Genomic DNA, 57,462 nt, shown 5'->3' with positions numbered 1-57,462 from the left:
CGTTGTCGTACCAGGCCAGCACCTTGACCAGATCGCCCTGTACACGGGTCTGCTCGAGGTCCACGGTGCAGGACACCGGGTAGCCGATGAAGTCGCTGGATACCAGCGGCAGCGAATTGCATTCCATCACCCCATTGGCCATCTGCGCCGCGCCTTCCTGGAGGATGCGGTTGACGTCGTCGACACCGCCCGGGGATTTCTCGGCGGTAAAGGTGAGGTCCAGCAGCGAGACGTTGGGCGTGGGTACCCGCACCGCCAGGCCGTCCAGGCGTCCTTCCAGCTCCGGCAGTACCAGGCCGATGGCCTTGGCCGCACCGGTGGTGGTGGGGATCATCGATACCGCCGCCGCCCGGGAGCGATAGAGGTTCTTGTGCGGCTTGTCCAGCAGGCTCTGGTCATTGGTGTAGGAGTGCACGGTATTGACCAGGCCCTGGCGGATGCCCAGCGCCTCGTGCAGCACCTTCGCCACCGGTGCCAGGCAGTTGGTGGTGCAGGAGGCATTGGAGATGATCTGCTGCTCGCCAAGCTGCGCGTGGTTGACGCCATACACCACGGTAAGGTCGGCGCCGTCCAGCGGGTGTGAGGCAATCACCCGGCTGGCGCCGGCTGCCAGATGTGGCTCGACCTGGGCGCGCTTCTTGAACAGGCCTGTGCACTCCATGACCAGGTCCACGTCCAGCTCCTTCCAGGGCAGCTTGGTCACGTCCGGTTCGCGAACCAGGCGGATGCTGTCCTCGGCGACCTTCAGCCCGCCTTCTTCCAGGGACATGGGGATGTCGAAGCGACCGAAGGTCGAGTCGAAGCGGGTGAGGTGCAGCAGGGTTTCTCCGTCGGCCAGGTCGTTGATGGCGACAATCTTGATCTGGTCCTGCAGTCCGCGTTCGTACAATGCACGCAGGACGGCGCGGCCGATCCGGCCATAACCGTTGATGGCGATACGCAGCATGGGGTCTTCTCCTTGTGGTGATGTCGATCAGTTCAGCTTAGGCGCAGTTGGCCGGGCCGTGTTCCCGATTGCCGCCGTGGCAGAAGAATGCGCGAACCAGCGTGTCGCCGTTAAGTCACAGATCAATGAAGGTGGCGAACACAGCGAGGTTCTGCGCATGAGCGGTGCCGGCACGCAACCCTGGTGGAAGAGCGCGGTGATCTACCAGATATATCCCCGCTCCTTCGCCGACAGCAATGGCGACGGCATCGGCGACCTCGAGGGGGTGCGTCAGCGGCTGGACCACCTGTGCCGGCTGGGCGTCGACGCGCTCTGGCTGTCACCAGTGTTTCGCTCGCCGATGGTCGATGCAGGTTACGACATCAGCGATTACTGCGACATCGACCCGCTGTTTGGCTCGCTGGCCGAGATGGATGCGCTGATCGCCGAGACCCATGCGCGCGGCCTGAAGGTCCTGCTCGATCTTGTACCCAACCACACCTCCGACCAGCACCCCTGGTTTCTCGCGTCGCGCCGTTCGCGCGACAACCCCAAGCGAGACTGGTACATCTGGCGTGATCAGCCAAACAACTGGCGCGCCGCCATAAGCGCCGGCAGCGCCTGGACCTGGGACGAGCACACCCAGCAGTACTACCTGCACCTGTTCCTGCCCGAGCAGCCGGACCTCAACTGGCGCAATCCCGAGGTGGTCGAGGCCATGCACGGGGTGCTGCGCTTCTGGCTCGACCGGGGCGTGGACGGTTTCCGCATCGATGTCATCCACTGCACCGGCAAGGACCCGAGCTTCGCCGACGAGCCGCGCTGCCTGGCCGGCGAGCCGCTGATGAAGTTCAATGACCAGCCTTACAGCCACGAGATCCTGCGCGGGCTGCGGCGCGTCGCCGACAGCTATCCCGGCGACCGTGTGCTGATAGGAGAGGTGAACATCCGCTCCACGGAGCGGGTACTGCAATATTACGGCGCCGGTGACGAGTTGCACCTGGCCTTCAACTTCACCCCGCTGGACGCCCCCTGGGACCCGGTGCTGTTCCGCACCTGCCTGCGTGATGTGCAGCAGTGGATGCCGCCCGCAGGCGCCTGGCCGACCTGGGTGCTGTCCAACCACGACAACGTCCGCCAGCGCAGCCGCTACGACGGCTCGCTGCGCAGCGCCCAGGCGGCGGCGGTGCTGCTGCTGACCCTGCGCGGCACGCCCTTCATCTACCAGGGCGAGGAGCTCGGCCTGGAGGATGCGCAAATCCCGGTCGCCGCTCAGGTCGATCCGGGAGGGCGCGACGGTTGCCGCGCGCCGCTGCCCTGGACCCCGGCCCCTCCACATGGCTGGGAGACCACCGCGCCCTGGCTGCCGTTTCCGCCGCAGGCGGCCCGCCTGGCTGCCGAGGGCCAGTACGCCGGCGACCATTCGATGTTCAACCTGTACCGCCGGCTGATCGCCGCCCGCCGCGCCAGCCCGGCGCTGCTGCTGGGCGACTGGCATGAGCTACCCTCGCACCCGGAGGTGCTGGCCTACCGGCGACAGTCGGAAGGTGATTGCCGTCTGGTGCTGATCAACTTCGCCGACCACGAGCATGCATGCCCGCAAAACGGCCATTGGCAGGTTCAGGTGGCCAGCGACGGGATCGATGAAAACCTGGCGTACTCCGGTGCGTTGCGTCCGGGCCAGGCGGTGTTGCTGCGGCCCCTGGAGGTGTGAAATGCGTCCACTCTGGTATCGCAACGGGGTGATCTACCAAATCGATCCCAGCCTGTTCAGAGACAGCAACGGCGACGGCTGCGGCGATCTGCAGGGTGTCACCGAGCGCCTGGATTATCTGCGTGGCCTGGGCGCCACCGCGGTGTGGCTGATGCCCTTCTACCGCTCGCCGTTCAACGACGCCGGCTATGACGTGGTCGACCATCTGGCGGTGGATTCGCGCTTCGGCGACCTGTCGGACATGGTCATGCTGCTGGAAAAGGCCGAAGAGCTCGGCCTGCACGTGATCATCGAACTGGTAGTCCAGCACACCTCCATCGAACACCGCTGGTTCCAGGAGGCGCGTCGTGACCGCCAGTCGAAGTACCGCGACTATTACCTATGGGCCGATGAGCCGGACGACAGCGTCGAGACCATCTTTCCTACCGTCGAGGACAGCGCCTGGAGCTGGGACGAGGAGGCCGGACAGTACTACCGGCACCTGTTCTACAATCACGAGCCGGACCTGAACCTGGCCAATCCGGCGGTGATCGAGGAAATCGAGCGGATCATGATGTTCTGGCTGCGCCTGGGGGTGTCGGGTTTTCGTGTCGATGCCGCTTCGCACCTGATCGAACAAGCCGGCGAAGGCGATGCCGCACGCGGCTTCTGGCTGCTCGAGCACATGCGCGACTTCGTGACTCTGCGTCGCCCGGAAACCGTGTTGCTCGGTGAGGTGGACGTGGAACCCGAGCTGTACCACGAATATTTTGGCGACGAGGGCAACCGCCTGACCCTGCTGCTCAACTTCTGGGCCAACAATCACCTGTTTCTGGCGCTTGCCAGGCGCGAGGCCGAACCCCTGAGCCGCGCGCTGGCCGAGCAGCCTGTGCCGCCGGATCGCTCACAGTACGCCATCTGGATGCGTAACCACGACGAGCTCGACCTTGACCGATTGAGCGACGAGGAACGCGAGGAGGTGATGCAGGTGTTCGCGCCGGACGAGAACATGCGCGCCTACGAACGTGGCATCCGACGACGCCTGGCACCCATGCTCGACGGCGATGAGCGCCGGCTGGCGATGACCCACGCCATTCTGTTTTCCCTGCCGGGCACGCCGATCCTGCGCTATGGCGAGGAAATCGGCATGGGTGACGACCTGTCACGACCCGAGCGGCTGGCCGTGCGCACCCCAATGCAATGGTCCAACGAGCCCAACGCCGGCTTTTCCAACGCCAGTCCTGAACAACTGGCCGCGCCGCTGATCGAGGACGGCCCGTTCGGCTTTCACCAGATAAACGTCTATGCTCAGACGTTGCGTGGCGACTCGCTGCTGGCGCGTACCGGCAACATGATCCGCACCCGCATCGGCCTGCGCGAGATCGGCGGTGGTCGTCATCGGTCGGTGGAGGTGGGCGACCCGGCAGTGTTCGCCATCCGCCATGACAATAATTCGACGGTACTGATGCTGGCCAACCTGTCGGCTGAAGAGACTACCGTCGAGGTCCATGAAGAGGACTTGCAGGAGATGGTCGACATTCTTGCCGATTGTGATTACGAGCCGCCGCAAGGACACCCGCTAAGGCTGCGGCTGGCCGGTTACGGCTATCGCTGGCTGCGGCATAAGGAACGGCTGTTCGGATGAAGCGCATCGATCTCGGTCGAGCCGACTGGCGTGGCTGGCGCAGCGACGTGTTTCCCGAGGAGTACTGGCGGGTCGAGGGCGAGGAGCTGGTGGCGGTCCCGGAGGCCGGCGAGGTGGATCTCGTGTCACAGCAGCGCTACCGGGACTTCATCTTCGACTTCGAATTTGCCTTGCCGGCCGGGGGCAATTCCGGGGTGCTCTACCGGGTCACCGAGGTCAGCCCGCGCTCCTGGCAGAACGGGCCGGAAATGCAGTTGCTCGACGACGCCCGGCACCCTGATGGCAACGAGCCCAGCACCCGTAATGGAGCCTTGTATGGCCTGTTGAGCGCCGAAGCGGATACGTCGCTGGTCCCCGGGCACTTTGTCCAGGGGCGTGTGCAGGTCTGCAAGGGGCACGTGGAGCACTGGCTGGACGGGCGCTGCGTGCTCGCCTATCGCTGGAACGACCCGGCGCTGCGTCAACGCATACTCGGCAGCAAGTTCGGCAGCCATCCGGGGTTCGCCTGCGCGGGCGAGGGATTTCTGGTGCTCCAGCACCACGGTGACCCCGTGCGCTTTCGTCATCTGAGCGTCACCCTCCTGGTCTAACGCAATACTTGGACGAAACCTGTGGTTTCGGCGAGAATGCGCGGCCTTTCAGGCAGGTATCGACAGGCCTGGCTCTCCAGTCACGAGGTATACAGGTCGTGGACGCGCTCAAAGAAAAAATCCGCAACGAAGGCCTCGTGCTTTCCGACAAGGTGCTCAAGGTCGACGCCTTTCTCAACCACCGGATCGACCCGCCCCTGATGCGCGAGATCGGGGAAGAATTCGCCCGGCGCTTCGCTGGCGAAGGCATCAGCAAGATCCTCACCCTCGAAGCCTCGGGCATCGCCCCGGCGGTCATGGCCGGGCTCGAACTCGGGGTGCCGGTTATCTTCGCCCGCAAGCATCATTCGCTGACCCTCACCGACAATCTCTACACCGCGCGGGTCTACTCCTTCACCAAGCAGGTCGAGAGCAATATCACGGTGTCCCGCCAATATCTGGGCGAGGGCGATCGGGTGCTACTGATCGACGACTTTCTGGCCAACGGCAAGGCCGCGCTGGGGCTGATCGACATCGTCCAGCAGGCCGGGGCGACCCTGGTCGGGCTTGGCATCGTCATCGAGAAAACATTCCAGGCCGGTCGGGCGGAGCTCGAGGCCCAGGGCTACCGGGTCGAGTCCCTGGCGCGCATCGCCTCGCTGACAGGCGGCGAGGTCCGCTTCGTCGACTAGCTCAGTGTCGCCACAGGGATACCAGCGCGCCCTGGGTGCCGGCGACCGGATCGCTGATCGGCACGGTGACCTCGGCGATCCGTGCCTGGGCCTGATCGTGGGTGCTCTCGTCCGGTCGTAACGCATCGTAGGGCTGATCGACCGGATAGCCACCGACCACCAGGAAATCGTCGCTGGCCTCGAGCTGGCAGTGACCGGTGCCTGCCGGCAGCACCAGCGCGTCGCCGGCGCGCACCTCTACTTCTACACCCTGTTCACCGCCGAGCATCAGGCGTGCCCAGCCCCGGGCGACGCCAAGCACCTCATGGCAGGTCGAATGGTAATGGTGGTAATCGTAGACGGTGGCGCGCCACTGGGCCGGCCACAGGTGGCTGGCGAACAGCTGCTCGAATCGGTCGGCGTACCCACCGTTCAGGGGCAATTGCCGGTACACCAGTACCGGATGCGGACTGTTTGGCGTTCGGCCGTCGCTGGAAAGCTGCAACTGCTCGGGTTGCGGTGCGGAGCTGGGCATCCGCGGGTGTTGGCTGGGCATGGTCTGATCCTTTCTGGACAGTCTGAAAGGTTCGACCAGGCCAGGCGGGCTTTGCTCCAGACCTGCCGAACAGGCACGAAAAAGCCGCCCGGAGGCGGCTTCTATCGGTGTGCTCAGAGCCCCGACATGTGCTGGATGGCGTCTTCCAGCTCTTCGTCGGTGCAATCGCCGCAGGTGCCTTTCGGCGGCATGGCGTTGATACCGGTGATCGCGTTCTGCAGCAGGGCGTTCAACCCGCCCTTCTCGTCCGCGCGGGCCTGCCAGGTGGCGGTATCGCCAGTGATCGGAGCGTTCAGCAGACCGCTGGCATGGCAGGCGGTACAGAACTTGGCATACACATCGGCTCCGCTGCGCGCACCGCCTGCGGCTGCCGCTGCGCCCGGTGCGGCCGCTGCGCATTCCTGGCCCTGGATGCAAACACCGCCAACCGGCTTCAGACGCTCGGCGATGGCCTCGTCGGTCGCGGCCTGAGCGCCTGCAGCCCACAGGGCCAGTACAGCAGCCTGAGCTGCCAGGAACTTCTTGATCAGGTTCACTTTATACCCTCATCGTGGCTAGACAAGCCCGCGGCCACGTTTCGCGGGCGGGCGACATTATAACGACAAAGGCGGGGGTATCGGAATAAGCCTTGTGGTCACAGGGAGAAGCGAGCCGCAAGCTGGGAGCTAAAAGCCAGAGCCAGGACCTGGCGGGCTGGAGCCTACGGGGGCGAGCGGTAGGTTTGGGGGGCTTTCGCATCAGCTTTTGCTTGCAGTTTCCCTAAAAATTCGCCGGTGTGGTAGCACTGATCAGGCGTGCCGACTCATCGAAGGGGTTGCGAAAGCGGTGCGGCCGGCTGCTCTCGAAGTAGTAGCTGTCGCCGCGTTCGAGAAGGTAGGTCTGGCCATTGACGGTCAGTTCCAGACGCCCTTCGACCAGCACGCCGGCTTCCTCGCCTTCATGGGTGAGCATGTCTTCGCCGGTGTCGGTGCCGGGCGGGTAGGTTTCGTCGAGAAAGGCGATGGCGCGTCCGGGGTGGGCGCGGCCGATCAGTTTCATGGTGACGGAGCCGCCGGAGATGTCGATCAGCTCCGAGGCGCGATAGACCACCTGGGTGTCGTTCTCCTGTTCGGTGTCCAGAGAGAAGAATTCCACCAGCGACATGGGGATCCCCGCGAGGACCTTTTTCAGCGAGCTGATGGAAGGGCTGACACTGTTCTTCTCGATCATCGAGATGGTGCTGTTGGTCACCCCGGCTCGTTTGGCCAGTTCGCGCTGGGACAGCCCCCTGAGCTTGCGGATGGTTTGCAGGCGCACACCAACGTCCAAAGGCACGTCCTCTTAATAACACGACAGAGTAGGTGCCAATCATGGACACTGTGTTCAGGATTTACAACACGCAGGCGGCTACAGCTGCGCTGCCACCAGAGTGATCTCCACCCGGACGTCTGGCGAGTACAGCTGCGCCTGGACTGTGGTCCGCGCCGGTGCCGTGCCAGGGGCGAGCCAGGCGTCCCAGACCTCGTTCATGCCGGCGTAATCACGGTCGATGTCCTGCAGGTAGAGGGTGGCCGAGAGCAGCTGCCGCTTGTCACTGCCGGCTTCGGCGAGCAAGCGATCGATCGCGGCGAGGGTGTCGCGGGTCTGCTGAACCACGTCGCCGCTCAGGTCATCGGCCAACTGGCCTGAAAGATAGACCGTGCCGTTATGGATGACGGCTTCGCTGTAGCGGGTTTCAGTGTGCAGCCGCTGGATGGCCATGCCGGGAGATCTCCTTGAGTTTGCCGTAACGGAAGATGTCGAGCCCGGCGGTGCTGATCTGTGGACGACGGCGTGCCAGCAGGTCGGCCAGAAGGCGGCCGGAGCCGCAGGCCATGGTCCATCCGAGAGTGCCGTGCCCGGTGTTGAGAAACAGGTTGCGGTAAGGCGTGGCGCCGATGAGCGGCGTGCCGTCCGGAGTCGCCGGACGCAGGCCGGTCCAGAACTCGCCGCTGCCGGGAGCGCCTCCGGCGGGGAACAGGTCGCCCACCACCATTTCCAGGGTTTCTCGTCGCCTGGGATCGAGCGACAGATCATAGCCGGCAATCTCGGCCATGCCACCCACGCGGATGCGCTGGTCGAAGCGGGTGATGGCCACCTTGTAGGTTTCGTCCAGCACCGTCGAACGCGGCGCCATGGCCGGATCGGCAATCGGTACGGTCAGCGAATAGCCTTTCAAGGGATAGACAGGCGCATACAGCCCCAGGTCCCTTAGCAACAGCGGGCTGTAGCTGCCCAGCGCAAGGACGTAGTGGTCGGCGGTTTCCAGTTTCCCATCGATCCACACCCCGCGGATACGGTCGCCGTCACGCTCCAGCCGCTCGATGGTGCGGCCGAAGCGGAACTCGACGCCAAGACCGACCGCCAGCTCGGCCAGGCGGGTGGTGAACAGCTGGCAGTCGCCGGTCTGGTCGTTGGGCAGGCGCAGTGCGCCGCTGAGCTTGTCGGCTACTCTGGCCAGCGCGGGCTCGGTCGCGGCGATGCCGGCGCGGTCGAGCAGCTGATAGGGTACGCCGGAGCGGTCGAGTACAGCGGTGTCCTTGGCAGCGGCGTCCAACTGCGCCTGGGTGCGGAACAGTTGCGTCGTACCCAACTGACGACCCTCGTAGGCGATGCCTGTTTCGACACGCAGCTCGTCGAGGCAGTCACGGCTGTACTCGGAAATCCGCACCATGCGCTCCTTGTTCACCGCGTAGCGTGCGGCGGTGCAGTTGCGCAGCATCAGCGCCATCCAGAGGTACTGGCGGAGGTCGGCGGTGGGCTTGATCGCCAGTGGCGCGTGCTGCTGCAGCAGCCATTTGATCGCCTTCAGCGGCACGCCCGGAGCTGCCCAGGGGGAGGCGTAGCCCGGCGATACCTGGCCGGCATTGGCGAAGCTGGTCTCCCTGGCCGGGGCCTGCTGGCGATCGACCACCGCCACTTCGAAGCCGGCTCGGGCCAGGTAATAGGCGCTGGTGGTGCCCACCACTCCACTGCCGAGAATCAGGACCCGCATGGTGCCTCCCTGAGCGTCGCCTGGGGCGCGCACTGAACGAACATGAGGGCAGTATAAAAAGATGCGCCTAGTGAGTTTGCCTATATAAAGGGCTATCTTCAGGTTTATTCAACGGGCTTTTCTGGCTTTTTGGAGTTGTTCACCCTATGCGAACCCGCCATCAGAGCCAGCGCGAATTGGACCGGATCGACCGCGAAATCCTGCGCATCCTCCAGGCCGAGGGGCGATTGCCGTTCACGGAGCTGGGCGAGCGTGTCGGCTTGTCGACCACACCCTGTACCGAACGGGTCCGCCGGCTCGAGCGCGAAGGCATCATCATGGGCTACACGGCGCGCCTCAACCCCCAGCACCTGCAGGCTGGTCTGCTGGTGTTCGTGGAAATCAGTCTGGCGGCCAAGTCCGGCGACATCTTCGAGGAGTTCCGGCGTGCCGTGCTCAAGCTGCCGCACGTGCTGGAGTGCCATCTGGTGTCCGGACACTTCGACTATCTGGTGAAGGCGCGGATCTCCGAGATGGCGTCCTATCGCAAGCTGCTCGGCGACATCCTGCTGAGGTTGCCGCACGTGCGTGAATCCAAGAGCTATATCGTCATGGAGGAGGTCAAGGAGTCGCTGCAGCTCGAGGTGCCGGAACCCGAGCCCAGCGGGCGCTGAGCCTCAGGTCGTCAGCAGGGCCAGTACTAAAGGCAGGCTGGCGACGGCGAGCAGGGTCTGCAGGGTGATGAGTCCGGCCATGAGCTGACTGTCGCCGCCAAGCTGGCGGGTCAGTGCGTAGGCGGTGGGGGCTGTGGGCAAGGCGAAGAACACCACCAGCACGCTGGCTTCCAGCGCAGGCAGGTTCAGCAGGCGGGCCACGCCGAAGGCCATCAGCGGCATCAGCAACAGGCGGATCCCGGTGTTCACGCCGAGCACGCCGAGTTGCCGGCCGAGCTCACCGAGGTTGAGCGCCGCGCCTACGCAGAGCAGCCCCAGCGGCAGGCTGGCCGCCGCCAGCAGCGCCAGCAGCCGATCACTGCCCCAGGGCAGACCGATATCCAACAGGTTGAACAGCGCGCCGCCGGCGCAGGCCAGGATCAGGGGATTGCGCAGGATCGGCAGCAGCAACCCCTTGAGGCTGATGCCGCGTTCGGCGCTCAGCGCCCAGACTGACAACAGGTTCAGCGTCGGCACCATCAGCGCCAGCATCAGGGCTGCCAACGCCAGGCCTTCCTGACCGAACAGGCTGCCAATAATGGCGAGGCCCAGGTAGGTATTGAAGCGCAGGGTGCCCTGGGCGATGGCGCCAAAACGGCCAGCTCCCCAGCCACGCCAGCGGCGCACCAGCAGCAGTGCCAGCCAGGCCAGCCCAAGCGCGAGAAACACCGCCGCGGCCAGACCGGGCAACGCGGGGCTGTGCAGGGGCGCAAGGGCAAGGCTGCTGAACAACAGCGAGGGAAACAGCAGGAAATAATTCAGACGGTCGGCGCCAGGCCAGAACGACTCGCTGGGAAATCCCTGCCGGCGCAGCAGGTAACCCAGGATGATCAGGGTAAAAAGAGGCCAGAGTGCGGACAGAACCGGAGTCAAGCGAGGAATTCCTGACGGTAACAGGTGGTCATCTTGCGGGTTGGGCTCTTGTCCAGCAAGCCGCAGCTGAACCGAAGCGTAGCGGCACGGTCGAATCAGTCTGACATTGAAATGATGTCATTGTGATACCTCCTTCTTGAACAATCCTCAGGCTTCTGAACATGCCCAGCGACCTTCGCCGCTCGCCCGATGATCTGCGCGAGACACCTTATCAGCGCCAGGCGGTCCTGGGCTTCAGGTTGTTGTTGTTCAAACCTGCGCTGGAGGTCGAATTTCGCCGCTATCTGACGCAGCAGGCACGCCTGACCCAGCGGCTGGGCGGCGTGGCGCTGGTGCTCGTCGCCGGCGGCTACCTGTTCTTCGAGCACATTCTGCTCGGCATCGAAGAGCAGCCGTGGAGCCTGGAGCTGACGCTCCTGCGCGCCTTGCAGATGCTGGTGGGCGGCGTGGTGCTGCTGGTCAGTTTCGACCAGCGACGACAGAGCGCCTTCAGCAACTGGCTGCTGGGCTTTCTCCTGATCCTGGTCGGTGTCATCGCCTCGCAGATAGACCTGTTCTACGAAACCAGCGAACTACCTTTGAAGTTGCGCTATGGCGCCGGGCTCCTGATCGTTTGCTGCTTTTTCTACCTGGGGGTGACCTTCTGGTGGGCGCTGCTCTGCGCAATGGTCATCCTCGCCGGGGATGTGGTCCTGGCCAAGCGGGCCCTGAGTCCCGACCAGTATTCGGCGCATCTGATCGCGGTGAGCTATTACCTGCTGCTGATGGCCATAGGCAGCATCAGTCGCTACGCCCACGAGTACAGTCAGCGCGAGCAGTTCCTCATGCGCAAGCAATTGGGCTGGATGGCCGAGCATGATGGCCTGACGGGGCTGTCGAACCGCCGCAGCTTCGACGCCGCGCTGCGTCGCGCCGTGGCCCAGGCGCGGCGGGAGCATCTGCCGCTGACATTGATGCTGCTCGATCTGGACGAGTTCAAGGCCTACAACGACACCCTGGGTCATCCGGAAGGTGATCGTCTGCTGCAGGATTTCTCAGACCTTTTCGAGCGATTCGCCCGGCGCCCGCTGGATCTGGCAGCCCGGGTGGGTGGCGAGGAGTTCGCTCTGCTGCTCTACGACTGTGACGCGGCGGCGGGGCGACAGCTGGCCGAAGACATTCTGCAGCGGGTACGCGACCGCGCGTTCCCGCATCCGGCGTCGCGTCGTGGCACTCTCACCTGCAGTATCGGGATGGCGGTGCTGCGCGGCAGCGAGACGCCAGAACGGCTGTACAAGCATGCCGACGATGCCCTGTACATGGCCAAGCAGCAGGGTCGCGACCGCGGCGTGCTGCACCACGCCGGCTAGACGCTAGCGTCGGAGGATGGGGCGGGTCCGACCGGAGGCGTCGATGGCGACAAAGACGAACACCGCTTCGGTCACCTTGCGCCGCTCCGCACTCAGCGGGTCGTCGCTCCAGACCTCGACGAGGATGCGCACCGAACTACGGCCCACCTCCAGCAACTGGGTATAGAAGGACAGTTGCGCCCCTACTGCCACCGGTACCATGAAGGCCATGCGGTCGATGGACACGGTGGCCACCCGGCCGGCGGCGAGGCGATTGGCGCTGGCGGTGCCGGCCAGGTCCATCTGCGAGACCAGCCAGCCTCCATAAATGTCACCGAAACCGTTGGTCTCGCGCGGCAGCGCAGTGATCTGCAGAGCAAGCGTGCCCTGGGGGATGGGGTCTTCCTGTTCGTAATCGATCATCGGGATCTCGTGGCGGATGGCTCATGCGCCCTGATCCGGGCATGCCAGCCAGCCGAGTATAACCCTGTCGTCCTGGGACCGTCCCGGTCACTGCGCCCCGTAACCTGACTGTCACATAGACGTCATAGAGTCTTCATCGAGCCTGCCGATACTGGCCCCGCTGCTTAAAACACTGTCACTTCGCTAGGAGCAAGGAATGAAACTCAATCGTCTGATGGCTGCCCTGACTTTCGTGGCTGCCGGTGTCGGTGCCGCCAGCGCGGTCGCTGCCGTTGATCCCGAATTGCCAAGCTACGAAAGGACTTCGGGCGTTTCCGGCAACCTGTCCAGCGTCGGCTCCGACTCCCTGGCGAACCTGATGACCCTTTGGGCCGAAGAGTTCAAGCGCGAGTACCCCAACGTCAACGTGCAGATCCAGGCCGCTGGTTCCTCCACCGCCCCGCCTGCGCTGACCGAGGGCACCTCGAACCTTGGCCCGATGAGCCGTCCGATGAAGGACAACGAGCTGCAGGCGTTCGAAGAGCGCTATGGCTACAAGCCGACCGCCGTGCCCGTGGCCATCGACTCTCTGGCGGTGTTCGTGCACAAGGACAACCCGATCAAGAGCCTGGACATCGAGCAGGTCGATGCGATCTTCTCCAACACTCGCCTGTGTGGCGGTGAGCGGGACATCCGTACCTGGGGCGACCTGGGCCTGACCGGCGAATGGGCGACCCGTCCGATCCAGCTGTTCGGCCGCAACTCGGTCTCCGGCACCTACGGCTATTTCAAGGAAGAAGCCCTGTGCAAAGGTGACTTCAAGTCGGGTGTGAACGAGCAGCCGGGTTCTGCCTCGGTGGTGCAGTCGATTTCCAGCAGCCTGGGCGCCATCGGATATTCCGGCGTCGGCTACCGCACCGCCAGCGTTCGCACCGTGCCGCTGTCCAAGGGCGGTGAGGCGTTCGAAGCCAACGAAGAGAACGCCCTGGCCGGCAAGTTCCCGCTGGCTCGCTTCTTCTATGTCTACATCAACAAGGCGCCGAACAAGCCGCTGAGCCCGCTGGAAGCCGAGTTCGTGCGCATGATGCTGTCCCAGGAAGGCCAGCAGGTAGTGGTCAAGGACGGCTACATCCCGCTGCCCAAGCGCGTTGTCGACAAGGCCCTGGCTGACCTCGACCTCTAGGCGTTTCGCTGCTCCCCTCTCACCCGCCGGTCGCGCCTGACCGGCGGGTGAGTTGCATTTCGGGGGCTGTAATTTTTCTGTCATATCGCCGTTTTACAGTGCGGGCACGTCGAGATATCCGCCTGCCCAGGAACCTGGCATGAACAATCTGGTCAACGATCCTTCCACCGCGCGTCCTTCCTCGGACCGGTTGGATTTCAGCACCCCGGCGCTGCAGCGCAAGCGCCGCTGGCGTGCCTTTCAGGACCGCGCCACCCGCTGGTATGTCAGCATTGGCGGCCTCGCGGTGCTGGGTGCCATCACCCTGATCTTCTTCTACCTGGCCCACGTGGTTCTGCCGATGTTCCAGGGCGCCGAGATCGAGCCCCGCGAGCCGATGCGGCCAGCCTGGTTGAGCGAGGCCGCCGAGCCCTTGCTGCTCAGCGTCGAGGAGCAGAACGAGGTCGCCATGCGGCTGGGTAGCGATGGCCAGATGCGCTTCTTCCAGATCGACAGCGGCGCCGAGCTGAGCCAGGTCGCCCTGCCGCTGCCCGAAGGCAGCCAGATCGTCTCGGTCGCCAATGACACCCCCGGCACCCGGCGCATCGCCGTCGGTCTGAGCAACGGCCAGGCGCTGGTGGTGCAGCACGACTATCGCGTCACCTACCCGAACAACGTCAAGACCATCACCCCCCAGGTGTCCTATCCCTTCGGCGAGGCGCCGATCACGCTCGATGCCGAAGCGCGCGCGCTGGACCAGGTCGGCCTCAGCCAGAACGGCCAGACCCTGCTGCTGGCCGGCGCCACCGGCACCGCGCTGCATGCGCTGCGGATCGCCCGTTCGGAAAACATGCTGACCGGCGAGAGCTCGCTGGAGCAGGAATACCTTAACCTGCCGCAGCTGGCCGAGCCGATCAGGACGCTGATCATCGACCCGCGCCACATGTGGCTGTTCGCGATCAGCGGGCAGGCCAGTGCCGACGTGTTCGACCTGCGTCGCCGCCAGCTCAACGGCCGCTACCGGCTGACCACCGACGGCAGCCAGGTCACCGTCGCCACGCCGTTGCTGGGTGGCGTGTCGCTGATGGTCGGCGACTCGCGCGGCGGCATCAGCCAGTGGTTCATGGTTCGAGGCAGCGAAGGTCGCGCCGTGCTGACGCCGATCCGCAGTTTCCAGCTCGGCGACAGCCCGATTCGCCAAATCGTCCCTGAACAGCGCCGCAAGGGCTTTCTCGCGCTGGACGAGCGCGGCACCCTGGGCATCTTCCACAGCACGGCGCACCGTACCCTGCTCACCGAGTCGCTGGCCGAGGGCGCCGCATTCTCGGCGCTTTCGCCGCGTGCCAACCGTCTGTTGGTGGAAACCGCCGGCGAGCTGAAGACCGTCGCCATCCACAATCCGCACCCGGAGATCTCCTGGAGCGCGCTGTGGGGCAAGGTCTGGTACGAGAGCTACGACGAGCCCGACTACATCTGGCAGTCGACTTCGGCCAACAGTGACTTCGAGCCCAAGCTGAGCCTGGCACCGCTGGCCTTCGGTACGCTCAAGGCGGCCTTCTACGCCATGCTGCTGGCGGCCCCGCTGGCCATCTGCGCGGCCATCTACACCGCCTACTTCATGGCCCCGGCGATGCGCCGCAAGGTCAAGCCGGTGATCGAGATGATGGAGGCGCTGCCGACCGTGATTCTCGGTTTCTTCGCCGGCCTGTTCCTGGCGCCCTATGTGGAAAATCACCTGCCGGGCATCTTCAGCCTGTTCCTGTTGATGCCCTTCGGCATTCTTCTGGCCGGCTTTCTCTGGAGCCGCCTGCCCGAGGCGCTGCGCCTGCGGGTGCCGGACGGCTGGGAAGGCGCGCTGCTGATCCCGGTGGTCTTGCTGGTGGGTTTCTTCTCGCTGTCCATGAGTCCCTATCTGGAAACCTGGCTGTTCGACGGCGACATGCGCCTCTGGCTGACCAATGACATGGGCATTCCCTTTGACCAGCGCAATGCCCTGGTGGTGGGCCTGGCCATGGGCTTCGCGGTGATCCCCAATATCTACTCGATCGCCGAGGATGCGGTGTTCAGCGTGCCCAAGAGCCTCACCCTCGGCTCCCTCGCCCTGGGTGCCACGCCCTGGCAGACCCTGAGCAAGGTGGTGATCCTCACCGCCAGCCCGGGCATCTTCTCGGCGCTGATGATCGGCATGGGCCGGGCGGTGGGGGAAACCATGATCGTACTGATGGCCACCGGCAACACGCCGATCATGGACATGAACATCTTCGAGGGCATGCGCACCCTGGCGGCCAACGTCGCGGTGGAAATGCCCGAATCGGAAGTGGGCGGCACCCACTATCGCGTGCTGTTCCTGGCCGCGCTGGTGCTACTCACCTTTACCTTCGTGATGAACACGCTGGCCGAGCTGATCCGTCAGCGCCTGCGTGGCAAGTACGCGTCGCTCTGAGGCCCCGTCATGACCGTCAAGCAACAGAATCTGAAAACCTGGTTCAAGAGCGGCTCGCCCTGGGTGTGGATGAATGCGGGCGCGGTAGCCATCGCCATCATCATGACCCTGAGCCTGATCTCGGTGATCGCTGTGCGCGGTCTGGCGCACTTCTGGCCGGCCGATGTGATCGAGGCCGAGTACGTGATTCCCGGTCAGCCGGCGCGGGTCATGGCCGGCGAGGTCGTGCAGTCCGAGCAGGTGCCACGCGCACGCCTGGCGTCTTCCGGGCTGCCGGTGGACGAGGAAGGCAGCGAGTTCATGACCCGTCAGTTGCTCAAGGTGGGCAACCGCGAAGTCTATGGCGCGGACTTCTCCTGGGTGGTGGCCGAGTGGATGGAGAACGAGCGCCGGCCGGACGCGCTGATGGTGCTGGAGCGCCGAGAGTGGGGTAACTACTACGGCTATCTGCTGGCGGTCGAGGAGAACGGGCAGACCGTGGTCGAGGGCGAAGCGGCCTGGCCGACGCTGGTCGAGCGCATCGCCCGGGTCGACCAACTGATGGCCGAGATTCACGGACTCGAGCGCACCGACATCGGTCGCATCAACCATGGCCTGGAGCGTCTGCGCCTGCGCAGTCGTTCGCTGGAATTGCGGGGCGAGCTGGACGCCGCTGCCCAGGCCGAAATCGATGCCGAGCGCGCCCAATGGGATGCCGAGTACCGGGTATTGGAGACGCGTCTCAACGAGCTGCACCGGGCGCTGGCGCGTGACAGCATCCGGGTCCGCACGGCGGACGGCCACGAGCAGACGCTCAACCTGTCGAAGGTCGTCCGGGCCTTCCGCCCCAACGAAATGTCGGTGTTCGACAAGTCAGTGCATTACCTGGGCAAAATCTGGGAATTCGTCAGTGACGAACCACGCGAGGCCAATACCGAGGGCGGCGTGTTCCCGGCGATTTTCGGCACCGTGCTGATGACCATGATCATGGCGGTGATCGTCACGCCCTTCGGCGTCATCGCGGCGGTATACCTGCGCGAGTATGCCAGGCAGGGCTGGCTGACCCGGGTGATCCGCATCGCGGTGAACAACCTGGCCGGCGTGCCTTCGATCGTCTACGGCGTGTTCGGCCTGGGCTTCTTCGTCTATGTGCTGGGCGGCTCGATCGACCAGCTGCTCTTCCCCGAGGCGCTGCCGGCGCCGACCTTCGGCACGCCGGGCCTGATGTGGGCGTCGCTGACCCTGGCGATCCTCACCCTGCCGGTGGTCATCGTGGCCACCGAGGAAGGCCTGGCGCGGATCCCGCGGATGATCCGCGAGGGCTCGCTGGCCCTTGGCGCGACCAAGTCGGAGACCCTGCTGAAAGTGGTGATTCCCATGGCCAGCCCGGCCATGATGACCGGTCTGATCCTCGCCGTGGCGCGCGCCGCTGGCGAAGTGGCACCGCTGATGCTTGTCGGGGTGGTCAAGTTGGCACCCTCGCTGCCGCTGGACGGCAACTACCCTTACCTGCACCTTGACCAGAAGATCATGCACCTGGGCTTTCACATCTTCGACGTCGGCTTCCAGAGCCCCAACGTAGAGGCCGCGCGGCCGCTGGTCTACGCCACCGCCACGCTGCTGGTGCTGATCATCGCCCTGCTGAACCTGAGCGCGGTCTACATCCGCAACCACCTGCGCGAGAAATACAAGGCGCTGGATCACTGACAGCCGAAAACAGCGCTGGACGCTGAACGACAGCAATGGGCTTCGTCCCTTCGTTCAGCGTTCGAACTTCAGCGACACGAGGAAAAACACCATGGCCCAAGCGCCGACCCATGCGATCAACATCTCCGCCCTCGGACGTGACAAGCGGACCCTGAATCTATCGCAGGAAACCACTGCCATCGAGGTGGACAATCTGAATCTGTTCTATGGGCAGAAGCAGGCGCTGTTCGACGTCTCAATGAAGCTGCCCCGGCAGCGGGTCACGGCCTTCATCGGTCCGTCCGGCTGCGGCAAGTCGACCCTGCTGCGCTGCTTCAACCGGATGAACGACCTGGTCGATGGCTGCCGCATCGAAGGCTCCATCAGCCTCGACAACCACAACATCTACCGCAAGGGCGAGGACGTCGCCGACCTGCGCCGCCGGGTCGGCATGGTGTTCCAGAAGCCCAACCCCTTTCCCAAGAGCATCTACGAGAACGTGGTCTACGGCCTGCGTATCCAGGGCATCAAGCAGAAGCGCGTGCTCGACGAATCGGTCGAGTGGGCGCTCAAGAGCGCGGCGCTGTGGGACGAGGTCAAGGATCGCCTGCACGAGTCGGCCCTCGGCCTCTCCGGCGGTCAGCAGCAGCGTCTGGTGATCGCCCGCACCATCGCCGTGCAGCCCGAAGTGCTGCTGCTCGACGAACCCTGCTCGGCGCTCGACCCGATTTCCACGCTGAAGGTGGAAGAGCTGATCTACGAGCTCAAGACCAAGTACACCATCGTCATCGTCACCCACAACATGCAGCAGGCGGCGCGGGTCAGTGATTACACGGCGTTCCTGTACATGGGCAAGGTGATCGAATACGGCGATACCGACACCCTCTTCACCAACCCGGCGAAAAAGCAGACCGAGGACTACATTACCGGCAGGTACGGTTAAGGGCTTCGGGCTGTCGTAGGGCGGGCTTCAGCCCTCCTTTTACGCCAGGGCGCGGGGGCCAGCTTGAAGCCTGAAGCTTGAGCTGGAAGAAAGGCAACACAGAGAGCGGCTTCAAGCTTTTGGCTTCAAGCTTCCAGCTTTTCGCGGAGCGAACGATGAAAGACAACCATAGCCAACACATCTCCCAGCAGTTCAACGCCGAGCTCGAGGAAATCCGCAACCACCTGCTGGCCATGGGCGGGCTGGTGGAAAAACAGGTCAACGATGCGGTGACCGCCCTGGTCCAGGCCGACTCCGGGCTGGCCGAGCAGGTTCGCGACGGCGACCGGCTGACCAACCAGATGGAGCGCGATATCGACGAGGAGTGCGTGCGGATCCTTGCCCGGCGCCAGCCGGCGGCGTCGGATCTGCGGCTGATCATCAGCATTTCCAAATCGGTGATCGACCTCGAGCGCATCGGTGACGAGGCGACCAAGATCGCCAAGCGCGCCATTCTGCTCAGCGAAGAGGGTGAGTCGCCGCGTGGCTACGTCGAGGTGCGTCACATCGGTGAGCAGGTGCGCAAGATGGTCCAGGAGGCGCTGGACGCCTTCGCCCGCTTCGACGTGGACCTGGCCTTGTCGGTGGCCCAGTACGACAAGACCGTCGACCGCGAGTACAAGACGGCCCTGCGCGAGCTGGTCACCTACATGATGGAAGACCCCCGCTCTATCTCGCGTGTGCTCAACGTGATCTGGGCGCTGCGCTCCCTGGAGCGGATCGGCGACCACGCACGCAATATCGCCGAGCTGGTGATCTACCTGGTGCGCGGCACCGACGTGCGGCACATCGGCCTGGAAAAGATGAAGCAGGAAGTAGAAGGCCGGCCCGCTTCCTAGGGGCTGTTGCCGTTTCGTTCGCGGCCGCGCCCTAGCGGACCTGTTGGCGCGGCCCGCTTTCCGGCTATGCTTGCCTACTCGGTCAGGAGAGTAGTCGATGAGCAAGGTCAGTGTGCTGGTGGTGGACGACGCTGCGTTCATTCGCGATCTGGTCAAGAAGGCCCTGCGCAGCCACTTCCACGGCATCGTCGTCGAGGAGGCGGTCAACGGCCGCAAGGCCCAGCAGTTGCTCGGCCGCGACCGCTTCGATCTGATCCTCTGCGACTGGGAGATGCCGGAGCTGTCCGGCCTCGAGCTGCTGACCTGGTGCCGCGCCCAGGATGCCCTGAAAAGCGTCCCCTTCATCATGGTCACCAGCCGGGGCGACAAGGAAAACGTGGTCCAGGCGATCCAGTCCGGGGTCAGCGACTTCATCGGCAAGCCGTTCTCCAACGAACAGCTGGTCGGCAAGATCCGCAAGGCCTTGTCCCGCACCGGAAAGCTCGATGCGCTGGCCGCCAGCGCAGCGTCCAAGGCGCTGTCCAGCGGGATCGCCAACGATTCGCTGGCCGCGCTCACCGCTGGCAAGGCCGAGACCGTCAAGCCCGCTACCACGCGTTCCGCCACGGGCATGCCGGGTAGTAGTCCGGCAACTGGCTCCGCTCCAGCCAGGGTGGCGCCCAAGGGACGGGGTCAGGGTCAGTTGCGCCTGGCGAGCGGGGCCCAGGCCTGCATCATCAAGGCGCTGAGCCTCAAGGAGGCGCTGCTGGTGGTCAAGCGTGGCGAATCCTTGCCGCAGGTGCTGGAGAGCGCGGTGCTCGATCTGGAACAGGGTGAGCGCGCCGAGACCGCCCGGCTCAATGGCTATCTTCATGCCGTCGCCGCGCTGGAGCCGCACGCCGACAGCGAATGGCTGCAACTGACCTTCCGTTTCGTCGATGCCGACCCGCAGAAGCTCGATTACCTGTCCAGGCTGATCGCCGCCGGCAGCACCCAGAAGCACTACACCCCGAGCGCCTGACGACCGTTCGGCGGACCAGCTGCGACAGGGCTGACCGACATCACAACTGCAGGCGGCGCGGGCTCGCGGTCTGCCTGTCGCACTGATACCCTTCGTTCGTCCTTTCGTTTGAACCTTTCACTGCCATGCTCAGTCGTATATTGCTTGCCTGCGCATTGACCAGTCTGGCTGGCCCGTCGCTGGCGATTACCGTCTACAAGTACACCGACGCCAATGGCGTGGTGACCTACAGCGACCAGGCCCGCCCCGGCGCCCAGGTGTTCCAGTTCAGTGACCGCATGGTCGAGCGCACCGATAATCAGGTCCGGCTGGAAACCCGCAAGCACGCCGCTGGCGAGACCCTGGTGGTACGCAACGACCTCTATGCCCCGGTCGACGTCGAGCTCAGGCTGGAAAATCCGCAGAACGTGGTTGGTGTGCCCGCTCAGCCGATACGCTGGGTGGTTGCCCCGCGCAGTGAAATCCGCCTGGCCTCGCTGGCGCCGCGCGACGCCTCCCAGCCGATGCGCTACACCCCAAGGCTGCGCCACGCCCTCGGCGATCCGCGGATCATTCCCAAGCCCTACCGCTACCCGCTGCCCTGGCAGGGCGGCCCGTTTCGCCAGACCCAGGGTGCCAACGGCCAGTACAGCCACTTCACCCCGAAGGGGCGCTACGCTATCGACATTGCCATGCCCGAAGGCACGCCGATCATCGCGGCCCGCGGCGGCGTCGTGGTCAAGGTGGAAAACCAGCAGAGCGGACGCGGTACCGTTCCTTCTGGCAACTTTGTCCGTATCTTCCACGACGACAGCACCATGAGCGTCTACCTGCACCTGATGAAGGGCTCGGTCAGGGTCCGGGAAGGGCAGGTGGTCGCCGCCGGCCAGCTGATCGCGCGCTCCGGCAACACCGGCAACAGCACCGGACCGCATCTGCATTTCGTCGTCCAGCGCAACGTCGGACTGGAGGTCGAGTCGATCCCCTTCGATTTTGCCCAGGCGGTGAACAGCATGCCGAACTTTGCCCAGGGGGGGGACTAGCGGCGGCGTTCAGGGCCCCGCAGCGGCTCTTCTCAGCTGTCGCGAAAGAGGCGCCGCGGTATCCACCAGAGACAGAACACCATCCCGAGCAACTCGACCAGCGACTGGACCACCACGACCACCGCGGCGACTTCCCAGCCGGCGGGTAGCGCCAGAGCCAATGGCAGGACGACAAAGGAGTTGCGCGTGCCCAGGCTGAAGGCCAGCGTGCGCGCCTGATCGACCGGCAGCGCCAGGCAGCGGCTGAGCCAGCGGGCCACCAGCGCGGCGATGAGCAGAAAGGCGGAGAACAGCGGCACCAGGACAGGCAGCAGCGCCAGCGCGTCGCTTACCGCGCCGACCTGCATGCCGGCGACCAGCAAGAGCACCAGCGCCAGCAGCGGAACAGGGCCCCAGGCCAATCCTTCGCGCAGCCGCTGGCGTGACGGTCGCGCCTCGAACCAGCGCTCGGAAAGCGCGGCCGCGATCAGGGGCAGGGTCACCGCCAGCAGGGCCGGCCAGATGTCGCCAGGGCCCAGCGAGGCCTGAAGTTCGCCGCCAAGCATCAGCCATAGGTAGAGCGGCAGCAGTAGCAACTGCAGCACCAGGTTGAGCGGGGTCACCGCCATCGCTCGCGCTACATTACCGCCGCCAAGCTGGCTGAACGTGATGAACCAGTCGGTACAGGGCACCAGCAACACCAGCAATACGCCAAGGCGCACCGCCGGGTCGGCCGGAAGCCACTGGACCAGTAGCCAGGCCACCAAGGGCAAAAGGACGAAGTTGCCCGTCAGCACCGCGGCAACGAAGCGGTGATCGGCAAAGGCCTCGCGCAGGTGCAGCAGCGGAACCTGGACGAAGGTGACGTAGAGCAGCAGCATCAGGGCCGGCCACAGCAGGCTCTCGAAGGCCAGGGCGGCGCCTGGCCAAAGGCTGCCGAGCAGCAAGCCTCCGGCGATCGCTGAAAGATAGATCCATACCTGGCGACGTTCGAGCGTCAATCGTTGCAGAGGGGCTCCTCCGCTAAGCGGGATAGCGGGTAACCGACGTAAGGCCAAGCCGCAGCCAGCGTTAATTCGACCGAGCGGCAAGGCGTATTATCAATGACTTGTGGGCCCCGCATCCCAACTAACGCTCTTCCCTGGATGCTCTGATACGGTGTTCCCAGCGGCGCTTTGCAAACCGGCGCATATTCGGAATGTCGTCGGTTTCGTCCATGATCGGCTTGCCGAGGATATTTTCGATAATGTCTTCGAGGGTGACCAGGCCTCGCCAACTTCCGAATTCGTCGTACACCATGCACATGTGCTGACGCTCATGCAACAACTGACTCATGAGGCTTTCCACGCTCATGAGCTCTGAGACGACCTTCACCTGTTTCATGATCGACGAAACCGGGGCTTCGTCATCGGCAGCCGCCAGCGCGTCGTAACGGAAAACCACCCCCAGCGGAGTTTCGTCCTCGTCCACCACAGGATAACGGGAGAACTGGCTGTGGCTCACCTTCTCCTTGAAGGCGCCGAGGGTCTCGTTCGGCAGCGCATAATCGCAGACTGTCCGAGGCGTCATGATCTCGCGAATCTTGATCTCATGCAGATCGAGGATATTGTTGATGACGCGTTGTTCATCCTCGTCGAGCTTGTTCAACTCACGGCCCAACATGGTGAGCGCTTTGATTTCCTGACGAACGTCGTGCTCCGGCTCCTTGCCCCCGAACAGCTTCATCATCCGGTCGGAGAGCAGGATGAATGGTTTGAGCAGCGTGATCATGCTGTTCAGCAGAGGCGGCAGGTAAGGGGCCAGAGAACGCCAGTAGCGGGCGCCGATGGTCTTGGGAAGGATTTCAGACAGTACCAGGATCAGAATTGTCATGACTGCCGAGGCGATGCCCAGGTAACCACTTCCGAAAACGACTGTTACTTGTGCGCCCACGCCCGTTGCGCCAACGGTGTGGGCAACAGTATTCAGCGTCAGGATCGCCGCCAGCGGTTGGTCCACCTTGTCTTTCAATGCCTTCAGCTTTTCATAAAGCTTTGGCTTTGCCGCCTTTTGATGAGCAATAAAGCTAGGGGTCAGTGAAAGAAGGGCAGCCTCAAGGACAGAGCAGATGAATGAGACAAGAATGGATAAGACAGCGAACGCTATCAGGAGAGTCATGGAGCCAGGATTGCTGAAGGAGGGAAAATTACTGTACAGCAACGCCCGTCCAGTTCTTGGGCCCTGACCGAGCACGTTGAAACATTTTATTTCAATGCTCCGCGCCGGCCTTGATCGGTCCCGAGACAGTGGCCGGTTCCCCGTGATGAAGCTTCCTCCCGGATCGGCCAGGAGCTGCACGTGAAATGTGTACGGCGCTCGCCGACGCTCACCCGGCTGGTTTACGGATAGCGATCGATCAGCCAGCCCTCGATCGCCTTCGGAAGGCGAAGCCTGTTCCCTCCGCTGACTGAGCGCCGCACCGTCCATCGATCAGGTGCACTGTGCGCTCAGGATATGCCGGGTGCGCTCGATAACGACAATGGCTATCCCGCCTGGGCCGCCGCCAGGGCGAGCTTTCCGTTCTGTTGCATGGCAGCGGTCGTAGAGCCGTCGATCAACCAATCCTTCACATCGACCCTGTCGAAGCAGACTCATGAGGTGCAAGCGCACGTGTTCAGGAATATCTCCCTCAGCTTCAAGCTCTTGCTGATCCTGGTATTTCCGCTGGTTGGCTTTCTCTGGCTCGCCAGCCTCTACCTGATTGGCAACTACCAGACCCTTCGTGACATGGACAGCACTCTTGCGGCCACGGCGGTTGCGGAGCGCATCAGTCAGCTGATTACCAGCGTGCAGCGTGAGCGGGGCGCCAGTGGGGTGTTTCTCGGCAGCGGGGGGCGCTCCATGGGCGATGCCGTGGTTCGCCTGCGCCAGCAGACTGACGAAGCGATCACCGCCGTTCGCGCCCTGTCGGTGGATGACGCAGCTGCGCAACAGGCATTGCTCGTGCTGAACGGGCTGCCGGCCACACGCAACCGGATCGATGCTCACAGCCTCAGCGGCCCAGAATCCGGGGCACGCTACACCGAGACCATCCAGGTGCTTATCGATTACACCCATGCCCTGGAACGCGGTATCGGTGACGCCGAACTTGCGCGCACCCTGGGCTCGCTCAACGACTTCATCGAGATGAAGGAGCGCGCCGGACGCGAGCGGGCGCTCTTGGGTGTGGTGTTCAATCAGGACCGCTTCGATGCCGATTCGCTGTCGGCCTTCAGTCGTAACCTGGGCGAATTCAATGCCTACGCCGAGGCGTTCCGGCGTACGTCACCGGAATTCCTGGTCCGTCAGCTCGATGAGAAGCTGCAACAGCCTGCCGCCGAAGAGGTCGCCAGGCTGCAGCGGCTCGGCTACGAGATCCCCCTGGGCCAACCGCTTGGGGTCAGGCCGGAGATCTGGTTCGAGACCGCAACCCGGCGCATCGACCTGCTCGGTGAAGTCGAGCAGGCACTGGGGCGCGCGGTCGGCGCAGCTGCCGCCCAGGCGCGCGACGAGGCGAGCCGGGCGTTGTGGCTGACTGTCATTGCGGTGCTCGGCGCCCTGGTGGCCGTAGCGGTGCTGTCCTGGCTGATCATCCGCAACATCAAGCAGGCCGTGGATCAAGTGAACCGCAGCCTGTTGGCGCTGGCCGGACGGGATCTGACAGCGCAGGTGTCCTACCAGGGGCGCGACGAATTCGGCACCATCTCGGCCAACCTCAATCGCATGGCCCGGGAGCTTCGGGAGGTGGTGCAGGACATCGGCAGTGCCACCGCCCAGGTGGCGACGGCGGCCGAGGAGTCTTCCGCCGTCACCCTGCAGACCAGCCAGAGCGTGGAGCGCCAGCGTCAGGGCACCGAATTGGTAGTGACCGCCATCAATGAGATGAGCGCCACCGTCAGGGAGGTGGCGCGCAGCACCAGCGATGCGGCGGAACTGTCTCTGCAGGTCAATCGCAATGCCGCCCAAGGCAGTAGCGAGGTGGCAAGCACCATCGACACCATTCGCCAACTCTCGGCCCAGGCAAACCAGACCGCGGTTATCATCGGGGATCTCAGGCAGCAGAGCGATTCTATCTCTTCAGTGCTCGATGTGATCCGCGGCATCGCCGAGCAGACCAACCTGCTGGCGTTGAACGCCGCTATCGAAGCCGCACGGGCCGGCGATCACGGGCGCGGATTCGCGGTGGTGGCCTCGGAGGTGCGCACGCTGGCGCAGAAGACCCAGGAATCCACCGGCGATATCCAGCAAATGATCGACCAGTTGCAGGCGGGCGCCGAGCGCGCCACCGGCTCCATGCAGGAAACCCTTGCCAAGGCTCAGGCCGGCGCCAGCAACGTCACCCGGGCCGGGAAGCTGCTGGCGGAGATTGCCGAGGGGGTTGCCGGTATCAGCGACCGCAACATGCAGATTGCCTCGGCCGCCGAGGAGCAGAGCGCCGTGGCCGAGGACATCAACCGCAACGTGGTCGACATCAACGACGTGGCAATCCAGGTCAGCGCCGGTGCCGAGCAGACCGCCGCCACCAGCCTGGAACTGGCCCGCCTGGCTGAGCAGCAGCAGCGCCTGGTGGGGCGGTTCAGGACAGCTTGATCGCCTCTGACGTAAGGCGCCTGCGCCAACTCACGCCAGCCGTCGCGCTTCCATCGTCGAGGCCTCCACCCGGACCGCCACGAACTTGGAAGTCGGCGTGTGGCTGCCGTCGCCGACGCTTGCCAGGGGTACCAGAGGATTGGTCTCCGGATAGTAAGCGGCGGCCTGGCCGGGTGGGGTGTCGTAGGGCAGCAGGGTGAAGCCGCGCACCCGGCGTTCGATGCCGTCGTCCCAGAGCGAAACCAGGTCGACCTTTTGCCCCGCCTCGAGGCCGAGGCGGCGGATGTCCTCGGGGTTGACGAAGACCACCTCGCGCATGCCCTTGACGCCCCGGTAGCGGTCATCGAGGCCGTAGAGGCTGGTGTTGTACTGGTCGTGAGAGCGCAGAGTCTGGAGGATCAGATCAGGCTCGCCCTGGCTGCGGACTTCGGCCGGGAGCAGATGCTCGGGCAGGGAATTGGGCCTGAAACCGGCGCGCCCACTGGCGGTGTTCCATTTGTGGCGGGCCGCGGCGCTGCCGAGATAGAAGCCCCCTCGCTGCTGCAGCCGGGCATTGAAATTGGCGAAGCCGGGGATGGTGTCGGCGATCAGCTCGCGGATGCGCGAATAGTCTTGCACCAGCCACGACCAGTCCACCGGATGCGAGCCGAGCGCGGCCTGGGCGATACCGGCGACGATGGCCGGCTCCGAGCGCATCAGCGGGCTGATTGGCCGCAGCTGGCCATGGGAAGCGTGCACCATGCTGAAGGTGTCTTCCACGGTCACCGCCTGCGGTCCGCCGGCCTGCAGATCAATGTCGGTGCGGCCGAGGCAGGGCAGAATCAGCGCCTGGCGGCCGGTGACCAGGTGGCTGCGGTTGAGCTTGGTGCTGATCTGCACGGTCAGGCTGCAGTTGCGCAAGGCCTGATGGGTGCGCGGTGTATCCGGGGTGGCTTGGGCGAAGTTGCCACCCAGGCCGATGAACACCCGCACCGCTCCGGTCAGCATGGCATTGATGGCTTCGACGGTGTTGTGGCCGTGGGCGCGCGGGACCCGGATGTCGAAGCGCCGCTCGAGGGCATCGAGCAGTGAGGCCGGGGGACGCTCGTTGATGCCCATGGTTCGGTCGCCCTGCACGTTGCTGTGACCGCGCACCGGGCAGGCACCGGCGCCGGGTTTGCCGATGTTGCCGCGCAGCAGCAGCAGGTTGACGATCTCGTGGATGGTCGCCACCGAATGGCGATGCTGGGTGATACCCATGGCCCAGCAGATAATGGTGCGATCGGCGCGCCGGTAGGTCAGTGAGGCCCGCTCGATCTCCTCTTGGGCAAGCCCGGACTGCGCTTCGATCTGCGCCCAGGGCGTGGCATCGACGGCTGCCAAGTACGCGTCGAGCCCGTCGGTATGCGCGTCGATGAAGGCGTGGTCGAACACCGGCTCGCCTCCGTCACGCTGCGCCTCGCGTTCCCATTGCAGCAGGAACTTGGCCATCCCGCGCAGGGCCGCCATGTCGCCGCCGAGTTTTGGCCGGAAATAGGCGCTGTGGGTCGGCGCGTCACCGTTGCTGAGCATTTCCAGCGGCTTTTGCGGATGCTGGAAACGCTCCAGTCCGCGCTCCTTGAGCGGGTTGAAGCACACGACCTGGGCACCGCGCTGCACCGCTTCGCGCAGGGGTTCGAGCATGCGCGGATGGTTGGTGCCCGGGTTCTGGCCCAGCACGAAGATCGCCTCGGCATGCTCGAAATCGTCGAAAGTCACCGTGCCCTTGCCGACCCCGATGCTCTGGTTCAGCGCTACGCCGCTGGCCTCATGGCACATGTTGGAACAGTCGGGAAAGTTGTTGGTGCCCAGGGCGCGGCCGAACAGTCCGTAGAGAAAGGCGGCCTCGTTGCTGGCACGCCCTGAAGTATAGAGCTCCAACTGGTCTGGGTGAGCCAGGGCGTTGAGTTCGCGGGCGATCAGGGTGAAGGCGTCGTCCCAACTGATCGGAACGTAGTGGTCGCTCGCCTCGTCGTAGCGCATGGGCTCGGTGAGCCGGCCCTGGTACTCGAGCCAGTAGTCGCTCTGCTCGCTCAGCTGCCGCACGCTGTAGCGGGCGAAGAAGGCCGCGTCCACCCGCCGCTTGGTGGCCTCCCAGTTCACCGCCTTGGCGCCGTTTTCGCAGAAGCTGACCATGTGCTTGTCCGGCGAGTCGCCCCAGGCGCAGCCGGGGCAGTCGAAGCCGCCATGCTGATTGGTCTTGAGCAGGGCGCGGAGGTTTTTCAGCGCGTTGTCGCTGCCCAGCCAGGCCTGGGTGACGCTGCGCAATGCACCCCAGCCGCCAGCGGCGCCGGTATAGGGCTGGAAGCGGGCCTGGGTGGCAAAACGGGCGAAACGACTCATGGCGGCTCTCGATGATCAGGGCGCAGGGCTGTAGACCCGCGGTGGGCTGTGGTGGGGGAGGTGGATCAGGTTGAGCCCGTGGCGGCGTGCCCACTGCACAGAGAGTGCGGAGGGTGCGGAGAGGGTGACCAGGGTGCCGAGGCGGGCGCGGACGGCCTTGTGGATGAGCTCCAGCGAGCAGCGGCTGGTGAGGACCACGAAGCCGCCTGGCACCGGCGGGCGTTGTTGAAGGGCGCCGATCAGCTTGTCCAGCGCATTGTGTCGGCCGATATCTTCCCGGCAGAGGACGATCTCTCCTGTCGCATCGACCTGCAGTGCGGCATGCAGGGCGCCGCTGTGGCGGGCCAGTGCCTGCGCCTGGCCGATACGCTGGCGCAGGTCGTGCAGGTGATCGGGCGGGGGCAGCGGGCTGGGGACGAGACTTGTCAGCGGCGGCAGGGCCTGCTCCAGCGCCTCTACTCCGCAGAGCCCACAGCTGCTGTTGCCAGGCAGTTGCCGCCGCTGTTGCTTGAGCGCCCAGAATGCCCGGCTGCTGATTTCGAGTTCGGCCTGGCGGGCGGCGCCTTCTCCACTCAGGCGCAGGTCATAGATTTCATCGATGCTGTCGATCAGGCCATTGCTCAGGCTGAAGCCGACAGCGAAGTCCTCCAGTGCCTCCGGCGAGACCATCATGACCGCCTGGCTGAGCCCATTGTAGGCGATCGCCAGCGCGCATTCCTCCGCCAGCACGCTGGCGCCGCGCTGTTCAGGACCCAGCTCGATGTAGCCGCAACCCTCGGCCGGCGTGGCTATGGTCGGGTGCGGCGGGGCGGGCGAAGTCGGACGCGGCATGCGGGGTATTTCCTGCGACAGGATGCCCCACAGCCTAGTTGCCGGAGGCGGCAGCCGTCCAATCGCTGCGACCGATCAAGTCATCGAGCCTGTCTATCAGCCTTGGCCGAATTTCAAATGCGTTGGACTTGCAGTAACCGGTGCGCCTCGGCGAAGCAGGCGTCGGCCAATGCCGAGCGTGGATCACCCCGGCGCAGGATCAGGCCGAGAGGCGCAAGCGTGTGGGCCTCGGCGATGGGCGTCAGGCGGAGCCTTTGGGTAAGTTCATCGAGACCGCTGTCCAGGGGCATCACTGCACAGCAGAGGCCGGCATCGACCGCCTGGAGCAACTGATGCACCGCATCGGTCTCTAGCCGCAGTTGAGGCTGCAGACCCCGACTGCGCAGCGCGTGGTCGATGGACTGGCGAAAGTGCATGCCGCCGGTCAGCAGGCCGAGGGGATAGCCTGCGAGGTCGTCCCAGGACAGTCGGGGTTGGTCGATGGGAAAGTGGCCGCTGTGATGCAAAAGGCCCATACGGGTCTCCGCCAGCTCCAGCCCCTCGAAGGCGGCCGGGTCGAGCCTGTCGAGGTAGGAGAGACCGAGGTCCAGGCCGTTACGGGTCAGGCGCTGGAGGATCTGCTCGCTGCTCAAGGCGAACAGCTGGAAGCGCAGCTCGGGGTGGGTGTCGGCGAACAGCCGTAGCAGGCGCATTGGATCGAAGCCGGCCAGGGGCACCACACCCAGGCGAAGGGTGCCGACCAGTTGGCCGCGGCAGGCGGCCGCCTCGGCCAGCAGCGCATCCTGAGCGGCCAGCAGGGTACGCGCCCAGGCCAGGATGCGATTGCCCTCAGGAGTGAAACCTTCGAAGCGTTGCCCACGCCGAACCAGCGCGAGGCCGAGTTCGTCTTCCAGGCTGCGCAGACGCATTGAAAGAGTGGGCTGGGTAACGTGGCAGCGCGCCGCCGCCTGGCCGAAGTGGCGGGTTTCGTCGAGTGCCAGCAGAAAGCGAAGCTGTTTGAGGTCCATCGGCAGAGCATCGCCGCGCCGGCGCCCGAGCGCAATCGGCGCTGGCGCTGTTCAGCGCCCGGAGGCTTTCGCGCCGTCTCGCGGCCCTGCGGCAGAGGCTTGGAGGGTCACGGAATAGTCTTCACGAGGCGCCGGCAGAGGGGGTGCAAGATAGATCCGCGACCGGCGGGCGTCCCGCTCGGTTGTCGCCAAGCTGAGCGAGAACGCCGAATGCAACCGGTCCACCGAGGCCGCGAGATAGGAGCGACTGGGTGCGACAGCCCATGGAGCCTCCGCTGCCAACGTGTCACAACGCATCTCGGGTTAATCCTGACTGCACGCGGACAGGGGGGTATGGGCAACTTCATGCATGGTATTAATTCAGCCACTGTCCCTGTATAGCTTATTACTGTTATATAAGCGAAATTTGCCAAGGCCTATTCAGCGTCGGCTTTGGCTGGCAAGTTATGGCGCGCCGTAATTTTGAGTCTGAGTTTCCTGGTGTCACGTAAAAAGAATATTCAAGGTGCGAAACAGCCGTTAATTATTTGTTCTGATAGCTGTACTTCTACGCACCGGAAGCTTCATGCATCAGTTCAGGCATAAACAACAAGGGGCTGCCGGATTGACTTCAGGGGGTATTCACGGCTGTGTACTGGTTCCTATACCAGGGCCGGTCAATGTCTCGCCTTCTTTCACCCGGTAGCCCGAGCGTAGTGCAGAAGGTGGTTCAGTCAGTGGTTTGACAGCTGACCGTACCTGCCGCGCCAGTAACCGCTCACGCTGGACGACGCTCCATTGTTGTACCGTCAGCGGAGTACCCATCGCGTTGCGTGACAGATAGAAGAAGAACAACGGAATGCCCACTGCATAACGGTTGAACAGCCGGCGCGGTTCCATCATCAGGCGAAACGCCCACTCCAAACCGGTCTTGCGGAACGCGGTGGGAGCCCGTGGAAAGCGTTGCGCGGCGAAGTCGAGAATGGCGCCACCACAGATCAGCAGGGCCGGGCCGTCAATCTCGCGTTGCAGACGCACGGCCAATTCCTCCTGCTTGGGCATGCCCATGGCCAGAACCACTACTGGCGTCTTGCCCGGGGTACGACGCGAGCGGAACCACGCCAGATAGGCCTCGATGCTTTGAAAACCGTCCACCCCGTGGTATGCATGGCCCTGGAACAGGGCTCTCGAGCCCTTGCTCAACCAGGGCTCCATGGTGCCCATGGCAAAAAATTCGTAGCTTCCCTGATGGTTGCGGATCAGCCGGTCGATCAGCCGCGGAATGAAATCCGAGCCGTTAAGGTTGGCCTTGGGTGCCAGGCCGTTCAGTTCGCAGGCCAGCTTGATGCCGATGCCATCACGCAACAGGTAGTTGAAACGGCTGAAGTTCCTGAAGACAGCAGTGTCCTTTTGAGCGATGTTGTAACCATGCTGGTTTAGAAAGCCCACAATCTGCGGCGATTGCACATCGCAGAGTTGCTCGAGTAGCCGATCGGTGTCGCTTTCTTCCATCAGGTTGAGCTTCCTGATAAGCGGATCCCGTCGTCTGATGAACCGATGCTTCATGCGTATCTCCTGATGTCTTCGAGGTTGTAAGGGGCGGGATATTTGTATGTAGGATCTACAGGTCCACCGGGCACAACCGGAGCCCGGCGTCTTTCTTGTAATACTTGCTTCTTCCTTGAACGAACCGGCTTTCCATCGGTCGAGAAACACAGGCCGAGATGTCGGCTTGCACTCACTTTTAACGAGGGAAAACGTCGATGAAGGAAGCAGTAGCGAGAGCGTCCAGAAAGAGTCTGGTATTGGCCGTGGCTATGTTGGCAGGCGCGGCTGTAGCGCAGGAACGAGAAACCGTGGATCTGATTGGAATTAATGTCGCTGGCGCCGAGTTTGGCGGTCGGGCCAATCCCGGCAGGCACGGGTTCGATTACTTCTTTCCCCGTCCCGGCTATTTCGAACAATGGAAGGAACGTGGTGTGCGGATGGTGCGCTTCCCGATCAAATGGGAGCGCCTGCAGCGCGAGCTGAACGGCGAGCTGGATGCGGAATACGCCTCGCTGATCGACGACATGCTCGAGCAGGCGGCCGAGAACGACGTGAGCATCATTCTCGACATCCATAACTACGCCCGCTACCGGGGCAACATCATCGGTACCGACGAGGTGCCGCTTTCGGCCTACCAGGACTTCCTGGCAAGGGTGGCCGAGCGCTGGAAGGACAACAGGGGGCTCTGGGGCTACGACATCATGAACGAGCCCCACAGCGGTGCCGACAAGTACTGGCCCGCAGCCGCCCAGGCCGGTATCGACGGGGTGCGGCAGCATGACATGGAGCGTGCCCTGCTCATTGAGGGCTATTTCTGGTCGAGCAGTGCACGCTGGCCGCGCTACAACGACCCGCTGCTCGAACTCGAGGACCCGGCCGACAACCTGATCTTTTCCGCGCATACTTACATCGACAAGAACGCCAGCGGCCAGTACAAGGACGGCCCGCCCGGCGACGACTTCGACCCGATGATCGGCGTCCGTCGCGTCGAGCCCTTCGTCGAGTGGTTGATCAAGCATGGCAAGCGCGGTCATATCGGCGAATTCGGTGTCCCCGGGGACGATCCCCGCTGGTTGGAAGGCATGGACAATCTGCTGGCCTATCTGCAGGAGCACTGCATCCCCATCACCTACTGGGCGGCTGGCCCGGTGTGGGGTGACTACTCGCTGTCGATCGAGCCGCGTGACGGGGTGGATCAGCCCCAGTGGGCGGTACTAGAGAAGTACGTCGGGCAGGGCGACTGCACGGAGATAGGCCCTCGCCCCGCCCGTTGAACCCAGGGTGGCGGCTGTGTTCAGCCGCCATTTGCGGGACGCGCCGGCAGGATATGAGCCAGGGTCTTGCGCAGCAGCGAACGGGCCTTGGCTCCGGCCTTGTAGCCGCTGTGCAGCACCTCCACCTTCATCAAGGCGGCCTTGCCAGGCACGTACATTTCGTTGGCGTCGAGGCAGTACACCGGCTTGTGGCTCGCCTTGACGATTTCTTGCGCCTGCAGTGGGTCACGCTCGATGTATAGCCGGGCAAAGGAGTCCTTGCGATAGACGTCGGCCTTGAAGCGCTGTAGGGGTGCGCGCTCGAAGTCGTCGGCTGGAACTTCCATCATGTGCAACCTGCCGTACTCCACACCGTGGCGCGCCAGCCAGTCCTCGGTCAGCTCGCGGTACTTCTCCGGTCGGCCGGTGACCAGGTGCGCAGCCTTGACCGAAGGTATGAACAGCGGGCGGGCGTCGCGGATGAAGGCCTGGTAGGCCGCATCGTCGCCAAGCTGCTCGGCGTTCGGTGGCTCGCAGAGCACGCCGTCGATGCTCAGGCAGGCGTGGGCGATGATGCCGTGATGCATCACGTTCCATTCGAACACCCGAGGCTGCTCGACCTCCTCGAGGCAGACGTCCACCCGGTATGCGTTCTTCTTTTCGGCAAAGCCGGCAAGCGTCTGGATCTCGCCCGGATACTTCACCTGGCGAAGCTTCTCCAGCGCTTCGTTGAGCGACTGGCCAGTGGCCACGCTGTCGTCGACCAGCAAGATTTTCCTGGCGTCCTGCGCGCGCTGCAGCTGGTTGCGCTTGTAGGTGCGGGTGCTGCCGCGCTTGAGTTCGTCGTTGCGCAGGAAGGAATACAGGTCGGTCAACGGCAGGTTGAGCTTCAGGGAAATGATGCTGGCGGCCAGCATTCCGCTGCGGGGAATGCCGACCACGAGGTCGACGTCATTGTCGATACGGCTGGCGTGGCGGGTAATGAGTCCGGCCAGGTCGTTGAGGCTGCGATAGTTCATATGCTGCTTCCCTTGCGGTCAGGCTTTGAGATCGTCTGACGACACGCCAGGTGCCGCCTGTGCAGTTGGCATCAAGGTCCGTCTCTCTTGAGGAGGTGACGGAGAACAACACGAGAGGCGATCATTCGATCAATCCTTGATGGCGCCAGTCCCAGCGAAACCCAGGCAAGCTTCGCGTGAGCATGTATGTAATGCAGCAGATACAGCGCCAGAACCCGAGGCCAAGGCAGGGCGAGAAAGCGGAGGCGAATCTGCATGTCTTCCTTCAGGGCGTCGAAGCGACGCTGCTGCGAGACTCCGGACCGATCGATCTGGCTAAGGGAAGACCGCAAGCGCAGCGTGTTAGTTCGATGATCGAGGCCTTCGAGGAATTCGATGAGCAGGCAGTAATTGGCAGACAGCTTGTACTGCGGTCGAAAGGTGATGCTCGCCAGGCGGGAATTTTCGAAATACATGCTTTGCAGCGCCGTGGGCACTCCCAGCGGAAGCCATTCCAAAGGCCGGGCCGGAATGAGGTCGACGCGACGATGCGCCCCGAGGCTGCGCTGGAAGTCCCCATAGACCAGCGCCGGCGGCATGGCCGCGGCTTCGATGGCGGCGGCGACCCGTTCGAGCACACCGGAATCAGCCAGGCAGTCGCCGCTGCCGAGAAAAAGGGTGTAACCGGAAGTTTCGACCGCCATGGCACGTCCTTTGGCCATGGCGTCGTAGATGCCCTTGTCGCGTTCGCTGAGCAGTTCCAGCGGAGCGAAATCCAGTTGCGCCAGCCATTCGGCGCTACCATCGCTGGATGCGCCGTCGACCACGATCCAGCGAAAGTCCCGGTGCCGCTGGCTGGCCAGGCTGCGCTGTGTAGCCTGTAGGCCGGCCAGATTGTTCCAGTTCAGGGTGACGATGCTGAAACGGGGCATGGGCGTTCCTGTGTCGACGATGTCTAGCCCCGAAAGTGCGGAGCCAGCTGGGCCTTGGGTTCCAGTCCGATGCGCGCGAGGGCGGCTTTCCAGCAGTCGGCGATACGGTGCTCGCCAAAGTGCTGGTGTCCGCTGCGGATCACGGCCTGCGGATCGGCCGGGATGGCGTCATCCAGTCCTTGGCACATCTCATCAAGCGTGGCGTACACCCGGAGGCCCGGAAACTTCAGTCGGCTCGACAACCAGTCGAGAAAGGGCGTGCGCAACGCAAGCACCGAAGCTCCAAGGCTGACGGCGTAGAAGTAGCTGCCGCTGACCACCATGTCGTCCTCGGCATTGCAGATGATCAGGCCCGCCGAGCGACCGACCAGGTCCCGGGCGGCGGCGTCTTCGATGAAGCCGGCACGGATCTCCACGTCCTTGCCCTGGGCCGCGGCGCGCATCTGGGCCAGATAGTCGTTATCCAAGCAGGCGCCGGCGATGACCAGTTTGCGGTCGGCCGGAAAGGCCTCGATCAGTTCGAGAATGCGCTTGTAGCGAAGTATTCGGCCGAACACGACAAAGTAGTCGCCCGCGCTGGCAGCCTCGGCAGGCGGCTGGATCGCATACAGGGGGTGCGGTACGTAGTGCTTGCGCGACTCTGGTTCGTGGGCGGAATGGGTGATCACCAGGTCGAACAGGGACGACAGCCTGTCCAGCGTCCTGCTGATGAATTTGCCGCTGTCGGCGTTGGCATGGTGCGGATAGTTGTTATGACGAACAAAGATGATCTTGCGTGTCGTCAGGCGAACGGCCAGGGCTTCGGCGACGAACTTCGCAAATCCCAGGGGCGAGGCCTTGCCTGTGTGATGGGACGCCAGCCGATTGTCCGTCCAGTTGAGGATGACCACATCGTAGCGTTCACGGAAAAAGGCCAGGGGTCGGGTGCGAAGTTTTTTCAGGTCCGGCGCTTCGACCACCTCGGCGAAGCCCTGCAGGATATGCTTCATGCGGGCGACATAGGTGTTTTCGTCGGGCGAAAAGGGGAGATAACCGATGCGTAACGGGCGTGCGGAGCTTTTCATTGAATCTCAGCCACAAAAGATTGACGAGGCGCCAGACGCACTCCAGGCGCGCTTTTCCGTTCCCTTTTATGGCGCGACCCCTTGTCGCACCTCTTTCTTGGCTTATCCGTACACGCGTTTGCCAGCAGCGCTGAAATATCGCTTCAGTCGCGAATACAGCCGCTTGTAAAAGGCCGGCCGGCTGCACCTTTCATATCGGCGGACATATGGCTCGATGTTGTCCAGGAAATATGAAAGTGACGACCGCTCTCTGGCTTTTCGATAAAGCGCATGGCTCGCTTCGGAAATCAGACGTCGATTGCGAATAAGGGCCAGGCGCTGGGTAGTGACAGCGGTGACGCTGGGCAAGACCCGTTTGTTCGGAACCCATTTGCCATGACTGATATCGTCAGCCAGGCGTACGGCCAGGCCCTCACGGCGATGCCGAAAGTTACCACCCTGCGAATTAGAGGCATCATCGGCCGAAAGTTCCTCCAGTTCGATTTCGCCCTTTGCAAAGCCTTCCTCGAGTAGCCGCTGCAGGATGGCGTGGCGGGTTACCACGATATTGGTGCCGCGCCAGTCCTGCCGGTATTGCGGAAGCCAGGCATCGCCAAAGGCCACGTCAGCGGTCTCGGCGAAAATGTCGTCGCAATAGTTGCAGGCGTTGAGCTGGAACATGCCATGACCCCAGTTGCCGCCGCGCAGGCTTTGGGTCGGCCGGGTCAGCCACTCGGTCGAACCCTTGCGCAGGGCGCCGAAGTCGTACTGGCCGGCGTCGCGGTCGGGGGCCTTGACGCGAAAATCCACGGCTTCCAGCTCGTCCGGCGCCACCCCGGTCTGCCAGGCCAGCAGCTCGGCGAAAGCCGCGGACTTGAGATGGCCACAGACCAGGCCCAGAAAGAACACCAGCTGTCGGTCGAGTACCGGGTCCTCAAGGCATAGCAGGCGAGCGGCCTTGATGAAGCAGGGTACGCCGACCAGGGCATAGCGCCGCTCGTCGCCCCGGATTTGCTGGAGCACCTGCGCCAGGGTGGTGGAATAATAGGCCGACTTACGCTGCGCGCGCAGCGCCTGGAGCGAATGCGACAGCTGGTAGCAGAACAGGCCATCGTCGCCGCGACCAACGTGGATCACGCCGTCCACCTCGCCGGCTTCGAGCAGGCGTCCGGCCATCCAACTGGTCAGGCCGCCGGAGCTGCTGCCCTGCAGGTAGTCGGAGGAGGCCGTGCGCCCGGCGTGGATCGTGCGGTAACGGCCGATACGCGAATCTGTGAAAGGCGAGGGCTCGATCACGGCCTTGCTGATGGCATCCTCGTCGGCCGCCTCGTGGGCGAAGGGACAGACCTGGCTGGCGCGGGCCAGCGTCGGCTGGTCGACCCCGCTGAGGTCGGCCGAGAAGTAGCCGTCGCGATTGAGCCGGACCGGAATGGCGCCGTCGGTTCGCACCGAGCAGGCTCCGCAGCCTACGCAGATGGCATTCTCGACGACCTTGCTGATGGTGGGCATGGTGGCTCCTGGAAAGGCTTCGGCGACCGTCACTGGGCGGCTCGCACCTGCGCCACGCGCGGACTCGACGGGCGCTTCTGAGCCGACTGCTTCAAGACAAAATTGAGCCTGGCGCGTTCCTGCACCTCGGGCAGCCGGTCGTCGATTCGCCCGCGCACCTCGGCCAGGCGGTCAAGCACAGTGTCGGCCTTGCCCAGCACGCGCTCGCCAAAGCCGGTGCGCGGCTCGATGCACAGCTCGTCGAGGCCGAACAACTGCATCAACCCCTCCACCTTGCCCTGGCTGGCCAGGGTGATCGCCGGAACCCGGCTGTACAGCGACATGATCGCCAGGTGCATGCGCCCGGTGATGACCAGTCGCGCACGTGCCGCCAGGGCGCGAATCTGCGCCGGCTCCAGCAGGCGATCGACAAAATGCACGCGCGGGTCCCTGTATCCGTCGAACACGGCGCGGCAGGCGGTCATGTCGTCGGCACCGGGGCGTGACACGTGCGGCAGTAGCACTACCTGCAGGCCGCGTTGCAGCAGGCCGTCGATCAGGGTGCGGTACTCGCCCGTCTGCGGTGTCTTTTTCTCCACCAGACCGCTGATGTTGACCAGCGCGAATGGAGCGCCCGGCGGCAGCGCGGCCAGCCATTCATCGGCGGCCGATGTGTCCAGGGTCCGTGCGGCAAAGACGGTGTCGGCGGTCTCGGTGACGCCCTCGACCCGGTCGACACGGATGCGCGCGGCCGACACCGGGTCGCGCAGCAACAGGCTCACGCCGGCCTCGGCGGCCCGACGCAGGGCGGCAAGGGCGCGCGGGTCGGCCTTGCCGTTCCAGCTGAAGCCGAGGATGCGGGTGTCGACGCCCTGGCGGCTGGCGAGGCAGGCGAGGTTGGAGCGATTGACCGAGGCGCGCCAGTTGTAGGCACCGTCCATGATGTCGGCACCGACCACCGCCAGCGAGCGGGCATCGCCGAGCAGACGCCTGTAGCGCAGGCTGTCGAGCAGGCGCAGCGGCAACCCGCCGTAGACCAGAGAACGCAGCTGGACACACTCGGTGCGGTCCTGGTGAGCCGCTGGAATCCGTACTTCCTGATGCTGGCGGACGATGATCCTCACCGGCCCTTCGGTGTTTTCCAGAAAGGATTCCACCATCGCCTGGTCGCCGATGTTGCCGCCTCCGGGTGGCGCCAGCAGCAGGCTGTAGCGGCCGGTGTCCTTGCGTCCCGGTAGTACGGAAAACAGGGCACGGTCGATTGCGAACAGCAGTCCGGGCGCATTGAGCAGCGTCTGTTTGGTCTCACGCAGCCAGGCTTTGAGGCTGTTCATCGAGGCTCTCCATCGTCAGGGTCCCGCCGTCAGCGGGCGCGTAGCAGTTTGCGGGTTTCGATCACCGCCACGACGCTGCGGCGAAACGCAGGCCACAGCAGACAGAGCAGCAGGAAGGCGCCGAGCATGGCCAGCAGGCCGGCGAGCAGGCGGCCACCGAGGGACTCGCCAAGCCAGCCGCTGCCGAGCATGGACGCCGTGGCGCAGAGGGCGTAGCCGATGGCGATCATCAGGCCGTTGCGCAGCATGCCGCCGACCGGGGCGCCTGAGCCGCGTAGCCAGGCGAGCCCCCACAGCCAGGTGATGCACAGCCCTGCCGAGTAGGCGATGGCGACGCCCTGCACCCCCCACTGGGCGCCCAGTACGATGAACAGGATCAGCAGCGGACGGGATATCAGAGTAAAACGCAGGTGCGAACCGGTAAGGCCCTTCGACAGGAACACCCAGTAGCTGGCGTAGCCAGCAGCCTGGAACACCCCGCCCACGGCCAGCGCCTGGAACAGCGGAACGGTCGCTGCCCATCGCTCGCCGAGCACGAGAAGGATCAGCGGTTCGGCCTGGGCGATGCCAAAGGCCAGGCCGCCCACCAGCAGGTGCAGCATGGTCGACTGGCCGTGCAGCAGGAAGGCGTCGTAGCGCTCCGGCTGGTTCTGCAGGCGTGACAGCACAGGCAGGGCGATGGTGGTCGAGGGTGCGTTGATCTGGTTCAGCGGCAGCATCAGCAACTGGTAGGCGCGGTTGTAGAGGCCCAATAGCTCGGCGCCGAATTGCCGGCCGATGATCAGCGAGTCGACATTGCGCGCCGCGTAGCCGATCAACTGTGTATTCATCACGTTCCAGCCATAGCGCAGGAACGGTGCCATGCCTGCTCCACGCCGCGGCAGTCCGGGCCACCAGCGTCCGGCGATCACCATGGCCACCAGGGTCACGCCATGCTGGCCGATCTGCTGGCCGACCAGCGCCAGGTATCCCTGGTCCGCCAGCGCCATGCTCACGCCGATGCCTAGCCCGGCGGCCATGCCGGCGATCTCGGCGGTCATCAGCCGGTTGAAGCGCATCTCGCGGTTCAGCTGGGCGCGGAACTGGGTGGCCAGCCCGCTGAAGATGAAGGTCAGCGACATCGCCACCGCGATGCTCTGCAACGCCGGCTGGTCGTAGAAGGCGGCAATGGCAGGGCTCAGGGCGATGATCGCCGCAGCCAGCAGCAACCCAACCGCGCTGTTGATCCAGAACAGGTTGGTGCGCTGCTGGGGGCTGACGTCGCGTGCCTGGATGGCCGCTGACGACAGGCCGAACTCGCGCAGTACATCGCCCAAGCCCACCACCACCATGATCATTGCCATCAGCCCGTAATCATCCGGCGACAGCAGCCGGGCAAGGATCACGATGCTGCCGAACTGGATGGCGATCTTGCACAACTGGCCGGACATCACCACCAGGGCGCCGCGCGCGGCGGTGGTACCCAGACGCTTGGGCACCGTGTCAGTCGCACTGTCAGCGCTCATGTGGACTCCCGGTGGGTCAAAGGTCGCTCGTCTCGTAGGGCTGGCCCTTGTGCCGGGCGTACCAGCGCCGGGCGGCAATCTGCATCCAGATGATCAGGCTGAGGTAGATCAGGATGTTGGCGAAGGCATAGGCGATTACCGCATACAGTGCTTCCTTGAGCACCAGGGCGCCCACCAGCAGCGCGGCGACCCGCAGGCTCGCGCTGATGATTTCGAACACCAGCGAGTGGGCCTGCAAGCCCAGCGCCGGCACCGCTACGGTGGACGGCCGGCTGACCAGCACAGCCAGTTCCGCCACTGCCAGCCAGCGCGCAAACTCACCGGCGACGACCCATTCGGGGCCGAACACCCAGGAGAACAGCGCGGGGCCGGCAATGATCACCAGGCCGAAAGGCAGCAGTCCCACCAGCAGCAGGGCGCCGGTGCCCTTGAGCAACAGGCCGGTGATCGGTTCGTGGACCTGGATCGCCCGGGCCAGCCGTGGGTAGTAGACGTCGGCGACCGATTTGCCGATGAGCGTGGTAGGCATGCCCACCGCCTGTCGGCAGAGGGCGAAAAAGCCTGCCGCCGCCGGTCCGAAGGATGCCGCCAGCACCAGGGTCGGCATGTGCGCCGAGGCGGCGTTGATGAGCGTCTGCGGGGCGCGGAAGATAGGAAAATCGCGGTAACGCCTGGCCAGTTCCCGGTCCGTCGCTGAGGGCGCATGGTCGTCTCCCTGACCACCGCCCGCGCCTTGGGTGCGGCGCATGCCCAAGGCCAACAGCAGGGTGTGCAACGCCTGGCCGAGGGCCGTGGTGATGACCAGCATCGTCGCCGAGGCCGACACCAGTCCGCCGAGGGCGCGACCGCCGTTGAACAGGAAAGAATGCATCACCGCCATGCGTGCCGTCAGGCGAAAGTGCCCGGTGCGGTACAGCCATTTCTGCAGCACTTCCAGCGCCGCGCCGGCAAACATCACCACTGGCAGCAGCAGCATGTAGGGCGCCACCAGCTCGATACTCAGCGTCGCCGCGATCTCGTCACCAAAGGCCAGCAGCACCAATGCCACCAGGCTCGAAAGGCCGGCGGCGATGATCAGCGACAGTCGGCCGAGGCTCCGGGCGTCGCCATCGCGCTTGGGCAGGGCGATGGCCGTGGGGTAGCTGAGCGCGGCCAGCGGTATCAGCACCATGGTCAAGCCGATGAAGGTGCCCACCACACCGTAGGCCTCCGGACCGTAGAGGCGAGTGATGATGGGCATGAAGGCCATGGTGATGGCCTGGGCCCCGGCCGTGCCTGTGGCGAGGGTGACGATATTGCGGAACAGCTTGCTCTGCAGGCCTTCACGTACGGTGGTGAACAGCCTGCCGCGTGTGAACGGCGACTCGCGGTCTGCCTGATCGATAGAACCCATCAACGATATCCTTCGGGTTGTAGCTAGCGTGAACGTGCGGTGGTCAGGCCGGTTGCTCGCCGCGGCCGGGTAGCTGGTAGGGAATGCTGTAGGCGTCGTCCTCGGCCTGCCGTGCATCGATCTGGTTGAGCACCAGGCCCATTATGGAGGCACCGCCCCGGGTGAGCTGGGCGATGCCCTTTTCCACCTGGGCCACGGAGGTATGCTCCGACCGGATGACGTAGATGGCCGCATCGGCCAGCGCACCCAGAACGGCGGCATCGCTCACCGCCAGACTCGGCGGGGAGTCGATGATGATCCGGTCATAATCGCGGCGGGCTTCTTCAAGCAGGCTGGCGAAGCCGGACGAGGCGAGCATCTCCAGTGCGTTGGCACGGGACGAGCCTTCGGCGAGCAGATCCACTTCACCAACGCTTTGTACGCAGTCGGCCAGCGGCGCGCCTTTCAGCGCCGCGCCAAGGCCCTCGGAGCCGACCGGAATGCCGAAGCTGCGGGCCAGGGTAGAGCGGCGCAGATCGGCATCGATCAGCAGTACCCGCTGCAACTGGCCCATCGCGGCGGCCAGGTTGGTCGCCAGGGTGCTCTTGCCTTCGCCAGGTACCGAGGAGGTCACCACGATCACCTTGCGCTGATTGTCCACATCGGACATTGCCAGATTGGTTCGCAAGGTGCGGATGGATTCGCAGAAGGGGCCATCCTTGCCCAGCTCGAAAATCTGTGGCATCTGCTTGCGCAGCTTTTTCGGCACCAACGGGATGGTGCCCATGACCGGCAGGTCGAAGATCCGCTCGGCGGAAGCGGCGCTGCGTACCCGGCTGTCAAACATGTCGAAGGCGACCGCCAGGCCTGCTCCAGCCAGTAGCGCGGCCATTACCGACATGATCAGGCTGAAGCGTGCCTTGGGCTCGGCCGGGTTGCCGGGGGCCAGGGCCGGATCGACGATACGCGGCGGGTTGGCGTCGAAGTCGGCCGTCGCACTGGCCTGGCGCATGCGATTGAGAAAAGCGTCGTGGATCGCCTGGGTGCTGTCGACATCGCGCTGCAGCTCCTGGAAGCGGAACTCCTGAGCCGAGAGGGTCTGTACCTGGTCGCGGTTCAGGTTAAAGGATTCGCGGATCGAGCGCTCGTTGGCCAACGCCAGCTGATAGTTGCGCTCGATGCTCGCCACTACCTGTTCCACCTGGCCACGCAGGCTTTCGGTGGCTGCATCGAGGTCCGAGCGTGCGGACTGGATCGCCGGGTGACGGTCGCCATAGCGCCGGGTCAGGTCTTCCAGGTGAGTGCGGGTGCGGGCCACCTCGCTGCGAAACTGCGATACCAGACGGTCGCTCATCACCGCGGGTACGCTGCTCAGCTGCTCCGCGTCCTGACCACGCATGGCCTGCACCTGGCGGTATTCGGTTTCAGCCTCCGCGCGCTGGCGCTGGGCATCGGCCAGGCGTCGGCCGGTCTGGGTCAGTTGGGTCGCGCTGACGGTGGCGACCCCCTCGACGTTGACCAGGCCCTGCTCGTCGAGAAACGCCTGCAGCCGTGCTTCGGCGGCCTGCAGGTTGTCGCGAAGCACGTCCAGCCGGCTGTTCATCCAGCTGGTGGCGGTCATGGAATCATCTATACGGGTGGTCAACTGGCGGCGAATGTAGCTTTCGGCGATGCCGTTGGCGGCCTGGGCGGCCAGGTGCCGGTCGGCGGCCTTGAACGAGACCAGCAACATCTGGCTCTTGCCGTCCACCTCGACCTCGGTGCGCTTCATGAACTGGGCGGTCACCGCGTCCATGAGTTCGGCGTCACGCGGGGCCTGCGCGGTCACCTGGCGCTGAGCACCGCCAACAAGCGCTGCCAGGGGCTGGAGCAGGCTTCGAAAGTCGAACAGCGGCGCGGGGTGCTGGCGTGGATCGAATTCCAGGTGCTCGGTAAGCTGCAGGTCACGTACCACGGCCTCGGCAACGGTGCGGCTCTGCAGCCATTCGGTCTGGGATTGCAGGAATTCGTTGATCGGGCCGACGCCGTGTTCGGGCTGTTCGAATTCGATCAGGGGTGTCCGGTCGGTGTCGATGACCAGCGAGGCGGTGGCTTTGTACAGCGGTGTCATTTCCGACACGAGGTAATGGGAGAGGCCCCCGACCGCTAGCATCAGCACACCGATCAGCCATTTGCGCGCCCACACGGAGCGCCATGCTTTCCTGACTTCGGCGTAGCCGCCGCTTGCCTGCGGGAGTTGCGGTCCATCGGGTCGGAGAGATGTGCTCATGTCGGGGATAACCGGAAAGTGGAGTGGGGCGCCGGTGTTTGACGCAAAAAAGACTCGACCGTTCGTCGGTCGGCCCGATCAGCGAAAACCGATTCGTCTATAGCCGGCAAAGGAGCGATAGAACGCCCGCCCCAGAGCGCCCGGCGACAGTTTCCCGGCCTTGCTCTTGAGCCGGCGCAACGGTGAGGGCCTGCTCTCGATGTTGCTGTGGAACCGAACTTCGCCGGTCGCGGAAAACTTGTCCTGCGTACAGAGCGCTGGCTCGAACTGCAGCGTGACGAGATCAGCCGCGATGGCCGAGTCGTCATAGCTGAACAACAGGGCGTCGGACGGTTCGTGGTAATGCGCAGGCAGGTCGATAAGAGCCTGGGCGGTGCGCTTGTTGATCAGGTAGCCGCCGGTGCACCAGGTCGTCGAACGCACCCGAAAGGCCTCGCGATTGGCGGCGCTCAGCGCCGGCTTGCGGCTCAGGCGGACCCGGTTGGTAGAGGTCTCCAGGCGGATGATGTCGACCGTGTCGTCGATCCAGCGGTCGTCTGCGAGAATCCTTGGCAGGTCGTCGGACAGGTGGACATCATCCTCGAATACTGCACAGAAACGGTCCGGACCGGCGGCGATCTTTTCCCAGGCTGCGTAATGGCTGAGGAAACAGCCCATCTGTCCGCGCTGCCAGCTCTTGTGGCGTCGCGGCCGCTCGCCCATGAACGCCTGGTACTCGGCTTCGGGAAACAGGCGGCCATCGACCGCCGGGATGCGTTCGAAGGTCAGGCCGAGTCGGTCGAAGCTGGCCTGGAAGAACGCCAGGCGGTCGGCGTCCTTATCGAGGTTGATGAGGTACGAATTGATCATGCTGTGGTCTCTCGACGGCGTGAACGGACGCGGGCTCTGGCGGGCTTCATTCGCTGGCGGCCAGGCGCTGTCCGCCGTGCAGGTTGGAGTCGGTCGCTGCCGCCGCGCAGGGGGCAGTGTCAAGGGTGAAGATCCGGTCGGTGACATCGCTCCAGCTGAGCACATTGGAACGGTCGATCGACTGGCGGTCGAAGGCGATCGCGCGGCGGAAAGCTTCGCTGACCGAGGCCGGATCGGCGTCGGTCGCGAAAGGCATGACATGTTCGCGTCCCGCCGCGGCAAAGGCCGGTGCGACGATGGGCAGGCGGCAATAGGTGTACTGGATCATCTTCAGGCTGGACTGACTGATGTAGTCGACGCCAGGCGCCTCGCGATAGGGGGCGATGCCGATGTCCGCAAACTTCAGGTAGGGCAGCAGCCGGGCGAAGGGTTGCTCGCCATGCTCGACCACATTGGGCAGCGGCTGCGGCAGCCTCGCGCCCTTGCCGAACAGGTGGAAGGTCCAGTCGGGGAACTGGCGGGCAAGGGTTTCGATCACCGGCGCGTTGAACAGCATGTCACCGATGCTGATGGCGTTCCTGTCCTGGCCGTAGGGGTTTTCGTGGGGCTGGTCGAAGGCGGTCTTGTCCAGGCCCTGGGCGATGTAGGTTACCGGCGCGGTCGCGGGGAAGTCCGCTTTCATGGCCATGGCCGGCACCCGGATCATGTCGAAATAGGGCACGGCCTCGCGTTCGGCGGCCAATACCAGAGGGTGGAAGCTCAGGGTTTCCAGCCGGTCGCTGACCGTATAGATGAGCTTGGCGCGCTTGGCGATCCGGGCGAACTGCTTGACCAGGGTCAGGCCGACACCACTCTCGACCACCACGATATCGGCCTCGCGCAGGCGTGCCTTGACCGCCTCGGGCAGGAGTCGCGGGTAGAGCGAGAAGATCGGCCAGGTCAGCTTGTCCAGTCCGGGCTTCAGGGCAAAGGGGTGGAAAACCGGGCGCCAGGTGAAGCGCTGCGCATTGGGCACCAGCGGCATCCACCTGTTGTAGGGTCCGCCGAAGCGCCGGCTGTTCTTCTTGAACGAGGTGGCCAGGCTCATGCCGACCGTCATGAAGTCGACCTCAACGCCCCTTTTGGCAAGGATCTCGGTCCAGTAATGGAAGCCTGTCTTGCGGGACGCGTTCGCGTCGTGTCCTGTGACTAGAAAAACCCTCATGACCGATGTGTCTCCGCGCAGTTTCGGTGTAGCCAATGGTGATAAGACAGGTGCAGATGGCTGCCAGGGCCGCGCCGATGATGCCCAGCAGGGACAGTGCCAGGCTGCCCAGCAACAGAGTCAGCGCCAAGGTCAGCAGGTTGCAGCGCAGCAGCACGCCGTCGGCTCTCTGGGCGAACAGTGTCGCGATGGAAAGATCCGCCGCGACCCTGGCGCCGGCGAATGCCAGCAGCAGCCACAACAGCGGCAGGTGCTCCATCGCCAGGGGTTGCCGCGTATGCTCCAGCAGCAGCGGTACCAGCAGCGCACTGAGAAGGACGAGCCCGGCGACAGTGGCGGCGCAGCGCCTTGCGCAGTTGCGCAGAGTGCGTCGAAACGCGCGGGGATCGCCGTCCCGGCACGCCTGGATCAGCCGCGGTCGAAAGACCTGCAGCACGCTGGCGCCGACGAGATTGCAGACGGCGTTCGACACCTGCCAGAACAGGACGTAGATCCCGGCGAACTCGAGGGAAAGGAACGCGCCCACCAGATAGCGATCGGCATACAGGTTGGTGATCGCGACGATCTCGCTCAGGTAGAGCCGCCAGGCGCGGCCGAGATAGCTCCTGTACCAGCCCAGCCTGATCGGCTCGCTGAAGGCCTGTCGCCAAGGCCAGTCCGAACTGGCGATGGCCGCCGCGGCGACCGCCAGCAGCCCGCCGCCGATCCAGAACGCCAGCAAGGCCTCCAGTGAGCGCAGAGCCGGCTGGACCAGCGCCGCCAGTATGTAGAGGTAAATCCAGCCGCCCGCCTGAAGCGCGAACAGGGCGTTGGCCAGCCGCGGCCGCTGCAGGTTGTTGGCCAATACGAACACGTCGTGGCTGGCATGCTCGCTGAGCAGCACCAGAAACACCAGCAGCACCAGGATAGGGGCGCCCACGCCCAGACCCACCAGCAGCACTATCGGCAGCAAGAGCGCATAAAGCGCGCTGCATCCGGTCAGGTAGTGCCGCAGGTTGCGCATCCGCGCTTCGAGCGGCTGGCCTACGGCGTCGCGACCGATCGCATCGAGCAGACCCAGGCGCATCACCGCCTGACCCACGGCGACCATCCCGGCGATCAGGCCATAGGCACCCAGCGACTCCAGGCCCAGATAACGTGCGATGAACAGCGACAGCAGCAGCTTTGCAGCCAGCACTCCGCCTCGCAGGCCAAGGATACTGAGCGACGAAACGGCATCCGCTTTCAGCCAGTGGCGCATCGGCCGTCATGCTCGATCGGGCCTGGTCATCGGGTGGCCGGGTGCAATTTCGGCGCGCCGGTGGCGCGGCGGTAGGCTTCGAGGTACTGCGACTCGACGCCCTGCCACGCATAGCTGCTGACGCTGTCCGCGTTGCGTTGGCGGGCATCGCCGCTGGCGGCCTCGCGGGCGACAAAGGCGAGGATCTGCTGTGCCGCCGCCTCGGGCCGGTCGCGATCGATCAGCAGGCCGCGGCCGGTGCTCTCGGCCAGTCGCCGGAACGGGGGAATATCGCTGAGGATGGGGCTGAGTCCGGCGCTCAGGGCCTCGACCGCGGCAATGCCGAAGCCTTCATGGTGCGACAGGCAGATGTAGTAGCTGGCCCGTCCGATGAAGGTGCGCAATTGATCCTGGCTGGGGTTCTCGAACACCTCGATATGCTCGGCGACACCGAGGGCATTGGCCTGGGCGGCGAGTGCCGCCTGGTCGAGATCGTAGGGGCGTCCGGCGATGATGAGTTTCCAGCCCGTTTCAGGCTGGCGACCCTGCAGCGCGGCGAACACCTGGAGGGCTTCAAGCAATCCTTTGTTCGACGACCAGCGACCGAAGTACAGCATCACAGGCCTGGTGCTGGGTGAGGCCGCGTGGGCGAACTTCTGGGTGTCCACTCCGTTCTCGATGACGCACAGGCGGCTGCTTGGCACGATGGCCTCGAACAGGCTGCCATCATGGGCGCTGGTGGCAATCACCTGCTCGTAGGCAAAGCTGCTGGCCCGGGTCACGGTCTTGAAATAGACCTGCTTCAGGCGTGAGGCGAAGGCGGTATGAAAGAAGCCACCGTGGGTCGAAGCCACCAGCGGCTTGCGGTGCAGCCAACGGGTGGCGGCAAGGAAGTCGTAGAAGAAGTCGATCCCGTGCACGTGAACGAGATCGGCATTCTTGATGGCAGCGAGTACGGCTGGCGCGATCGGGTAACGTTCAGAACCCCGGTACGAAATGCGCGTCACCGGCGTGCCTTCGATCATCTCCCGCTCCGGTAGCTTGTTGTCCAGCTCCCGGTAGACGCGGTCCAGGGTGATGATCGAGGGGGAGATGATCCCGCCTTGCCGCTGTGACGCGGCCAGGCTGCGCACCATCTCTTCCATGCCTCCGATAGAAGGCAGGTACTGTCGAACGATGTGAGCTACTTTCATTGCGTTTTCGCCCGTACTGATTGAAAGCCCGATAAGGCGGAAAGTGAGCCGCGCATGGCTTCAGGACAGCCTTGTCGCGGTTGCGGTCTGTCGTGGCGGCGAGAAGAGCACATTGAGGAAACTCATGCTCTCGCGGCGCCTGGCGATGGAGATGCACAGCGGCACCAGCAGGCCAGCGATGAACAGCAGGAAGAAAATCGCCGCCTCGTTGCTGGTGAACATTTCCAGCAGGTAGGCCAAGGCGATGTACATGTGGAAATGCACCAGATAGAACACCATCGAGTGCCGCCCGATGTACTTGAATGGCTCGGCGAAGCGGTAATGGCTGAGGCTGATCGCGGCCTGGAAGATCAGCGGTACCGACGCCAGGACCAGTGGGACGTAGCCTGGCCAGGTGCTGCTCTTGCCGGTCAGGTTGGCGACCACGAAGGTCGCCGCCACGGCGGCCAGCGAAAGCGTCAGCCAGCGACGGGCAGGGCGGCTGGTGATACCTACCTCATTGCGGGCCAGGTAGTCGCCGGCATAGAAATAGACGAAGAAATAGAAGAGGTTCGGGCTGACGATGCTGTCCTCCGGGAGGAACAGCGCGATCAGCAGGGACACCCCCATCACCGCCAAGGCGTTTAGATTGCGAACCAGCGGGGCGACCAGGTAGTAGATGAACAGGTAATACAGGAACCAGGTCGCCGCCGCCGAGCCGAGGAACATCTCCAGCACCAGCTCCCAATCCAGGGGCTCTCCCTTGGCCAGCACGGCGCCGGATTGGCGCAGCGCGAAGCTCAGTAGCGACCAGATGATGAATGGATAGAGGATGTTGTTGATCTTGCCCTGCAGGTATCGCCCGGTGCCCTTCGCCAGTCCGCGATGAACGAACAGGCCCGATAGCAGGAACATGATTTCCATGCGGAATGGTGCTACCGACTTGTTGATGCCATGCACGGCCTCGATGATGACACCGGGTTCGATCTCTTCGATCGGCTGCACAGCGGTCGCGTCAGCATCGAAGGCGAATCCATAGGCGTGGCCGAGGATCACCAGGACGATGCTCACGCCGCGCAGAAAATCGATCCAGGACTGTCTACTCTGATCGGTCAAAACAAGGGACTCCAAAAATTACTAGCGATTTCACTGAGCCTGTCCCAGGACATCAGACCGGGGTGACGCCGCCCAACCGTTGGGGGCGGGCAAGGGTGCCTGGCAAAGGCTCCCGGGCGGCGGCCCGCACGGGGAAGCGGTCAGCTGACAGGACGCCGAGCATGAACCACATCAAGCCGGCGGTTTTCAGGGCGAACAGCGAGGTGCCGCTGACCAGCAGGATCATGCTGGCGTAGACCAGCACGAAGGCACGGATCCGCTGGGCCTCGCGGGTCGGCGTCGGAATCAGCAGAAAGCAGGCCAGCAACAGCGCGCACAGCGGCAGGCCGAAGCGCGACACCGCATAGGCGTAGCCCATGTCGCCGAAAGTTGGCAGGTTCGGGTCGAGCCCCAGCCACATGGGAAGCTCCATGTTCACCAGAGCGCGGCCGCTGACGATCAGTCGGCCGGTGAAGCTGTCCGCGTAGCCGGCCTGTATCGAGCCCAGCGACATCAAGGCGAACATGCCGATCAGCGGCAGTGCCGCTGACAGATAGGAAATCAGATGCACCGGCAGAACCCGCAGGATCAGCAGCGGCATCACCATCATCAGGCCGAAGCGGGAATCCGCTATGGCGATCAGCAACAGGCCGCCGAGAACGAAAATCGCCCGGTCGCGCAGGGCCGAACTCTCCTTGGCCAGCCCGTAGGCCACCACGAGCACGGCGAAGTTGCCGAGCGAGACAGGCTCCATGAGCAGCGACGAGGCGCGATGCTGGCCGAACACGGCGGGCAGGATGGTGCGACCCATGCCTTCGGGCCGGAAGCCGTTGAGGGTGAGCATCTGGTCTTCGAACATGGCCGCCTCCTCGAGGGTGGCGCCGGTGTTCACATAGAACAGGAAAGTGTTGAAGATCGAGGAGTACCACTCGAGAAAGAACACTTCGACCAGACCAAAGCCGACGACGATGAACAACAGCCATTTGATGAGCTTGTCGGCCGTGCGGGTATCAGCGATTTTCTGGCCCAGTGCGAGAAAGAGTATGGGGATCAGCAAGTCGCGGAAATTCTTCGGGTCGACCTCGCCCCGGTAAAGCCACATGAAGCAGAGCCATGCCGCGATCAGCAGGAATGCGGAAATGGTCAGCCGGGTCACGCTGCGCAGGAGCATGGCCGCACAGGCGCCGTAGATCGCCAGCTCGGTGAGTCCGACGACTTGTGGGGATGCACGCAGGATGCCCTGTGCGTTGAGAAAACTGAGGACCGCCAGGTAGCAGACAGAGGAGATCAGGGTCAGCGCGAGGATCTTTCCGGAGTAGGGTGATCGGGTCGCCAGGTAGAGTCTGCTGTCTGTCATCTTTCCGTTCCGAGTGGGCGGGCCGCCGTGGGCTTGTGGGCCGGGTGCGGCGGTCGCGGGTCCTGTATGGCGGTTGCGTGGCGCCGGCAGTCGGACCCAAGGATCCGGACTGCCGGAGGGTGGCGTCAGGCCAGAATCGGCTGCCGACCCATGCCGTAGTACTCGAAGCCTTCGCGTTTGATCTGTACCGGGTCGTACTGGTTGCGACCATCGAGGATCAAGGGTGCCTTCAGTAGGCGCTTGAGGGCCTTGAAGTCCGGATGACGGAAGGGCTTCCACTCGGTAACCAGCACCATTGCATCCGCATCGATGGCCGCTTCGTACTGACCGCCGACGATTTCAAGGCGCCCGTCATCGAACCACTCGGCAGGGAATTCGCGACGCGCGGTCTCATGCGCGACCGGATCGAAGGCACGGACCCTGGCGCCGGCATTGATCAGGCTGTTGATCAGCACCACGCTGGGTGCTTCGCGCATGTCGTCGGTGCCGGGCTTGAATGCCAGGCCCCAGACGCAGAAGGTGCGGCCTTCCAGGTCACCGTTGAAGTGTGTGGTGATCTTGCTGAACAGCGAGTGCTTCTGCTGCTCGTTGCGCGCCTCGACGGCCTGCAGCACCTTGGGCTCGAAGTCCACCTGATGGGCGATGCTGATCAGCGCCTTGACGTCCTTCGGGAAGCAGGAGCCGCCGTAGCCGCAGCCGGCGTAGATGAAGTGGTAACCAATGCGCTGGTCCGAACCGATACCCAGGCGCACGTTTTCCACGTCGACGCCGAGCTTCTCGCACAGACCCGCCACTTCGTTCATGAAGGAAATCTTGGTCGCCAGCATAGCGTTGGCGGCGTACTTGGTCATTTCTGCATCCCGCACGCCCATGAACATGGTGCGCGGGCGGTTACGGATGAAGGGTGCGTAGAGCTCGCTCATGACCTGACGGGCGCGCTCGCAATCGGCGCCGATGACGATGCGGTCCGGATGCATGAAGTCGTCCACCGCCGCGCCTTCCTTGAGGAATTCGGGATTGGACACTACCGAGAACTCCACCTCGACCCCGCGGGCCTCGAGCTGAGCGGTGATGATTTCACGCACTTGGTCTGCGGTGCCCACGGGTACGGTGGACTTGTTGATGACAATGGCCGGGCGGGTCATGTGGGTGCCGATCTGCCGGGCAACTTCCTGCACGTAGCGCATGTCGGCCGAGCCATCTTCGCCTGGCGGAGTGCCCACCGCGATGAAGAACACGTCGGAATCTTCCATTGCCTCGGGCAACGAGGTGGTGAAACGCAGGCGGCCTGAGTTGTGGTTTTCCACCACGATGGTGTCGAGCCCTGGCTCGTAGATAGGCAGGACGCCTTCCTTGAGGTTGGCGATCTTGACCGGGTCGACGTCGACGCAATAGACGGTGTTGCCCATTTCCGCGATGCAGGCACCTGTGACCAGTCCCACATAGCCGGTTCCGACGACAGTTACATTCATAGTGATTTCCTCATTAGCAGAAAGGGGGTGGCCCATGCCGCCCCTTTACGGGCGGCTGCCTGGGCAATACGGAGCAGGTCGGGTCGTCGGCGGGAAAACCCCGCCGTTGCGTCACGTGGTGGTGGTGCGGGCGCCGCTTTCCGACGGAGCGCCCGGCGCGTCGGGCAGGTCGCTGTAGCCGTAGTGGTCGTAGTAGCCGTTGTAGCCCTGCGTCTTGCGCAGCTTCTTGACGTCCACCTGATTGAGCACCACTCCGGCGATCGGGGCGCCCTTCTGCAGCATCTGACCGATACCCTTGTGCGCCTGCGGTATCGAGGTGCTTTCCGACTTGATCACATAGATCACCGAGTCGGCGGAGGTCGAAAGCAGGGCCGCATCGCTGACCGCCTGGCTTGGCGGAGAGTCGATGATGATCCGGTCATAGCGCGCCCGTGCCATTTCCAGGATCTTCAGAAAGCGCGGCGAGGCGAGCAGTTCCAGGGGATTTGGCGGCACGGTGCCGGCCGGCAGCATGTCGACGTTACCTACGCTCTGGATACACTCCTCGACCTTGGCCGTGCCGATGATGAGATTGGCCAGGCCTGGGGTGCCAGCCGGGAAGCGGAAGTTCTTTGCCAGGCTCGGGCGGCGCAGGTCGGCATCGATCAGCAGCACCTTTTCCAGCTGACCCATGGCGAACGCGAGGTTCGCAGCCACCGAGCTCTTGCCTTCACCAGGCGCCGTGGAAGTAATCACCAGCATCTGCTGGGCATGGCTTGCATGGGCCAGGCTGAAGTTGGTGCGAATGGTGCGGATGGCTTCGCAGAAGCGGCGATCGGCGTTGTTCTGGAAGAAGTGAGCGACCTCTTCCTTGTGCCGCTTGGCCACCCTCGGAACGATACCCATGACCGGCAGGTTGAGGTTCGACTCCACGTCGTCGGCACTCTTGAAGGTGTTGTTCAACACGTCCAGTGCAATGGCCATGCCGACGCCCAGCAGCAGCGACAAGGCAAGTGCGCCGGCAAGGAACAGCGACAGGTTTGGAGCGCTTGGCGCGGTCGGCGGCAATGCCCGGTCGACGATGGTTGCGTTGGTGGCAGCCAGGTCCGAGGTTGCAGTGGTTTCGCCAAGGCGGGTCATGAAGGTCTCGTACAGCGCTCGATTGCTGTCGACCTCACGCTGCAACTCGCGAACCCGGTATTCCTTGCGGCCGATGCTCTGGATCTGCTCCTTGTTGGTATCGAAGGAAGCACGGATGGCGTTCTCGTTGGCCACCGCAAGCTGGTAGGTGCGCTCGATGCTCGCGACTACCTGCTCGACCTGGCCGCGCAGGCTGTCGGTCGCGGCCTGCAGATCGGAACGGGCGGACTGCATCGAGGGGTGGCGGTCGCCGTAACGCCGGGACAGGTCTTCGACCTGGGCGCGAGCGCGGGCCACTTCGGTCTTGAACTGCTGCACCAGGCCATTGCTCAGTACGGCGGGAACACTGGCCATGCGCTCCCAACCCTGGCTCTGCATGTTCTGCACCTGGCGATACTGGCTTTCCGCTTCGGCGCGCGCGCGACGGGCATCGATCATGCGATCACTGGTTGCCGAGAGCTCGGTGGCGCTGATGGTCGCCACACCGTTCATGTCCACCAGCCCCTCAGCGTCGAGATAGGCCTGCAGTCGCGATTCCGAAGCCTGAAGCTGGTCGCGCAGTTCGGTAAGACGGCTGTTCATCCAGGTCGCGGCGGTCATTGAAGAATCGACCCGCGCTTCGAGCTGGGAATTGATGTACTGGTCGGCCAGCCCGTTGGCGGCCATGGCTGCAGTCAGCCGATCAGCCATGGTCACCGACAGGTACACCAGCTGTCCGCGGCCCTCGGTCCATGCCCGGGTGCTGGCCATGAAGCGTCGAGTGGCGCTGTCCAAGATCTGGGCTTCGGTCAGCGACGACTGCTCGGTCTCCTCCGCGGCGAAACCGAGCAGGCCCGAGACCTGGCTCCACCAGCCGCTGGGGTTGAACAGTGGTGCTTCTGCCTGGCGCGGGTCGAATTCCGGGTGCTCGGTCAGGTTGAGATCCCGTACCACCCGTTCGGCCACTGCTCGGCTACGCAGGAGGCCAAGCTGGGTTTCAAGGTATTCACGTCCGGCCGTCGCGCCGTCCGGCGTCTGCTGGAAGGTGATCAGCGGCGTGTTGCGTGCCTCGATCTTCAACGAGGCGACAGCGGTGTACTCCGGCGTCATGCGCATGACAGAGAGGGCAGTCAGGCCGGTGATCACCAGTACCACCAGCAGTACCGCCCACTTCCGGGACCAGACGGCGTGCCACAGGCGTTTCAGGCTGGCATAGTCATTGTCATCGCCACCCAAGGGGCGATGCCAGGCGCGGCGATCAGGTTGCACGGAGCTGTTCATCAGAAGAATCCTTGATCAATGGTGATCGCGTCGCCCGGGCGAACCAGGGTGTTGAGGGTGGCCTTTTCTGCCTGGCGGCTGTCATCACCGCCACGCACGATGCTGATGCGCCGGGTCGAGGCCCGCTCGGTGAGCCCACCGGCCAGCGCGATTGCGCGATCCAGGGTCAGCCCCGGCTGGTAGGGATAGCCACCTGGCGAGCGCACCTCTCCACTGATGTAGAACTCCCGGTAATTGACGATGCTGACCGAGACGCGCGGGTCCATCAGGTAGCCATCCTTGAGGCGTTCGGTCAGCAGGCGCTGGATCTCGTTGGAGGTCTTACCCGAGGCGTCCACTTCACCGATGAAGGGATAGGTGAAGGTGCCCGCGTCGGTCAGACGGATCTCGTTGAAGGAGAGGTCGGGCTCGCCGTACACGCTGACACTGATGATGTCACCCGATCCGAGCTGGTATTGGGAGTTGGCATGGGCACCGAGTCCGAGGCCCAGCAGGACAAACAGTGAAAACACCTTCACAACGGATTGCAGGAACATGGTCAGCTCTCTCCTTTAGCATTAACGGGCGCTGCAGCCCTCAAAGACTCACATTGACACTCAGCACATAGATGTTGCGTTTGTAGCTTTCGAGGCGAACCGTCGAATCGTTATGGCTTCTGCGATAGCCAAGGGTCAGGTCGATCCAGCGATCCGGCGAATAGGTGAGCCCCAGGCCATACGAGGTCAACTCATCGTCGCGGTCGATGCCGCGGTAGTCCCGGTCCGAAAAGCGATAATCGAGATTACTGCTGATGCGAGAGGTCCAGTCGTGCCGCCAGCCGGCGATCGTGGTCCAGTCGTGGATGGTCGTCGCGCCCTGGTCGCCTTCGACAAAGGACTGACGGGTATCGAGGCTGAATACTGAATAGCTCCTCGGTTCCCAGATGACACCGACTTCCCAGCGCGGATTGCTGTAATCGCGCAGGTTGTTGCTATCGAAGTCCTTGCGTTCGTAGCCGAAGCGGGCGCTGCCGCTGGTCCGCGCCGTTGCTTCCCATTCCAGGCCGGTGAGGGCGGCCAGGTCGGTGGAGTCACGGAAGCTGCCGGCCTGCTGATAGTCATGGTCAGTGTGGCGCAACTCGAGAATGGTCCGGGTGCGTGCGCCGAGGCGGTGATACCAGCCTCCGCTCAGCTCGAGGCTGTCGCGCTCTTGCTGCGCATTGATGTTGCCGCTGTTGTGATAGCGACGAGCCTCGAAGTGTGTGCCGAAACGCAGCTGGTTGCGTGCGCTTGGCGCGCCAAAGGTATAGGTCGCGTTGGCCAGCGAACGGCTGTACTTGTCGTTCTCGGTGGCCGTCTCCGTTTCGACCGTTTCTTCCACGCGGTGATAGCCCAGCCCCCAGTCGAGCCGATGCCTCGCGGTAAACTCCATGATGCTCTTGAAGTCCAGGAAGTGGTCGGTATTGGTGGCTTCGGAGTAGGAGTGGAAAATGTCGTGTACTGCCGAATACTGCAACAGATAGGCGCTGTTGCGATCTTCTGCACTCAGCCTGAGCGTGGGGCTGATGCCCGTAACCCACGACGACTGGACATTTTCTCGGAGCCCGCGGAAGTTGTCGTCGTAGCTCTGGCGCACGAGCAGCGACGGTGTGAACTCAAAGCCGGCCAGGTTGATACTCTGCGGGTCGAGCGCCCAGCAGTTGAGGGCGGACAGGCCTGCGACGGCTGCGATGGAGGTTCTGAGCAACTTCATCCTGGGACAAATCCCTTCTCTTTTGTTGATGTCAGGTGCAGCGTCAGCGAGAGCACCAGTGGGTTCAGGCACGCTACCGCCCCAGGGCTACATCCCTGTCGGCGAGAAACTCGTAAAACAAAAACAACAACAACCGCCCAGCGGCTGGGCGACTTGGAAAATCTTCATGGATCTTATGGTTGTAAGCAGCGGTGATCGCTGTGTCCGCCCTGGAGGCGTAGTGGCTGCGGTCAGGGGGCTTCGGCAGCTACATGAGGTCTTCCTCGCCATCCATAGATATCGATAAGGCCGAAAGTTTCACGGGTACGCACCCCGAAGGAATCAAAAGCGCCTGGCCCGCTGGTGCGGTGACTGTCCGCCACTGGCTCCGACACATGTAGGCTTGGCAGGCGCCCCTCGGCCTGGAGGTTCCCTGTGCCCGGCTGTGCGTCTTTCAGGCGCGAGCGCGGTAGCGCAAGAGCAATTTGGCAGGGCGTGAGGGTAACGGGAGTGGATATGCAGGCTGGGCGCGCCTGAAGCGGGAGGGCGTTCGGGCTAGAAGCCTCCAGCGCTGGACCTCTGAGATGGCCTCGCAAATCCTTGTGATGGTTCATAGCTTCTCCCTAGCGCAGTGAACAAACCCGAGAGGCCTCGGGGCCGTCCGTAGTGTCGGGACCAGCAATCAGGGCTGGCCTTTTCTTGACCGGAAGGTGCGCAGGGAAGTTCCCTGGTATCTGAAAAAGCCAGGACCAGGGGCTAGGTCATCAGGGCTAACGAAGCGGGGCGGTTGGACTCTTCAGTCTCAAGCTTTTCGGGGTAGACAAAGGCATGAGGCGCTGGGCTTCCAAAGCAAGCTACGACTAACCAGAGGGATGGAAGGTGAGGATGATTAAGCGGCTTCTGTCGCCTGGAAAATAAACCTTGACGGCCTGCCTGGAGCCCCTATAATGCGCACCACTTCCGGCGCAGTCTTCAGTGAAAAGCTCTTGTAGATCAAGGGGTTAGATGTGGAGTGCGG

The 57,462-nt window shown here is 64.0% G+C and carries 47 protein-coding genes (1 of these 47 only partly in view); 15 read left to right on the top strand and 32 right to left on the bottom strand.

The annotated features are described in order from the left end of the window. Positions 1-946: the 5' portion of a type I glyceraldehyde-3-phosphate dehydrogenase gene (gene gap, locus ACFOMF_RS09385; RefSeq protein ID WP_386364136.1), read on the bottom strand. Its footprint begins 68 nt before the window's first position; 946 of the gene's 1,014 nt are visible here — the first part of the coding sequence; the start codon lies at positions 944-946; its stop codon lies beyond the left edge, outside the window. Positions 947-1,103: 157 nt separating this feature from the next. Here gap and ACFOMF_RS09380 point away from each other — a divergent pair, with 157 nt between their 5' ends. The 4 genes from ACFOMF_RS09380 (at position 1,104) to ACFOMF_RS09365 (ending at position 5,524) form a co-directional block, all read left to right on the top strand. Next, positions 1,104-2,639, top strand: a complete 1,536-nt coding sequence (locus ACFOMF_RS09380; RefSeq protein WP_386365771.1) for an alpha-amylase family glycosyl hydrolase — start codon at positions 1,104-1,106, stop codon at positions 2,637-2,639. 1 nt (position 2,640) lies between these two features. Then, on the top strand, positions 2,641-4,263 hold the full coding sequence (locus tag ACFOMF_RS09375; RefSeq protein WP_386364134.1) for an alpha-amylase family protein: 1,623 nt from the start codon (positions 2,641-2,643) through the stop codon (positions 4,261-4,263). Next, positions 4,260-4,853 carry a 3-keto-disaccharide hydrolase gene (locus ACFOMF_RS09370; RefSeq protein ID WP_386364132.1) on the top strand — a complete coding sequence of 198 codons (594 nt, stop codon included), beginning with the start codon at positions 4,260-4,262 and terminating at the stop codon, positions 4,851-4,853. Before ACFOMF_RS09375 ends, ACFOMF_RS09370 begins: the two co-directional genes overlap by 4 nt. A 98-nt stretch (positions 4,854-4,951) precedes the next feature. Further along, positions 4,952-5,524 carry a xanthine phosphoribosyltransferase gene (locus tag ACFOMF_RS09365; protein ID WP_386364130.1) on the top strand — a complete coding sequence of 191 codons (573 nt, stop codon included), beginning with the start codon at positions 4,952-4,954 and terminating at the stop codon, positions 5,522-5,524. 1 nt (position 5,525) lies between these two features. Here the strand turns inward: ACFOMF_RS09365 and ACFOMF_RS09360 are convergent, their stop codons facing one another. From ACFOMF_RS09360 to ACFOMF_RS09340, 5 genes are all read right to left on the bottom strand, one after another. Next, positions 5,526-6,038 (bottom strand): DNA-binding protein, encoded by a 513-nt coding sequence (locus ACFOMF_RS09360; RefSeq protein ID WP_386365769.1) that lies wholly within the window; start codon positions 6,036-6,038, stop codon positions 5,526-5,528. A gap of 134 nt (positions 6,039-6,172) precedes the next feature. Then, the gene (locus tag ACFOMF_RS09355; RefSeq protein ID WP_386364128.1) at positions 6,173-6,595 is read right to left on the bottom strand and encodes a c-type cytochrome; all 423 of its coding nucleotides are present in this window, start codon (positions 6,593-6,595) and stop codon (positions 6,173-6,175) included. 223 nt (positions 6,596-6,818) lie between these two features. After that, a complete protein-coding gene (locus tag ACFOMF_RS09350; RefSeq protein ID WP_386364126.1) occupies positions 6,819-7,367 on the bottom strand; it encodes a cupin domain-containing protein in 549 nt (182 codons plus the stop codon). A gap of 78 nt (positions 7,368-7,445) precedes the next feature. Further along, positions 7,446-7,799, bottom strand: a complete 354-nt coding sequence (locus ACFOMF_RS09345; protein WP_386364125.1) for a RidA family protein — start codon at positions 7,797-7,799, stop codon at positions 7,446-7,448. Next, on the bottom strand, positions 7,774-9,072 hold the full coding sequence (locus tag ACFOMF_RS09340) for a D-amino acid dehydrogenase (protein WP_386364123.1): 1,299 nt from the start codon (positions 9,070-9,072) through the stop codon (positions 7,774-7,776). The genes ACFOMF_RS09345 and ACFOMF_RS09340 overlap by 26 nt, the downstream gene beginning before the upstream one ends. A gap of 146 nt (positions 9,073-9,218) precedes the next feature. Between ACFOMF_RS09340 and ACFOMF_RS09335 the strand changes: the two genes are divergently transcribed. Beyond that, positions 9,219-9,725 carry an Lrp/AsnC ligand binding domain-containing protein gene (locus ACFOMF_RS09335; protein WP_386364121.1) on the top strand — a complete coding sequence of 169 codons (507 nt, stop codon included), beginning with the start codon at positions 9,219-9,221 and terminating at the stop codon, positions 9,723-9,725. A gap of 3 nt (positions 9,726-9,728) precedes the next feature. Here the strand turns inward: ACFOMF_RS09335 and ACFOMF_RS09330 are convergent, their stop codons facing one another. Continuing rightward, positions 9,729-10,637, bottom strand: coding sequence for an AEC family transporter (locus ACFOMF_RS09330; RefSeq protein WP_386364119.1), 909 nt, complete (start codon positions 10,635-10,637; stop codon positions 9,729-9,731). Between the two features lie 161 nt (positions 10,638-10,798). On the opposite strand from ACFOMF_RS09330, the gene ACFOMF_RS09325 reads away from it, so the two are divergent. Continuing rightward, a complete protein-coding gene (locus tag ACFOMF_RS09325) occupies positions 10,799-11,986 on the top strand; it encodes a GGDEF domain-containing protein (RefSeq protein ID WP_386364117.1) in 1,188 nt (395 codons plus the stop codon). Between the two features lie 3 nt (positions 11,987-11,989). Here ACFOMF_RS09325 and ACFOMF_RS09320 read toward each other — a convergent pair whose 3' ends face one another. Beyond that, on the bottom strand, positions 11,990-12,388 hold the full coding sequence (locus tag ACFOMF_RS09320; protein ID WP_386364115.1) for an acyl-CoA thioesterase: 399 nt from the start codon (positions 12,386-12,388) through the stop codon (positions 11,990-11,992). A 196-nt stretch (positions 12,389-12,584) separates the two neighbouring features. On the opposite strand from ACFOMF_RS09320, the gene ACFOMF_RS09315 reads away from it, so the two are divergent. The 7 genes from ACFOMF_RS09315 to ACFOMF_RS09285 all read left to right on the top strand — a co-directional run bounded on the left by ACFOMF_RS09315 (position 12,585) and on the right by ACFOMF_RS09285 (position 21,480). Further along, positions 12,585-13,550: a PstS family phosphate ABC transporter substrate-binding protein gene (locus ACFOMF_RS09315; protein ID WP_386364113.1), complete on the top strand. Its 966-nt coding sequence runs from the start codon at positions 12,585-12,587 to the stop codon at positions 13,548-13,550. A 139-nt stretch (positions 13,551-13,689) separates the two neighbouring features. Next, positions 13,690-15,972 carry an ABC transporter permease subunit gene (locus tag ACFOMF_RS09310; protein ID WP_386364111.1) on the top strand — a complete coding sequence of 761 codons (2,283 nt, stop codon included), beginning with the start codon at positions 13,690-13,692 and terminating at the stop codon, positions 15,970-15,972. 9 nt (positions 15,973-15,981) lie between these two features. After that, on the top strand, positions 15,982-17,658 hold the full coding sequence (pstA, locus tag ACFOMF_RS09305; RefSeq protein WP_386364109.1) for a phosphate ABC transporter permease PstA: 1,677 nt from the start codon (positions 15,982-15,984) through the stop codon (positions 17,656-17,658). 91 nt (positions 17,659-17,749) lie between these two features. After that, complete coding sequence (gene pstB / locus ACFOMF_RS09300; protein WP_386364107.1) at positions 17,750-18,580, top strand: phosphate ABC transporter ATP-binding protein PstB; 831 nt, start codon at positions 17,750-17,752, stop codon at positions 18,578-18,580. A 155-nt stretch (positions 18,581-18,735) separates the two neighbouring features. After that, complete coding sequence (phoU, locus tag ACFOMF_RS09295; RefSeq protein WP_386364105.1) at positions 18,736-19,458, top strand: phosphate signaling complex protein PhoU; 723 nt, start codon at positions 18,736-18,738, stop codon at positions 19,456-19,458. Positions 19,459-19,555: 97 nt separating this feature from the next. Beyond that, the gene (locus ACFOMF_RS09290; RefSeq protein WP_386364103.1) at positions 19,556-20,458 is read left to right on the top strand and encodes a response regulator; all 903 of its coding nucleotides are present in this window, start codon (positions 19,556-19,558) and stop codon (positions 20,456-20,458) included. Between the two features lie 125 nt (positions 20,459-20,583). Then, positions 20,584-21,480 carry a peptidoglycan DD-metalloendopeptidase family protein gene (locus ACFOMF_RS09285; RefSeq protein WP_386364101.1) on the top strand — a complete coding sequence of 299 codons (897 nt, stop codon included), beginning with the start codon at positions 20,584-20,586 and terminating at the stop codon, positions 21,478-21,480. A 32-nt stretch (positions 21,481-21,512) separates the two neighbouring features. Here ACFOMF_RS09285 and ACFOMF_RS09280 read toward each other — a convergent pair whose 3' ends face one another. Both ACFOMF_RS09280 and ACFOMF_RS09275 read right to left on the bottom strand, forming a co-directional pair. Beyond that, positions 21,513-22,460 carry a bile acid:sodium symporter gene (locus tag ACFOMF_RS09280; RefSeq protein WP_386364099.1) on the bottom strand — a complete coding sequence of 316 codons (948 nt, stop codon included), beginning with the start codon at positions 22,458-22,460 and terminating at the stop codon, positions 21,513-21,515. Positions 22,461-22,587: 127 nt separating this feature from the next. Further along, complete coding sequence (locus tag ACFOMF_RS09275) at positions 22,588-23,616, bottom strand: CNNM domain-containing protein (protein WP_386364097.1); 1,029 nt, start codon at positions 23,614-23,616, stop codon at positions 22,588-22,590. Positions 23,617-24,108: 492 nt separating this feature from the next. On the opposite strand from ACFOMF_RS09275, the gene ACFOMF_RS09270 reads away from it, so the two are divergent. Next, positions 24,109-26,067 carry a methyl-accepting chemotaxis protein gene (locus ACFOMF_RS09270; protein WP_386364095.1) on the top strand — a complete coding sequence of 653 codons (1,959 nt, stop codon included), beginning with the start codon at positions 24,109-24,111 and terminating at the stop codon, positions 26,065-26,067. A gap of 30 nt (positions 26,068-26,097) precedes the next feature. Here the strand turns inward: ACFOMF_RS09270 and ACFOMF_RS09265 are convergent, their stop codons facing one another. The 4 genes from ACFOMF_RS09265 to ACFOMF_RS09250 form a co-directional block, all read right to left on the bottom strand. After that, on the bottom strand, positions 26,098-28,428 hold the full coding sequence (locus ACFOMF_RS09265; protein ID WP_386364093.1) for an FdhF/YdeP family oxidoreductase: 2,331 nt from the start codon (positions 28,426-28,428) through the stop codon (positions 26,098-26,100). A 15-nt stretch (positions 28,429-28,443) separates the two neighbouring features. Further along, complete coding sequence (fdhD, locus tag ACFOMF_RS09260; protein ID WP_386364092.1) at positions 28,444-29,259, bottom strand: formate dehydrogenase accessory sulfurtransferase FdhD; 816 nt, start codon at positions 29,257-29,259, stop codon at positions 28,444-28,446. A 113-nt stretch (positions 29,260-29,372) separates the two neighbouring features. Beyond that, positions 29,373-30,266 carry a LysR family transcriptional regulator gene (locus ACFOMF_RS09255; protein WP_386364090.1) on the bottom strand — a complete coding sequence of 298 codons (894 nt, stop codon included), beginning with the start codon at positions 30,264-30,266 and terminating at the stop codon, positions 29,373-29,375. A gap of 621 nt (positions 30,267-30,887) precedes the next feature. After that, positions 30,888-31,811: a WecB/TagA/CpsF family glycosyltransferase gene (locus ACFOMF_RS09250; RefSeq protein WP_386364088.1), complete on the bottom strand. Its 924-nt coding sequence runs from the start codon at positions 31,809-31,811 to the stop codon at positions 30,888-30,890. Positions 31,812-32,101: 290 nt separating this feature from the next. Here ACFOMF_RS09250 and ACFOMF_RS09245 point away from each other — a divergent pair, with 290 nt between their 5' ends. After that, on the top strand, positions 32,102-33,067 hold the full coding sequence (locus ACFOMF_RS09245) for a glycoside hydrolase family 5 protein (RefSeq protein WP_386364086.1): 966 nt from the start codon (positions 32,102-32,104) through the stop codon (positions 33,065-33,067). Positions 33,068-33,087: 20 nt separating this feature from the next. Here ACFOMF_RS09245 and ACFOMF_RS09240 read toward each other — a convergent pair whose 3' ends face one another. The 18 genes from ACFOMF_RS09240 to ACFOMF_RS09155 form a co-directional block, all read right to left on the bottom strand. Further along, complete coding sequence (locus tag ACFOMF_RS09240; RefSeq protein WP_386364083.1) at positions 33,088-34,065, bottom strand: phosphoribosyltransferase family protein; 978 nt, start codon at positions 34,063-34,065, stop codon at positions 33,088-33,090. A gap of 71 nt (positions 34,066-34,136) precedes the next feature. Then, positions 34,137-34,976: a glycosyltransferase gene (locus tag ACFOMF_RS09235; protein ID WP_386364082.1), complete on the bottom strand. Its 840-nt coding sequence runs from the start codon at positions 34,974-34,976 to the stop codon at positions 34,137-34,139. Between the two features lie 23 nt (positions 34,977-34,999). Then, positions 35,000-36,040: a hypothetical protein gene (locus tag ACFOMF_RS09230; protein ID WP_386364079.1), complete on the bottom strand. Its 1,041-nt coding sequence runs from the start codon at positions 36,038-36,040 to the stop codon at positions 35,000-35,002. Positions 36,041-36,142: 102 nt separating this feature from the next. Continuing rightward, positions 36,143-37,528: a Coenzyme F420 hydrogenase/dehydrogenase, beta subunit C-terminal domain gene (locus ACFOMF_RS09225; RefSeq protein WP_386364077.1), complete on the bottom strand. Its 1,386-nt coding sequence runs from the start codon at positions 37,526-37,528 to the stop codon at positions 36,143-36,145. A gap of 29 nt (positions 37,529-37,557) precedes the next feature. Further along, the gene (locus tag ACFOMF_RS09220; protein WP_386364074.1) at positions 37,558-38,841 is read right to left on the bottom strand and encodes a polysaccharide pyruvyl transferase family protein; all 1,284 of its coding nucleotides are present in this window, start codon (positions 38,839-38,841) and stop codon (positions 37,558-37,560) included. 29 nt (positions 38,842-38,870) lie between these two features. Beyond that, entirely contained in the window at positions 38,871-40,346 is a 1,476-nt protein-coding gene (locus ACFOMF_RS09215) for a lipopolysaccharide biosynthesis protein (protein WP_386364071.1), read from the bottom strand. Positions 40,347-40,362: 16 nt separating this feature from the next. Further along, on the bottom strand, positions 40,363-41,739 hold the full coding sequence (locus tag ACFOMF_RS09210; protein WP_386364068.1) for a lipopolysaccharide biosynthesis protein: 1,377 nt from the start codon (positions 41,737-41,739) through the stop codon (positions 40,363-40,365). A gap of 43 nt (positions 41,740-41,782) precedes the next feature. Continuing rightward, entirely contained in the window at positions 41,783-43,903 is a 2,121-nt protein-coding gene (locus tag ACFOMF_RS09205) for a GumC family protein (protein WP_386364065.1), read from the bottom strand. Positions 43,904-44,065: 162 nt separating this feature from the next. Next, entirely contained in the window at positions 44,066-44,836 is a 771-nt protein-coding gene (locus ACFOMF_RS09200; protein ID WP_386364062.1) for a glycosyltransferase family 25 protein, read from the bottom strand. A 46-nt stretch (positions 44,837-44,882) separates the two neighbouring features. Further along, positions 44,883-46,040, bottom strand: coding sequence for a GumK N-terminal domain-containing glycosyltransferase (locus ACFOMF_RS09195; RefSeq protein ID WP_386364059.1), 1,158 nt, complete (start codon positions 46,038-46,040; stop codon positions 44,883-44,885). After that, positions 45,946-47,280, bottom strand: coding sequence for a lipopolysaccharide biosynthesis protein (locus ACFOMF_RS09190; protein WP_386364056.1), 1,335 nt, complete (start codon positions 47,278-47,280; stop codon positions 45,946-45,948). The genes ACFOMF_RS09195 and ACFOMF_RS09190 overlap by 95 nt, the downstream gene beginning before the upstream one ends. Positions 47,281-47,306: 26 nt before the next feature. Next, a complete protein-coding gene (locus tag ACFOMF_RS09185) occupies positions 47,307-48,452 on the bottom strand; it encodes a glycosyltransferase family 4 protein (RefSeq protein ID WP_386364053.1) in 1,146 nt (381 codons plus the stop codon). Positions 48,453-48,512: 60 nt separating this feature from the next. Then, on the bottom strand, positions 48,513-49,547 hold the full coding sequence (locus ACFOMF_RS09180; protein WP_386364051.1) for an acyltransferase family protein: 1,035 nt from the start codon (positions 49,545-49,547) through the stop codon (positions 48,513-48,515). 52 nt (positions 49,548-49,599) lie between these two features. Beyond that, positions 49,600-50,883 carry a polysaccharide biosynthesis protein GumE gene (locus tag ACFOMF_RS09175; protein WP_386364048.1) on the bottom strand — a complete coding sequence of 428 codons (1,284 nt, stop codon included), beginning with the start codon at positions 50,881-50,883 and terminating at the stop codon, positions 49,600-49,602. A 125-nt stretch (positions 50,884-51,008) separates the two neighbouring features. Further along, positions 51,009-52,355 (bottom strand): UDP-glucose dehydrogenase family protein, encoded by a 1,347-nt coding sequence (locus tag ACFOMF_RS09170; protein WP_386364045.1) that lies wholly within the window; start codon positions 52,353-52,355, stop codon positions 51,009-51,011. A gap of 111 nt (positions 52,356-52,466) precedes the next feature. Then, complete coding sequence (locus ACFOMF_RS09165; protein WP_386364043.1) at positions 52,467-54,734, bottom strand: GumC family protein; 2,268 nt, start codon at positions 54,732-54,734, stop codon at positions 52,467-52,469. Then, positions 54,734-55,270, bottom strand: a complete 537-nt coding sequence (locus ACFOMF_RS09160; protein WP_386364040.1) for a polysaccharide biosynthesis/export family protein — start codon at positions 55,268-55,270, stop codon at positions 54,734-54,736. The genes ACFOMF_RS09165 and ACFOMF_RS09160 overlap by 1 nt, the downstream gene beginning before the upstream one ends. 40 nt (positions 55,271-55,310) lie before the next feature. Next, positions 55,311-56,465 (bottom strand): outer membrane beta-barrel protein, encoded by a 1,155-nt coding sequence (locus ACFOMF_RS09155; protein ID WP_386364037.1) that lies wholly within the window; start codon positions 56,463-56,465, stop codon positions 55,311-55,313. Positions 56,466-57,462 lie beyond the last annotated feature (997 nt).

Origin of the sequence: Stutzerimonas tarimensis, assembly GCF_042648805.1 — a bacterium.
Classification (GTDB): domain Bacteria; phylum Pseudomonadota; class Gammaproteobacteria; order Pseudomonadales; family Pseudomonadaceae; genus Azomonas; species Azomonas tarimensis.
This window is presented reverse-complemented; position numbering and strand designations above follow the sequence as displayed.

Bases quoted from the DNA above. Each gene is read 5' to 3' on its own strand.
- ACFOMF_RS09380 (WP_386365771.1), top strand. From the start codon at position 1,104: ATGAGCGGTGCCGGCACGCAACCCTGGTGGAAGAGCGCGGTGATCTAC.
- ACFOMF_RS09375 (WP_386364134.1), top strand. From the start codon at position 2,641: ATGCGTCCACTCTGGTATCGCAACGGGGTGATCTACCAAATCGATCCC.
- ACFOMF_RS09370 (WP_386364132.1), top strand. From the start codon at position 4,260: ATGAAGCGCATCGATCTCGGTCGAGCCGACTGGCGTGGCTGGCGCAGC.
- ACFOMF_RS09360 (WP_386365769.1), bottom strand. From the start codon at position 6,038: ATGCCCAGCTCCGCACCGCAACCCGAGCAGTTGCAGCTTTCCAGCGAC.
- ACFOMF_RS09345 (WP_386364125.1), bottom strand. From the start codon at position 7,799: ATGGCCATCCAGCGGCTGCACACTGAAACCCGCTACAGCGAAGCCGTC.
- ACFOMF_RS09340 (WP_386364123.1), bottom strand. From the start codon at position 9,072: ATGCGGGTCCTGATTCTCGGCAGTGGAGTGGTGGGCACCACCAGCGCC.
- ACFOMF_RS09335 (WP_386364121.1), top strand. From the start codon at position 9,219: ATGCGAACCCGCCATCAGAGCCAGCGCGAATTGGACCGGATCGACCGC.
- ACFOMF_RS09325 (WP_386364117.1), top strand. From the start codon at position 10,799: ATGCCCAGCGACCTTCGCCGCTCGCCCGATGATCTGCGCGAGACACCT.
- ACFOMF_RS09320 (WP_386364115.1), bottom strand. From the start codon at position 12,388: ATGATCGATTACGAACAGGAAGACCCCATCCCCCAGGGCACGCTTGCT.
- ACFOMF_RS09315 (WP_386364113.1), top strand. From the start codon at position 12,585: ATGAAACTCAATCGTCTGATGGCTGCCCTGACTTTCGTGGCTGCCGGT.
- ACFOMF_RS09310 (WP_386364111.1), top strand. From the start codon at position 13,690: ATGAACAATCTGGTCAACGATCCTTCCACCGCGCGTCCTTCCTCGGAC.
- pstA (WP_386364109.1), top strand. From the start codon at position 15,982: ATGACCGTCAAGCAACAGAATCTGAAAACCTGGTTCAAGAGCGGCTCG.
- pstB (WP_386364107.1), top strand. From the start codon at position 17,750: ATGGCCCAAGCGCCGACCCATGCGATCAACATCTCCGCCCTCGGACGT.
- phoU (WP_386364105.1), top strand. From the start codon at position 18,736: ATGAAAGACAACCATAGCCAACACATCTCCCAGCAGTTCAACGCCGAG.
- ACFOMF_RS09290 (WP_386364103.1), top strand. From the start codon at position 19,556: ATGAGCAAGGTCAGTGTGCTGGTGGTGGACGACGCTGCGTTCATTCGC.
- ACFOMF_RS09285 (WP_386364101.1), top strand. From the start codon at position 20,584: ATGCTCAGTCGTATATTGCTTGCCTGCGCATTGACCAGTCTGGCTGGC.
- ACFOMF_RS09275 (WP_386364097.1), bottom strand. From the start codon at position 23,616: ATGACTCTCCTGATAGCGTTCGCTGTCTTATCCATTCTTGTCTCATTC.
- ACFOMF_RS09265 (WP_386364093.1), bottom strand. From the start codon at position 28,428: ATGAGTCGTTTCGCCCGTTTTGCCACCCAGGCCCGCTTCCAGCCCTAT.
- fdhD (WP_386364092.1), bottom strand. From the start codon at position 29,259: ATGCCGCGTCCGACTTCGCCCGCCCCGCCGCACCCGACCATAGCCACG.
- ACFOMF_RS09255 (WP_386364090.1), bottom strand. From the start codon at position 30,266: ATGGACCTCAAACAGCTTCGCTTTCTGCTGGCACTCGACGAAACCCGC.
- ACFOMF_RS09250 (WP_386364088.1), bottom strand. From the start codon at position 31,811: ATGAAGCATCGGTTCATCAGACGACGGGATCCGCTTATCAGGAAGCTC.
- ACFOMF_RS09240 (WP_386364083.1), bottom strand. From the start codon at position 34,065: ATGAACTATCGCAGCCTCAACGACCTGGCCGGACTCATTACCCGCCAC.
- ACFOMF_RS09235 (WP_386364082.1), bottom strand. From the start codon at position 34,976: ATGCCCCGTTTCAGCATCGTCACCCTGAACTGGAACAATCTGGCCGGC.
- ACFOMF_RS09230 (WP_386364079.1), bottom strand. From the start codon at position 36,040: ATGAAAAGCTCCGCACGCCCGTTACGCATCGGTTATCTCCCCTTTTCG.
- ACFOMF_RS09225 (WP_386364077.1), bottom strand. From the start codon at position 37,528: ATGCCCACCATCAGCAAGGTCGTCGAGAATGCCATCTGCGTAGGCTGC.
- ACFOMF_RS09220 (WP_386364074.1), bottom strand. From the start codon at position 38,841: ATGAACAGCCTCAAAGCCTGGCTGCGTGAGACCAAACAGACGCTGCTC.
- ACFOMF_RS09215 (WP_386364071.1), bottom strand. From the start codon at position 40,346: ATGAGCGCTGACAGTGCGACTGACACGGTGCCCAAGCGTCTGGGTACC.
- ACFOMF_RS09210 (WP_386364068.1), bottom strand. From the start codon at position 41,739: ATGGGTTCTATCGATCAGGCAGACCGCGAGTCGCCGTTCACACGCGGC.
- ACFOMF_RS09200 (WP_386364062.1), bottom strand. From the start codon at position 44,836: ATGATCAATTCGTACCTCATCAACCTCGATAAGGACGCCGACCGCCTG.
- ACFOMF_RS09195 (WP_386364059.1), bottom strand. From the start codon at position 46,040: ATGAGGGTTTTTCTAGTCACAGGACACGACGCGAACGCGTCCCGCAAG.
- ACFOMF_RS09190 (WP_386364056.1), bottom strand. From the start codon at position 47,280: ATGCGCCACTGGCTGAAAGCGGATGCCGTTTCGTCGCTCAGTATCCTT.
- ACFOMF_RS09185 (WP_386364053.1), bottom strand. From the start codon at position 48,452: ATGAAAGTAGCTCACATCGTTCGACAGTACCTGCCTTCTATCGGAGGC.
- ACFOMF_RS09175 (WP_386364048.1), bottom strand. From the start codon at position 50,883: ATGACAGACAGCAGACTCTACCTGGCGACCCGATCACCCTACTCCGGA.
- ACFOMF_RS09170 (WP_386364045.1), bottom strand. From the start codon at position 52,355: ATGAATGTAACTGTCGTCGGAACCGGCTATGTGGGACTGGTCACAGGT.
- ACFOMF_RS09165 (WP_386364043.1), bottom strand. From the start codon at position 54,734: ATGAACAGCTCCGTGCAACCTGATCGCCGCGCCTGGCATCGCCCCTTG.
- ACFOMF_RS09160 (WP_386364040.1), bottom strand. From the start codon at position 55,270: ATGTTCCTGCAATCCGTTGTGAAGGTGTTTTCACTGTTTGTCCTGCTG.
- ACFOMF_RS09155 (WP_386364037.1), bottom strand. From the start codon at position 56,465: ATGAAGTTGCTCAGAACCTCCATCGCAGCCGTCGCAGGCCTGTCCGCC.